At 71.2% G+C, this 55,070-nt stretch carries 60 protein-coding genes (1 of these 60 running past the window's edge); 33 read left to right on the forward strand and 27 right to left on the reverse strand.

Annotated elements, in window-relative coordinates; translation table 11 throughout:
- Positions 1–407 precede the first annotated feature (407 nt).
- The 7 genes from ACTOWY_RS00005 to ACTOWY_RS00035 all read right to left on the reverse strand — a co-directional run bounded on the left by ACTOWY_RS00005 (position 408) and on the right by ACTOWY_RS00035 (position 5,350).
- On the reverse strand, positions 408–797 hold the full coding sequence (locus ACTOWY_RS00005) for a hypothetical protein (RefSeq protein ID WP_441307510.1): 390 nt from the start codon (positions 795–797) through the stop codon (positions 408–410).
- The gene (locus tag ACTOWY_RS00010; protein ID WP_441307511.1) at positions 794–1,609 is read right to left on the reverse strand and encodes a DUF692 domain-containing protein; all 816 of its coding nucleotides are present in this window, start codon (positions 1,607–1,609) and stop codon (positions 794–796) included. The genes ACTOWY_RS00005 and ACTOWY_RS00010 overlap by 4 nt, the downstream gene beginning before the upstream one ends.
- Entirely contained in the window at positions 1,606–2,475 is an 870-nt protein-coding gene (locus tag ACTOWY_RS00015) for a TIGR04222 domain-containing membrane protein (protein WP_441307512.1), read from the reverse strand. Before ACTOWY_RS00015 ends, ACTOWY_RS00010 begins: the two co-directional genes overlap by 4 nt.
- Before the next feature lie 37 nt (positions 2,476–2,512).
- Positions 2,513–3,418 (reverse strand): TIGR04222 domain-containing membrane protein, encoded by a 906-nt coding sequence (locus ACTOWY_RS00020; protein ID WP_441307513.1) that lies wholly within the window; start codon positions 3,416–3,418, stop codon positions 2,513–2,515.
- Positions 3,419–3,461: 43 nt separating this feature from the next.
- Positions 3,462–4,400: a TIGR04222 domain-containing membrane protein gene (locus ACTOWY_RS00025; RefSeq protein ID WP_441307514.1), complete on the reverse strand. Its 939-nt coding sequence runs from the start codon at positions 4,398–4,400 to the stop codon at positions 3,462–3,464.
- 168 nt (positions 4,401–4,568) lie between these two features.
- Positions 4,569–4,994: a peptide-methionine (R)-S-oxide reductase MsrB gene (gene msrB / locus ACTOWY_RS00030; RefSeq protein WP_441307515.1), complete on the reverse strand. Its 426-nt coding sequence runs from the start codon at positions 4,992–4,994 to the stop codon at positions 4,569–4,571.
- Positions 4,995–5,041: 47 nt separating this feature from the next.
- Positions 5,042–5,350 carry a hypothetical protein gene (locus ACTOWY_RS00035; RefSeq protein WP_247758562.1) on the reverse strand — a complete coding sequence of 103 codons (309 nt, stop codon included), beginning with the start codon at positions 5,348–5,350 and terminating at the stop codon, positions 5,042–5,044.
- Between the two features lie 25 nt (positions 5,351–5,375).
- Between ACTOWY_RS00035 and ACTOWY_RS00040 the strand changes: the two genes are divergently transcribed.
- The 3 genes from ACTOWY_RS00040 (at position 5,376) to ACTOWY_RS00050 (ending at position 8,171) form a co-directional block, all read left to right on the forward strand.
- Positions 5,376–6,020, forward strand: coding sequence for an NUDIX hydrolase (locus ACTOWY_RS00040; protein ID WP_441307516.1), 645 nt, complete (start codon positions 5,376–5,378; stop codon positions 6,018–6,020).
- A complete protein-coding gene (gene ligD, locus ACTOWY_RS00045) occupies positions 6,007–7,044 on the forward strand; it encodes a non-homologous end-joining DNA ligase (RefSeq protein WP_441307517.1) in 1,038 nt (345 codons plus the stop codon). Before ACTOWY_RS00040 ends, ligD begins: the two co-directional genes overlap by 14 nt.
- Positions 7,045–7,208: 164 nt before the next feature.
- Entirely contained in the window at positions 7,209–8,171 is a 963-nt protein-coding gene (locus tag ACTOWY_RS00050; RefSeq protein ID WP_441307518.1) for a hypothetical protein, read from the forward strand.
- 198 nt (positions 8,172–8,369) lie between these two features.
- Here the strand turns inward: ACTOWY_RS00050 and ACTOWY_RS00055 are convergent, their stop codons facing one another.
- Positions 8,370–9,959, reverse strand: a complete 1,590-nt coding sequence (locus ACTOWY_RS00055) for an LCP family protein (RefSeq protein WP_441307519.1) — start codon at positions 9,957–9,959, stop codon at positions 8,370–8,372.
- 274 nt (positions 9,960–10,233) lie between these two features.
- On the opposite strand from ACTOWY_RS00055, the gene ACTOWY_RS00060 reads away from it, so the two are divergent.
- The 14 genes from ACTOWY_RS00060 (at position 10,234) to ACTOWY_RS00125 (ending at position 20,229) form a co-directional block, all read left to right on the forward strand.
- Positions 10,234–11,625 (forward strand): NAD(P)/FAD-dependent oxidoreductase, encoded by a 1,392-nt coding sequence (locus ACTOWY_RS00060; RefSeq protein ID WP_441307520.1) that lies wholly within the window; start codon positions 10,234–10,236, stop codon positions 11,623–11,625.
- A 20-nt stretch (positions 11,626–11,645) separates the two neighbouring features.
- The gene (locus ACTOWY_RS00065; protein WP_441307521.1) at positions 11,646–12,605 is read left to right on the forward strand and encodes a nucleoside hydrolase; all 960 of its coding nucleotides are present in this window, start codon (positions 11,646–11,648) and stop codon (positions 12,603–12,605) included.
- A gap of 53 nt (positions 12,606–12,658) precedes the next feature.
- A complete protein-coding gene (locus tag ACTOWY_RS00070; protein ID WP_441307522.1) occupies positions 12,659–13,342 on the forward strand; it encodes a TetR/AcrR family transcriptional regulator in 684 nt (227 codons plus the stop codon).
- An 83-nt stretch (positions 13,343–13,425) separates the two neighbouring features.
- A complete protein-coding gene (locus tag ACTOWY_RS00075; protein ID WP_441307523.1) occupies positions 13,426–14,184 on the forward strand; it encodes a thioesterase II family protein in 759 nt (252 codons plus the stop codon).
- Positions 14,185–14,346: 162 nt separating this feature from the next.
- Positions 14,347–14,556: a hypothetical protein gene (locus ACTOWY_RS00080; protein ID WP_441307524.1), complete on the forward strand. Its 210-nt coding sequence runs from the start codon at positions 14,347–14,349 to the stop codon at positions 14,554–14,556.
- A gap of 54 nt (positions 14,557–14,610) precedes the next feature.
- Entirely contained in the window at positions 14,611–14,967 is a 357-nt protein-coding gene (locus tag ACTOWY_RS00085) for a WXG100 family type VII secretion target (RefSeq protein ID WP_441307525.1), read from the forward strand.
- Positions 14,967–16,289, forward strand: coding sequence for a hypothetical protein (locus ACTOWY_RS00090; protein ID WP_441307526.1), 1,323 nt, complete (start codon positions 14,967–14,969; stop codon positions 16,287–16,289). The genes ACTOWY_RS00085 and ACTOWY_RS00090 overlap by 1 nt, the downstream gene beginning before the upstream one ends.
- Complete coding sequence (locus ACTOWY_RS00095) at positions 16,286–16,927, forward strand: hypothetical protein (protein WP_441307527.1); 642 nt, start codon at positions 16,286–16,288, stop codon at positions 16,925–16,927. The genes ACTOWY_RS00090 and ACTOWY_RS00095 overlap by 4 nt, the downstream gene beginning before the upstream one ends.
- Before the next feature lie 10 nt (positions 16,928–16,937).
- The gene (locus tag ACTOWY_RS00100; RefSeq protein WP_441307528.1) at positions 16,938–17,453 is read left to right on the forward strand and encodes a hypothetical protein; all 516 of its coding nucleotides are present in this window, start codon (positions 16,938–16,940) and stop codon (positions 17,451–17,453) included.
- A gap of 26 nt (positions 17,454–17,479) precedes the next feature.
- The gene (locus ACTOWY_RS00105) at positions 17,480–17,965 is read left to right on the forward strand and encodes a hypothetical protein (protein WP_441307529.1); all 486 of its coding nucleotides are present in this window, start codon (positions 17,480–17,482) and stop codon (positions 17,963–17,965) included.
- On the forward strand, positions 17,962–18,234 hold the full coding sequence (locus ACTOWY_RS00110; protein ID WP_441307530.1) for a hypothetical protein: 273 nt from the start codon (positions 17,962–17,964) through the stop codon (positions 18,232–18,234). The genes ACTOWY_RS00105 and ACTOWY_RS00110 overlap by 4 nt, the downstream gene beginning before the upstream one ends.
- Positions 18,235–18,243: 9 nt before the next feature.
- Entirely contained in the window at positions 18,244–18,540 is a 297-nt protein-coding gene (locus ACTOWY_RS00115; RefSeq protein ID WP_441307531.1) for a hypothetical protein, read from the forward strand.
- Between the two features lie 167 nt (positions 18,541–18,707).
- A complete protein-coding gene (locus tag ACTOWY_RS00120) occupies positions 18,708–19,214 on the forward strand; it encodes a hypothetical protein (RefSeq protein ID WP_441307532.1) in 507 nt (168 codons plus the stop codon).
- A gap of 49 nt (positions 19,215–19,263) precedes the next feature.
- The gene (locus ACTOWY_RS00125) at positions 19,264–20,229 is read left to right on the forward strand and encodes an MBL fold metallo-hydrolase (RefSeq protein WP_441307533.1); all 966 of its coding nucleotides are present in this window, start codon (positions 19,264–19,266) and stop codon (positions 20,227–20,229) included.
- A 36-nt stretch (positions 20,230–20,265) separates the two neighbouring features.
- Here the strand turns inward: ACTOWY_RS00125 and ald are convergent, their stop codons facing one another.
- Both ald and ACTOWY_RS00135 read right to left on the reverse strand, forming a co-directional pair.
- Complete coding sequence (ald, locus tag ACTOWY_RS00130) at positions 20,266–21,384, reverse strand: alanine dehydrogenase (RefSeq protein ID WP_441307534.1); 1,119 nt, start codon at positions 21,382–21,384, stop codon at positions 20,266–20,268.
- Between the two features lie 91 nt (positions 21,385–21,475).
- Positions 21,476–22,075, reverse strand: a complete 600-nt coding sequence (locus ACTOWY_RS00135) for an FMN-binding negative transcriptional regulator (RefSeq protein WP_441307535.1) — start codon at positions 22,073–22,075, stop codon at positions 21,476–21,478.
- A 115-nt stretch (positions 22,076–22,190) separates the two neighbouring features.
- On the opposite strand from ACTOWY_RS00135, the gene ACTOWY_RS00140 reads away from it, so the two are divergent.
- A complete protein-coding gene (locus tag ACTOWY_RS00140; protein ID WP_441307536.1) occupies positions 22,191–23,657 on the forward strand; it encodes an alpha/beta hydrolase in 1,467 nt (488 codons plus the stop codon).
- An 87-nt stretch (positions 23,658–23,744) separates the two neighbouring features.
- Positions 23,745–24,191, forward strand: coding sequence for a GNAT family N-acetyltransferase (locus ACTOWY_RS00145; protein ID WP_441307537.1), 447 nt, complete (start codon positions 23,745–23,747; stop codon positions 24,189–24,191).
- 62 nt (positions 24,192–24,253) lie between these two features.
- Here ACTOWY_RS00145 and ACTOWY_RS00150 read toward each other — a convergent pair whose 3' ends face one another.
- Both ACTOWY_RS00150 and ACTOWY_RS00155 read right to left on the reverse strand, forming a co-directional pair.
- Complete coding sequence (locus tag ACTOWY_RS00150; RefSeq protein WP_441307538.1) at positions 24,254–24,721, reverse strand: AAA family ATPase; 468 nt, start codon at positions 24,719–24,721, stop codon at positions 24,254–24,256.
- A gap of 9 nt (positions 24,722–24,730) precedes the next feature.
- A complete protein-coding gene (locus ACTOWY_RS00155) occupies positions 24,731–27,076 on the reverse strand; it encodes a glycosyl hydrolase family 95 catalytic domain-containing protein (protein ID WP_441307539.1) in 2,346 nt (781 codons plus the stop codon).
- A gap of 168 nt (positions 27,077–27,244) precedes the next feature.
- Between ACTOWY_RS00155 and mutA the strand changes: the two genes are divergently transcribed.
- Genes mutA through meaB form a run of 3 tightly spaced genes read left to right on the forward strand, consistent with a single transcriptional unit; the run spans position 27,245 to position 32,306 of the window.
- On the forward strand, positions 27,245–29,098 hold the full coding sequence (gene mutA, locus ACTOWY_RS00160) for a methylmalonyl-CoA mutase small subunit (protein WP_441307540.1): 1,854 nt from the start codon (positions 27,245–27,247) through the stop codon (positions 29,096–29,098).
- On the forward strand, positions 29,098–31,311 hold the full coding sequence (scpA, locus tag ACTOWY_RS00165) for a methylmalonyl-CoA mutase (RefSeq protein WP_441307541.1): 2,214 nt from the start codon (positions 29,098–29,100) through the stop codon (positions 31,309–31,311). Before mutA ends, scpA begins: the two co-directional genes overlap by 1 nt.
- Positions 31,311–32,306, forward strand: a complete 996-nt coding sequence (gene meaB, locus ACTOWY_RS00170; RefSeq protein WP_441307542.1) for a methylmalonyl Co-A mutase-associated GTPase MeaB — start codon at positions 31,311–31,313, stop codon at positions 32,304–32,306. The genes scpA and meaB overlap by 1 nt, the downstream gene beginning before the upstream one ends.
- Positions 32,307–32,545: 239 nt before the next feature.
- Here the strand turns inward: meaB and ACTOWY_RS00175 are convergent, their stop codons facing one another.
- The 12 genes from ACTOWY_RS00175 to ACTOWY_RS00230 all read right to left on the reverse strand — a co-directional run bounded on the left by ACTOWY_RS00175 (position 32,546) and on the right by ACTOWY_RS00230 (position 40,095).
- On the reverse strand, positions 32,546–34,108 hold the full coding sequence (locus ACTOWY_RS00175; protein WP_441307543.1) for an alpha/beta hydrolase: 1,563 nt from the start codon (positions 34,106–34,108) through the stop codon (positions 32,546–32,548).
- Positions 34,109–34,271: 163 nt separating this feature from the next.
- Positions 34,272–35,360, reverse strand: coding sequence for an ATP-dependent DNA ligase (locus ACTOWY_RS00180; RefSeq protein WP_441307544.1), 1,089 nt, complete (start codon positions 35,358–35,360; stop codon positions 34,272–34,274).
- 40 nt (positions 35,361–35,400) lie between these two features.
- Positions 35,401–35,997 carry an alkaline shock response membrane anchor protein AmaP gene (locus ACTOWY_RS00185; RefSeq protein ID WP_441307545.1) on the reverse strand — a complete coding sequence of 199 codons (597 nt, stop codon included), beginning with the start codon at positions 35,995–35,997 and terminating at the stop codon, positions 35,401–35,403.
- Positions 35,994–36,527 (reverse strand): DUF6286 domain-containing protein, encoded by a 534-nt coding sequence (locus ACTOWY_RS00190; RefSeq protein ID WP_441307546.1) that lies wholly within the window; start codon positions 36,525–36,527, stop codon positions 35,994–35,996. The genes ACTOWY_RS00185 and ACTOWY_RS00190 overlap by 4 nt, the downstream gene beginning before the upstream one ends.
- 4 nt (positions 36,528–36,531) lie before the next feature.
- Complete coding sequence (locus tag ACTOWY_RS00195; RefSeq protein WP_441307547.1) at positions 36,532–36,885, reverse strand: Asp23/Gls24 family envelope stress response protein; 354 nt, start codon at positions 36,883–36,885, stop codon at positions 36,532–36,534.
- Positions 36,882–37,061 carry a hypothetical protein gene (locus tag ACTOWY_RS00200; protein ID WP_185010704.1) on the reverse strand — a complete coding sequence of 60 codons (180 nt, stop codon included), beginning with the start codon at positions 37,059–37,061 and terminating at the stop codon, positions 36,882–36,884. The genes ACTOWY_RS00195 and ACTOWY_RS00200 overlap by 4 nt, the downstream gene beginning before the upstream one ends.
- Before the next feature lie 18 nt (positions 37,062–37,079).
- On the reverse strand, positions 37,080–37,358 hold the full coding sequence (locus ACTOWY_RS00205; protein ID WP_441307548.1) for a hypothetical protein: 279 nt from the start codon (positions 37,356–37,358) through the stop codon (positions 37,080–37,082).
- 6 nt (positions 37,359–37,364) lie between these two features.
- Positions 37,365–37,652 (reverse strand): hypothetical protein, encoded by a 288-nt coding sequence (locus tag ACTOWY_RS00210; RefSeq protein WP_441307549.1) that lies wholly within the window; start codon positions 37,650–37,652, stop codon positions 37,365–37,367.
- Positions 37,652–38,116 (reverse strand): Asp23/Gls24 family envelope stress response protein, encoded by a 465-nt coding sequence (locus ACTOWY_RS00215; protein WP_247758532.1) that lies wholly within the window; start codon positions 38,114–38,116, stop codon positions 37,652–37,654. Before ACTOWY_RS00215 ends, ACTOWY_RS00210 begins: the two co-directional genes overlap by 1 nt.
- A gap of 94 nt (positions 38,117–38,210) precedes the next feature.
- Positions 38,211–38,798 (reverse strand): hypothetical protein, encoded by a 588-nt coding sequence (locus ACTOWY_RS00220; RefSeq protein ID WP_441307550.1) that lies wholly within the window; start codon positions 38,796–38,798, stop codon positions 38,211–38,213.
- Positions 38,795–39,337, reverse strand: coding sequence for an RNA polymerase sigma factor (locus tag ACTOWY_RS00225; protein WP_441307551.1), 543 nt, complete (start codon positions 39,335–39,337; stop codon positions 38,795–38,797). Before ACTOWY_RS00225 ends, ACTOWY_RS00220 begins: the two co-directional genes overlap by 4 nt.
- Positions 39,334–40,095: a pyrimidine reductase family protein gene (locus ACTOWY_RS00230; protein ID WP_441307552.1), complete on the reverse strand. Its 762-nt coding sequence runs from the start codon at positions 40,093–40,095 to the stop codon at positions 39,334–39,336. The genes ACTOWY_RS00225 and ACTOWY_RS00230 overlap by 4 nt, the downstream gene beginning before the upstream one ends.
- 259 nt (positions 40,096–40,354) lie before the next feature.
- On the opposite strand from ACTOWY_RS00230, the gene ACTOWY_RS00235 reads away from it, so the two are divergent.
- The 7 genes from ACTOWY_RS00235 (at position 40,355) to ACTOWY_RS00265 (ending at position 46,123) form a co-directional block, all read left to right on the forward strand.
- On the forward strand, positions 40,355–40,723 hold the full coding sequence (locus ACTOWY_RS00235; RefSeq protein WP_185002905.1) for a hypothetical protein: 369 nt from the start codon (positions 40,355–40,357) through the stop codon (positions 40,721–40,723).
- Complete coding sequence (locus ACTOWY_RS00240; RefSeq protein WP_441307553.1) at positions 40,713–41,435, forward strand: TauD/TfdA family dioxygenase; 723 nt, start codon at positions 40,713–40,715, stop codon at positions 41,433–41,435. Before ACTOWY_RS00235 ends, ACTOWY_RS00240 begins: the two co-directional genes overlap by 11 nt.
- Entirely contained in the window at positions 41,432–42,088 is a 657-nt protein-coding gene (locus ACTOWY_RS00245; protein ID WP_441307554.1) for a YdcF family protein, read from the forward strand. The genes ACTOWY_RS00240 and ACTOWY_RS00245 overlap by 4 nt, the downstream gene beginning before the upstream one ends.
- A 5-nt stretch (positions 42,089–42,093) precedes the next feature.
- On the forward strand, positions 42,094–43,008 hold the full coding sequence (locus ACTOWY_RS00250; protein ID WP_441307555.1) for a hypothetical protein: 915 nt from the start codon (positions 42,094–42,096) through the stop codon (positions 43,006–43,008).
- Positions 43,009–43,112: 104 nt separating this feature from the next.
- Positions 43,113–43,397: a hypothetical protein gene (locus ACTOWY_RS00255; protein ID WP_441307556.1), complete on the forward strand. Its 285-nt coding sequence runs from the start codon at positions 43,113–43,115 to the stop codon at positions 43,395–43,397.
- A 29-nt stretch (positions 43,398–43,426) separates the two neighbouring features.
- Positions 43,427–44,458, forward strand: coding sequence for a cell division protein ZapE (gene zapE / locus ACTOWY_RS00260; protein WP_441307557.1), 1,032 nt, complete (start codon positions 43,427–43,429; stop codon positions 44,456–44,458).
- A gap of 42 nt (positions 44,459–44,500) precedes the next feature.
- A complete protein-coding gene (locus tag ACTOWY_RS00265) occupies positions 44,501–46,123 on the forward strand; it encodes an ABC-F family ATP-binding cassette domain-containing protein (protein WP_441307558.1) in 1,623 nt (540 codons plus the stop codon).
- Between the two features lie 82 nt (positions 46,124–46,205).
- Here the strand turns inward: ACTOWY_RS00265 and ACTOWY_RS00270 are convergent, their stop codons facing one another.
- The gene (locus ACTOWY_RS00270) at positions 46,206–47,579 is read right to left on the reverse strand and encodes a DUF2252 domain-containing protein (RefSeq protein WP_441307559.1); all 1,374 of its coding nucleotides are present in this window, start codon (positions 47,577–47,579) and stop codon (positions 46,206–46,208) included.
- 29 nt (positions 47,580–47,608) lie between these two features.
- Here ACTOWY_RS00270 and ACTOWY_RS00275 point away from each other — a divergent pair, with 29 nt between their 5' ends.
- Positions 47,609–48,808: a transcriptional regulator gene (locus ACTOWY_RS00275; RefSeq protein WP_441307560.1), complete on the forward strand. Its 1,200-nt coding sequence runs from the start codon at positions 47,609–47,611 to the stop codon at positions 48,806–48,808.
- A gap of 26 nt (positions 48,809–48,834) precedes the next feature.
- Here the strand turns inward: ACTOWY_RS00275 and ACTOWY_RS00280 are convergent, their stop codons facing one another.
- Complete coding sequence (locus tag ACTOWY_RS00280) at positions 48,835–49,218, reverse strand: peptidase inhibitor family I36 protein (RefSeq protein WP_441307561.1); 384 nt, start codon at positions 49,216–49,218, stop codon at positions 48,835–48,837.
- A 208-nt stretch (positions 49,219–49,426) separates the two neighbouring features.
- On the opposite strand from ACTOWY_RS00280, the gene exaC reads away from it, so the two are divergent.
- The 3 genes from exaC (at position 49,427) to ACTOWY_RS00295 (ending at position 54,640) form a co-directional block, all read left to right on the forward strand.
- Entirely contained in the window at positions 49,427–50,944 is a 1,518-nt protein-coding gene (exaC, locus tag ACTOWY_RS00285) for an acetaldehyde dehydrogenase ExaC (protein ID WP_441307562.1), read from the forward strand.
- Positions 50,944–51,336, forward strand: coding sequence for a DUF779 domain-containing protein (locus ACTOWY_RS00290; protein WP_247758521.1), 393 nt, complete (start codon positions 50,944–50,946; stop codon positions 51,334–51,336). The genes exaC and ACTOWY_RS00290 overlap by 1 nt, the downstream gene beginning before the upstream one ends.
- Positions 51,337–51,484: 148 nt before the next feature.
- Positions 51,485–54,640: a bifunctional cytochrome P450/NADPH--P450 reductase gene (locus ACTOWY_RS00295; RefSeq protein WP_441307563.1), complete on the forward strand. Its 3,156-nt coding sequence runs from the start codon at positions 51,485–51,487 to the stop codon at positions 54,638–54,640.
- Here ACTOWY_RS00295 and ACTOWY_RS00300 read toward each other — a convergent pair.
- Positions 54,628–55,070, reverse strand: partial view of a TetR/AcrR family transcriptional regulator gene (locus tag ACTOWY_RS00300; protein WP_441307564.1) — the 3' portion only. Its footprint extends 175 nt past the window's final position; only the last 443 of its 618 coding nucleotides appear in the window; its start codon lies off the right edge, out of view; the stop codon is at positions 54,628–54,630. The two genes, ACTOWY_RS00295 and ACTOWY_RS00300, sit on opposite strands and share 13 nt — an antisense overlap.

A 55,070-nucleotide genomic window follows, 5' to 3' on the forward strand; every position in this document is an offset into this window, starting at 1 on the left:
CGGGTTAAAACACCAGCGGACGGGCAGGAATCAAAGGATAGGGGGAAGAGCTGAAGAGCGAAGAGCAGTGCTCGTGTGCGGTTCCCCATCCTCGTCAGCCCTCCGATACCAAACCACATCCCGGGCAAGCGGCCGGTTGCGTTGGGTTGGCTTGGCGGCGGTTTGTGTTGCGGGCCGCTTGCCCGGGATGCGGTGTGTCCTCTCCAGGCTGACGAGGATGGGGAACCGCTCGGGGGAAGTGTGAAAAGCCAGCCCGGCTGCCTGTTCGGGCTTCGCCCGGGCGCGGGGGCTTGGAACCGCCCGGCCGCCATGCTTCGGGCTTCGCCCGCCTGCTCCCGACGGTCGCCGCCTGGCGCGCCCACAACGGCCAACACGCCGTCCACAACGGCCAACACGCCGGTGGGGTTTCAGGCTTTGTCGGCGTGTTGGCCGTTCTTGTACGTCGTGTTGGCTGTTGTGGGGCGGCGGGGCCACCAGCGGCGGCGGGGTTTGGGGAGGTGGCCGGATTGGGTTAGCCAGGTGGCGAAGGTGTTGGCGTCTGCTCGGGCGCCGGTGCCTTCGTGGCGGGGGTGGGTGGTGGCGTACTCGTCGAACAGGGGGCGGAAGCGGGGGCCCAGGCGTTCGGGGAGGTCTGGGCGGAGGGCGGCGGTCACCCGGCGGCGTTTCGCGCGTAGGGCGAGGGTTTGGGCTTGTAGGCGGGCTGGGTCGAAGCCTGCGGGGGCCGGGCCGTTGGCCAGGAGGGCTTGCAGGAGTTCGGCTTGGGCTTTGGCCAGGCGGGTGCGGTCGGGGGTGGTCATCTGGGGGCCTCGACCACGGCGCGGATGGCGGCGAGTTCCGCGGCCAGTTCGGCGTCCGGCGGGTAGGCGTCGTCGCGTTCGAGCAGGACGCCGGGTGGGGTTACCCGGGCGCACAGGTCGGCCAGTAGGTCCAGGACTTCCTGGGGGACGGCGTGGGCGTGGGTGTCGTGGTAGAGGCCGTGTTCGGTGGTGCCGCCGGCGACGTGCACGTAGGCCAGGCGTTCCAGCGGGAGGGTGCTGAGGAATTCCTCGGGGCTGGTGCCCAGGTTGAGGTTGTTGGCATGGAGGTTGGCCACGTCGATGAGGAGGTGGCAGCCGGTCCGGCCGGCCAGTTCGGTGAGGAACTGGGCTTCGGTGAACTCGTTGCCGGGCCACTCGATCAGGGCCGCGACGTTCTCCAGGGCCAGGGGGACCGGGAGGTCCTGCTGGGCGGCTTTGACGTTGGCGCACAGGACGTTGAGGGCGTCCCGGGTGCGGGGGACGGGCATCAGGTGGCCGGCTTCCAGGCCGCCCGCGCGGACGAAGGCCACGTGGTCGCTGACCAGCGGGGCGCCCAGGCGTTCGGCTACCTCGGCCAGGTGGCGGACCCGGTCCGGGACAACCGGGTCCGCGCCGCCCAGGGACAGCGTGACCGCGTGCGGGAGGACCGGGATTCCCCTGGCGCGCAGGATTTCCAGGGACTCCGGGAGGGTGGCGCCGGGCAGGTTCTCGGCCACCACCTCCACGAAGTCCACCTGGGGCAGGCGTTCCACGGTCAGGTCGATCTCCGGGCGCCAGCCGATGCCGACGCCCAGCCGCGGGATGCCACTCATCCGCCGCAACCTCCGCCGCCGCCCCCACCGCCGCCACTGCAACCGCCGCCGCCACCGGAGCAGCCGCTGCCACCACCGCCCGCACCGCCGCCGTCGGTGGCCAGGCCCGAGGCTACGGCCGAGTCCGGGTGGCCGCTCATTCCGCTCAGTGCCACCAGGAGCACCACATCGCCTGCCACGAAGCCGCCTGCCGTGACACCGGCCAGCCTGCGGCGGTGGGCGTCGGCGCGGGCGCTGTTCAGCGCGCGCTGCCCCAGCGTGGTGGCCCTCGGGCCAGGGACGAGCGTGATGATCAGGGCCAGGGCGGTGGTCACGGCCAGCAGGAGGATCAGGATCGCGATCGGTTTGCCGTTGCTGGCCCCGTCGGACAGACGCAGCGCGCCGATCAGCGCGATCGGCAGGAACACCGTGGCCGCGGCCATCCGGCACGCGCGGGAGCGTTCCGGGCTCACCAGCAGGTGTGCCCAGAGCAACCGCTGCCGCAACTCACGCAGCTCCGGGGACCGGTCGAGCTGCTGGGTGGCGTCCTCGACGCCGACCCTGGTCTTGCGGTCCCGCACCGCGGTCAGCACCCGATCGTCCATTGTGGACTCTGCGGGTTTGCCGGTGGCCGCGGGCGGGTTGCCGCGGCTGACCCGCAGCGCGTCGCCGGCGACCAGCCGGGCCAGCGCCGTCTCCACCAGCCTGCGGGTGCCGCCCGCGAGGTAGGCCGCCTCGTCCGCGCTCAGCGCTGGCGCGGTCGGGTGACCGGGCGGGAGCTTGCGGGCGGCCAGGCGGCGGCGGATCGCCACCGCGACGGTGATGATCAGCGCCAGTACGTAGAGACCGATGAACTCCGGGCCGGTGAGGCCCCAGGTGTCGTGCATGTCGCCACCCCCAGGGTGCCGTGGTGAGCTAACAGGATCAGCCCCCGCAGCCGCCTCCGCCGCCGCCCCCGCCGCTGTCGCTGGAGGAGGAGGAACAGGAGGAGCTGCTGGAACTGGAAGAGCTGCTGCCGGAACAGGAACTGCCGCCGCTGGAGCCGCCGCCGGAAGACGGCAGCGCCAGCACCCGGCTGACGGTCTCGTCCGGGAACGCGGCGAGCCCGCCGAGCGCGACCAGCATGGCCGCGCCGCCGATCAGTGCCAGTTGGTCGTGATCGTCCGCCGCGGGTTTGCGGAAGACGTTGGTGCGGAAGTGGTTCAGCGTCTGCTCGCCCGCGAGGGTGAGCCGGTTCATCTTGGTGATCAGCAGCACCAGGGCCACCGGCGCGGTCAGCCCCAGCAACCCGGCCAGGTAGCCGATGGGCCTGCCGTTGCCGACCCCGTCGACCACCCGGGCCACCCCGATCAGCACCAGCAACCCGAAGGCCGCCCCGCCGCGCAGGCGGGCCAGCGCCTGCCGCCGCCGGGGCACCACCAGGCCCAGCGTTTCCAGCCGGTTGCGGACCTGACCGACCAGCGGGTGGCCCGTGTACTTCGCGCGCAGGCTGCCCAGGGTGGCCGCCGGTGAGGTGCGGGCGTTCAGCCCGGCCAGGATCACCCGGTCCAGCGGGTGCTGGGCGGCCAGGCCGGTGACGCTGAGCCAGCTGCCCCTGGAGGCGCGCAGGCTGCCCGCCGCCAGCATCCTGGCCACCGCGGTGAAGACCACCTGGTCCCCACCGCCTGCCAGATAGGCCACATCGTCGGCGCTGAGCCGCCCCGCTCCCGGGGCCGCCTCGGCCCGCCGGACGGACCGGCGGGCCCAGACGGCCACCACGATCGAGACGAGCAGCCCCGCCCCGTACAGGAGCAGGAACTGCGGGCCGGTCAGGCCCCAGGTCTCGGTCATACCCCCACCTCGCGTCGCTCTTGGTTGGGGCGACGGTAGCGCGTCAGCCGCCGCCACCGCCGCCGCAACCACCCCCGCCCCCACCACAGCCCCCGCCCCCGCCGCCCCCGCCGCCGTCACCCGCACCGCTATTGCCGCCGTAGAAGCCGATATAGCCCCCGGCGAGGTAACCGGTGTCGTTGGTGCCGCGCAAGCGGCGGCCGCCCCTGGTCCTCGGTTCCGGCTGCCGGGCCGGTCCCTGGGCGGAATGTCCCAGCAGCGCCGAACGCACGCCGGCCTCCGGGTAGGCCGCGATGCCGTCCCTGGCAACGTGTTCGGCCGCACTGTCCGAAGTGGACTTCAGTGCTCGCTCGACCGCGGCGTCCCCGGCCTGGGTGCGCCAGGCCACCGGCAGCCAGGCGGCGAAGGCGGCCAGCACACCGGTCAGCACCAGCAACAGCATCAGGTAGCCGACCGGGAAGTCCCGGCTGGCGCCGTCGATAGCCCGCACCACGCCGAGCGCGCCGAGCGCGATCAGTGGCAGCGCCGAGCGGAAACCCATGCCGGGCAACCGATCCGGCGGCACCAGCAGCCCGCGGTCGACCAGCCGGGCGCCCACATCGGTGACCGCCTGGCTCTCCGCGACCCGGTGCACCAGCAACCGTAGGGTCCCGCGACCGGTGTCCCCGGTGTACTCCCGCACCTGCCGTGCCACCGGGTCCTTGAGCAGCAGCGGACCGGTGCCGCTGACAAAACCGCCCCTGGCGGCCCGCAGCGCCTCCCGTTCCAGCAGTCCCGCGACCACGGTCTCCACCGCCCGGGACGAGCCCCCGACCAGGTACGCGAGTTCGACCGTGGTCAACTCGCCGACCTGGGTGGTGGCGTGGGCGTCCGGTCGCCTCCCCGCGATCCGGATCCACCCCGCCAGCACCAGCGCCACCGCCAGTCCGACGGCGTACAACTGCAAGAACTCCGGGCCGGTCAGTCCCCATGGATTGTCCATCGTGACCCCCTCTCACCAGCAAGGAAGCCTCATGGTGCGGTCTGGGTCACACTGGGACAAGAGTATTTGATACAGGATTGGGCAGAACTTAGGGAAGGCTTGAGCTTGGCCGGATTTCGCTCAACCACAACGAAATCCGGCCGTTACACAACTACGCCGAGCGGCCGATCAGCTTTCCTCGGACTCCGGTGCGGCGACCAGGCGCAGACTGACGCTGTTGATGCAGTAGCGCTGGTCGGTCGGCGTCGGGAAGCCCTCGCCCTCGAAGACGTGCCCCAGGTGGCTGTGGCAGGTCGCGCACAGCACCTCGGTGCGCACCGCGCCCATGCCGCGGTCCTCGCGCAGCACGACGGCCTCCCCGGCCAGCGGGGTGAAGAAGGACGGCCAGCCGCAGTGCGACTCGAACTTGGTGTCGCTGCGGAACAGTTCGGCCCCGCACGCCCGGCATTCGTAGACGCCCGCGGTCTTGGTGTCGGTGTACTCGCCGGTCCACGCCCGCTCGGTGCCCGCCTGGCGCAGCACCCGGTACTCCTCGGGAGTGAGCTGCTCCCGCCACTCCTGCTCGGTCTTGACGACCTTCGGACCCTGATCCATGCCACCACGCTAATACGCCGCGCCCGGGGGTGCCCGTGGCGGATCTTTCAGAACAGGAACAGCAGGATGGTGTTCAGCGCGCCGGTGAAGGTCAGGATCAGGCCGAGCACGATCAGCCCGGCCAGCACCACCGCGGTGAGCCTGCGGCCGCCGCCGACCCGGTTGGCCGAATCGGCGAACTCGCTGACCCCGGCCAGGTAGCCCTCCACGGTGTAGGGCTTGGGCGCGTGCTCGATCCGGTCGAGGTGCTGGGCGAAGGCCCGTGCCTCGGGATCGTGGGGGTCCAGCCCCACCAGGTCCTCACCGAACCGCCCTGGCGGGCCCTGCGGCTCGTCGTCCGGTGCTGCTGCGCGCATACCCGCAACGGTAGCGTGCGGAGCTGTGAACAGGGCAGACACCGACACCACGCCGCATTATGATCCCGCACTCGGCCTGGCCGGGCTGCCGAGCGCGCCCCGCTGGGAATCCGCAGGTCAGCGCAGCCTGTACCGCAGTGACTGGGTCAGCCTGGACCTGATCGCGGTGCGCCCGCCCACCGCGCCGTCCTATGAGCACCACGTGGTCCGCACCGCCGACGCGGTGGCCGTGGTGCTGGAGCACCCCGAGCGTGGGGTGCTGATGCTGCACCGGCACCGGTTCATCACCGAGACCACCGGCCTGGAACTCCCGGCAGGTGGCATCGACCCCGGCGAGGACCCGGTGGCCGCCGCGGTCCGGGAGACCGCCGAGGAGACCGGCTGGGCCGCGGTGCGCCCCCGGCTGTTCCTGACCAGGTGCGTCTCCAACGGCAACAGCGACCAGCTGTTCCACTTCGTGCACGCCGGGGTAGGACAGTGGCTGGGCGGGCCGGAGAGCCCCGATGAGGGCCCAGCGGTGTGGGTCCGTCATGAACACCTGCGGGACGTGCTGGGCCGCGATCTGGTGAGCTGTGCGCCCTCCAGCCTGGGGCTGTTGCACGCGATGACCTTCGGTCTGCTGCGCGCGGGGGCCGGGGCCGGTAGCGTCCCAGCCCGTGAGCAGGGGTGAAGCACTTGAGCTGACCGTGGACGGCCCGGTGGGACCGCGTGCCGTGCGGGTGTCCAGCCCGGACAAGGTGTACTTCCCGGAGCGCGGCATCACCAAGCGCCAGGTGGTCGAGTACTACCTGGCCGTGGCCGGACCGCTGATGCGCGTGCTGGGGGAGCGCCCGACCACGCTGAAGCGGTTCCCCGACGGCGTGGCCGGCGAGCCCTTCTACGCCAAGCGGGTGCCCAAGGGCGCGCCGGAGTGGGTGCAGCCGGTGCGGATCACCTTCCCGTCCGGCCGCACCGCCGAGCAGGTCTGCCCGACCGAGCCCGCGGTGCTGGTCTGGGCGGCCAACCTGGGCACCCTGGACTTCCACCCGTGGCCGGTCCGGCGGCCCGACGTGGACCACCCGGACGAACTGCGGATCGACCTGGACCCGCAGCCGGGCACCGACTTCCAGGACGCGGTCCGGGTGGCGGGCGTGCTGCGCGAGGTGCTCGATGAAGCGGGCATGACCGGTTTCGCCAAGACCTCCGGCGGCCGCGGCATCCACGTGCTGGTCCGCATCCGCCCCGAATGGGACTTCATCGACGTCCGGCACGCGGTGATCGCGCTGGGCCGCGAGGTCGAGCGCCGCCAGCCGGAGCAGGCCACCGTGGCCTGGTGGAAGGAACAACGCGGCGAACGGGTGTTCCTGGACTACAACCAGGCCGCGCGGGACCGCACGGTCGCCTCCACCTGGTCGGTGCGCGGCACCCCGCGGGCGACCGTGTCCTTCCCGCTGGACTGGGCTGATCTGTCCACTGTGGACCCGGACGATTTCGACGTGCTGACCGTGCCGGGGCTGCTGGCCGAACGCGGGCACGCGCACGCGAGTATGGACGAGAAGGCCTTCGGGATCGAGACCGCGTTGGAGTGGTACGCCCGGGATGAGCGGGATCATGGGCTGGGTGAGATGCCGTATCCGCCGGATTACCCGAAGATGCCGGGGGAACCGCCGAGGGTGCAGCCGTCGAAGGCCCGTAAGGTCACGGACGAGGGCTAGGCCAACTGGCCGGATTCCCTAGAGCGGTAAGGCATTTCCAGCCGGATCGGGCAGACCATGGGGCTGTGCTTCACGCCTCATGGGGCTGATTTGTCTTGGTGTGGCGGGATTCCTGGAAGCGTCGGCGGCAGTCGCACGACGGTCTTCTGGGAAGGGATGAACCGATGCTGCGCATTACCGCAGATATTTTCTCCGGCCGGTCGAACCCGGTGTGGGAGGTGCGGGACGGGGCCGAGGCGCGGGCCGCGTTACGCGCGCTGACCGCGGACCGGGGGCTGCTCACCGAGTCCGCGCCGGCGGCGAGCGGGCTGGGTTTCCGGGGCTTTCAGGTGGAGACGCTGGGGGACGACCACGCGTCGGACCTGGGGCTCGCCAGTGTGTACCTGCCGGTGGGGGCGACGGCAGGTGGCGCGGGAGCGGCCGAGCTGGGGGAGCGGCTGATCAGCCTGATCGGGCGCAGTGAGAGCGCGGGGTACGCGGCCGAGGACGCGTTGCCGCTGGATGAGTCACTGGCCACGTTCCTGGGTGCGCAGCTGGAGGCGGTCAGCTCGGCCACCGGCACCGCTTCCCGTTCGACCAGGGACACCCGCGGCGGCGAGGCCACCGCCGCGCCGGGGCAGGAGCGGGCGCCCGAGGATTCCGAGTCGGCGGCCGCGGTCACCTGTTACATCGAGCGGACCGCGTTCAACCCCGGGTTCTGGAACAACGACGCCACCACCCTGGCCAACAACAACTGTTACAACTACGCCAGCAACTGGCGGACCAACACCTTCGCCCAGCCGGGCCGCGGCGCGGGCGCGATGTACTCCGCGGTCACCTGTGCCGAGGTGACCAGGGGTGCGCTGGCCGACGGCATGCACCGCCGGTTCGACTGCTTCCCGGACACCGAGAAGCCGCGCCCGCTGGTGGCACTGGTGGTCGCGCCCGGCCCCGGCTTCATCGACTACCACTGGTACCGCTTGCAGTCCGAACCGTTCTGGGGGCACAAGCCGGGTCGCACGGCGGCCCGTAACACCGACAACAGCGGTGTGGTGATCGGCAACCCGGAGACCGCCAATCGCGGTCCCTACACCCAGTTCTGCGGCTACTTCTACGGCTGCAACACCCAGCGCAACCGGATTCGCTGACCTCGTAGGGTTTTCCCCTCCGGCCGGCGGGCCACCCGTCCACAACGGCCAACGAGCCGTACGACTACGGCCAACACCCGGTACAACAACGGCCAACACTCCGTACAAGAACGGCCAACACGCGCGAGGGGGGAAAACCTTTCGCGCGTGTTGGCCGTTGTCGTACGGGGTTTTGGCCATTGTGGGGCGGGGGGTGGGTTAGTTCTTCTCCGTTTGACCTGGGTCGGTGGAGCAGATCTGGTCCAGGGAGTCCGGCGGCGCGATGTTCGGCGAGCTGCCCGCCGGCGGCTGGGTGCCGCTGGTGCGCACCGGCGGTTTGCCAGTGGGCGTGCCCGGTTTGCCGGGGGTGCTTGACGGCGGGGTCGCGGTGCTGGTGGTGGTCGGGCTGGCCGAGGTCGAGGTGGTCATCGCCTGGGCGTTGCGCACGACCTCGCGCATGTAGTTGAAGTCCGGCATGGCGGTGGAGAACTTGCCGCCGTTGCGGGTGGACAGGTTGGGGTCGAAGGAGATGCTCTGGATCGGCAGCGCGCGGGCCTTGTTGGCCAGGCCCAGCAGCGCGGGCAGCACGTCCTGCGGGATGTTGGTGGCCACGTTGTCCTGGGTGGCCGCGGCCACGCCCTGGAAGTTGGTCAGCATGTCCATCGGGCTCTTCTGCTCGATGACGTACTTGATCAGGCAGCGCTGGCGGCTCATCCGCATGTAGTCGCTGCCGTCGCTGCGTGCCCGGCCGTACCAGAGCGCCTGTTCGCCGTTGAGGTGCTGCTGCCCAGCCGGGATCCAGCCCTTGGGCCGGATCTGCTCGCCGTGCGGGCCGAGGCCGTTGATCGGGATGGGGCGCGGGCCGACGTTGACGTCCACGCCGCCGAGGGCGTCGATGATCGAGGCGAAGCCTGCCATGTTGACCTGGATGTAGTAGTCCAGCTCCACGCCCAGCATCTGGCCGATCGAGGAGTTGAGCAGGTTCAGCCCGGCCACCGTGCTCGGGCCGCTGGGCGCCAGCTGCGGGTGCTCGTTGCCGTACTTGTACAGCGCGTTGAGCAGGTATTCGCCCGAGTTCGGGTCCCGGCCGTCGTGGAAGCCGTTGGGGAACTGCCTGGCCATCGGCGAACCGGGCGGGAACTGGGCGCGCTGCAGGTTGCGCGGGAGTCCGAACAGGACGGTCTGGCCGCTGCGGGTGTCCAGGCTGGCCACCATCATGGTGTCGGTCCGGGTGCCGGTGCGATCCGGGCCGGCGTCGCTGCCCACCAGCAGGATGTTGAGCCGCGGCTTCTTGATCGCCTCCACGTCGCCGCCCTGGCTGGGCTGGGTGCCGCCCTGGCCGCCCGCGGTGCTCCCGTTGGTGGGGAACAGGTTCTGCAGCAGCGAGCGGTAGGTGTTGACGGTGTAGGCGGCGTAGCCGAACGGCGCGGCGATCACCGCGCACAGGGTGACCACGACCAGGGTGGCCGCGATCCGGCCGCCCGCCCGCATGCCGCCGCGCGGGCGCGCCAGCGCGAAGGTGCGCAGCACCACGGTGATCCACAGCACCGCGAGCACGGCGCAGGCGATGATCGCGCCGAGCAGCACCCGTGGTGACACCGCGTACTTGAGCAGCTCCTCCTGGGTGAGGGTCAGCCCGATGTAGAGCCCGCCGCCGAGCAGCAGCAGGAAGATCGCCAGCAGGAACCAGCCTGCCCGCTTACGCAGGGCGAGGTGCCCGGAGCCGGGCACGATGGTGGATCCCAGGGTGAGCAGCAATGCCTTACCCAGAGTGCGGGATTGCTCACTCTCTCGCGATCGTCGGCCCATGTGTCCAGCTCCTCGGTTCTGTCCTGCGCTGTTCATACGCCGCAGTCCCGAGCCGGGTTGCACCGCTGACCAGTGGTTCCACTGGGCCGCCGCGGGTGGCGCCGGCCCTCGGCCGTTAAACGTACCGATAGTCGAATTGGTTGCCGCACGTGACCGGAATCGCGTTGATCCCCTCTCCCGGGGGAGCGCGCTGGTTCCTGTGGGGGAGTTGTCACTGACCGCTTCGCAGCAGGCTCGACAGGGTCAGTGCAGAGCGTCACGAACGGGGATAGCGATGAGCGGACCGCAACGGATCGTCGTGGTCGGGGGCGGCTATGTCGGCATGTACACCGCGCTGCGACTCCAGAAGAAGCTGAGCGCGGGCGAGGCGACGATCACCGTCGTCGACCCGCAGCCGAACATGACCTACCAACCGTTCCTCCCCGAGGCCGCGGCGGGCTCGATCGAGCCGCGCCATGTGGTAGTACCGCTGCGCAAGGTCCTGCGCAAGTGCACCGTGCTCACCGGACGGGTGTCCACGGTGGACGCCGGACGCAAGATCGTCACCGTGCTGCCGGTGGAGGGACTGCCGACCGAGCTGCCCTACGACCACCTCGTGCTCGCGCCCGGCGCGGTCGCCAGGACCCTCCCGGTGCCCGGCCTTGCCGAGTGCGGGATCGGCTTCGGATCCGTCGGCGGGGCCATCCACCTGCGCAACCACGTGCTCTCCAGGCTGGATGTGGCCTCCACCACCGACGATCCGGCACTGCGGCGGCGGGCCCTCACCTTCGTCGTGGTGGGTGGCGGATATGCCGGGATCGAGGTGTTCGGCGAACTGGAGGACATGGCCCGCGCGGCCCTGCGACAGCACCCCCGACTGTCCGAAAAGGACATGCGCTGGGTGCTGGTGGAAGCAGCCGATCGGGTGTTGCCGGAAGTGAGCCCGAGCATGGCCGACTACACCGTCGGCCGGTTGCGCAAACGCGGCATGGAGGTGCTCCTGGGCACCCGGGTGTCCGCAATGGACGGTGGCCATGTCGTGCTCACTCCATCCATGCTCGACCCCGCGAGCGGGTCTTCGGAAGAGGACGAATTCGACGCCGACACCATCGTGTGGACCGCCGGGGTGAAGGCCAACCCGCTCGCCGCCCGATCGGGTCTGCCGGTGGACGCGCGCGGCCGGGTGCAGTGCGATCCGGAACTCCGGGTGATCGGCGCCGACGGGGTGTGGTCGGCCGGTGACTGCGCGGCCGTGCCGGACCTGTCGGCCAGCGGGCTGAGTGTGTGCGCGCCCAGCGCCCAGCACGCGGTCCGGCAGGCCAAGGTGCTCGCGGACAACCTGCGGGCCGCGGTGCGCGGGCGGCCGGTGCGCGGGTACCGGCACAAGCACGTCGGCTCGGTGGCCAGCCTCGGGCTGCACAAGGGGGTCGCCGAGGTCTACGGCATCCGGCTGCGCGGGTTCCTGGCCTGGCTGCTGCACCGGCTGTACCACCTGAGCCGGGTGCCCACGCTCAACCGGAAGGTGCGGGTGGTCGGCGACTGGGTGCTCACCTTCTTCTGCGGCCGCGAGGTGGTGTCACTCGGCCAGGTGGAGCATCCGCGCCGGGACTGGGCCGCCATCGTGGCCGAGGTGGAGTCGAATCCCCAGATCACAGTCCCGAAACCGTTCTCCGGAACGGACCGGTGAGTCTGATTGACTGTTCAACCGTGCGAATTGTGCTGGACACCGATCCGGGGATCGACGACGCGCTCGCGATCCTGTATTTGGCCGCGCAGGCAGACGTGGAGATCGTCGCTGTGGGTAGCGTCCACGGGAACGTGCCCGCGCAGGTCGCCGCGGACAACAGCAGGCGGATCCTGGACGTGCTCGGGCTGGACGACGTGCCGGTGGCCGTCGGCGCCGCCCGGCCGCTCGCCCAACCCCTGCTGACCTCGGAGTTCGTCCACGGCCCGCACGGACTCGGCCGCTGGGAGGGACCGGAGCCGTCCCGGCCGGCGGTGCGCGAGTCCGCGGCCGAACAGATCGTCCAGCTCGCCCGGCAGCACCCGGGCGAGCTGGACCTCCTCGCGCTCGGCCCGCTCACCAACGTGGCGCTGGCCCTGCTGCTGGAACCCGAACTGCCCAGCCTGCTGCGCTCGGTGATGGTGATGGGCGGCGCGGTGGACGCCCCCGGCAACGCCACCCCGTTCGCCGAGGCCAACATCTGGCACGACCCGGAGGCCGCCGACCTGGTCTTCGCCGCAGGCTTCGCGCTGACCCTGGTGGCCCTGGACGTCACCCACTCCGCCCGCGCCGACGCCGACTGGCTGGACACCCTGGCCGCCAGCACCGGCCCGCGCGGCAAGTTCGCGCACGACGTGCTCGGCTTCTACGTCGACTTCTACAGCCGGATGCTCGGCGAACGCTGCTGCACCCTCTACGACCCCCTCGCGGCGGCCATCCTGCTGCACCCTGACCTGGCCACCTACCGCGAACTGCCGGTCAGCGTGGAGCTGCGCGGGGAGAAGACCCGCGGGCAGACCGTGGCCGACCTGCGCGGCTACGGCAAGGAGATCTCGGCCGAACTCGGCGGGATCACCGACCGGCCCGCCATCAAGGTGGCCCGCACGGTGGACGGTCCGGCCTTCTTCAAACAGCTCACCGAGGCCCTGATCGACCGGGTCTGACCCCTCGCCGAGCTGGCCCCCGGTCCGGACCGGCCTGCGGTTACGGTGAGCACGTGACGAGATCCGCGAGCGAACGCGGCCCCCGGGTCTTCCGCGGCGAGCAGCCGCTGACCGCCGAGTTGATCGTGGACGCCGCCGAACGGCTCACCGCCGAAGTGGGCCTGGCCGGCTGGACCGTGCGCAAGCTCGCCACCGAACTGGACTGCTGGCCCACGGTGATCTACCACCACGTCGGCGACCGGGCCGCCGTGCACCACGCGGTCGCCGACCGGGTGGTGTCCCGGATGCCCTGTCCGGCCGAGGACCTGGACTGGCGGGACTGGTTCACCGAACTGCTGCTCGGCGCCCGCCCGGTGCTGGGCGGCTACCCGGGCGTGGCCCGCTGGCTGGTGCTGCGCGGCCCGATCGTGCCCTCGGCCCTGCGCATCCTGGACCGCGGCGTGCGGGTGCTGCGGCGCGCCGGCTTCGGCGCGGAGTCGCCAATGGTCTACAGCACCCTGCTCAACGCGGCCATCCTGTTGATCATGTCCTACGACGAGCGGTCGGCGGCGGACGCGAGCACCAAGACCACCATCACCGAGGCACTGGGCGCCTACCGGGACGACCCGCGCGACGGCCTGGCCGCGCTGGCCGGGTACCTGCTCACCCCCGGCATGTCCGAGCAGTTCTACGCCTTCACGGTCGATCGGGCCATCGCCGGGGCCCAGGCGCGGCTCACCGAGCTGGGCGGCGGGTGAGACGCTGCTAACGCGGTGACCACCCCGCTTAGGCGGCTACCGTCTTCCTCGACGTTGTCCGTTGAGTTCGAGGAGGCCACCCCGTGACCGGGCCCTGGGTTCGCTGCTACCAGTCCCGTCCGCAGGCACGGCTCCGGCTGTTCTGCTTCCCGCACGCGGGCGGCACCGCCAGCGCGTACCGGCTGTGGCCGCCGCTGTTGCCCGCCGGGGTGGAGATGCTGGCGGTGCAGTATCCGGGGCGGGAGGAGCGGTTCAGCGAGCCCGCGTTGACGACGATGGACGAGCTGGTCACGCAGCTGGTGGCGGGGTTGCGGGCCGAGCTGGACCGGCCGTTTGTCTTCTTCGGGCACAGCATGGGCGCCTCGGTCGCGTACGAGACCGCGCTGGCGTTGCGGCGGGCCGGGTTGCCGATGCCGCAGCGGTTGGTGGTCTCGGGGAAGGAGGCGCCGGCGCACGCGGTGCCGGGGGAGGTGCATCTGCGCGATGACGAGGGGTTGGTGCGTGAGCTGACCGCGTTGGGCGGGACCGGGTCCGCGGTGCTGGAGCACCCCGAGTTGCGGGAGTTGTTGCTGCCGATCGTGCGGGCGGACTATCGGTTGATCGAGACCTATCAGCCTGCGGCCGCGGCCGCGCTGGAGTGTCCGGTGACCGCGTTCGCCGGGGACAGTGATCCGGAGCTGACCGTGGATCAGGCCCGGGATTGGGACAAGACCACGAGTGCTGGTTTTGATCTACAGGTCTTTCCCGGTGATCACTTCTATCTGATGGACGGGCGGGCTCAGGTCGTCGCCGCGCTCAACCGGCGGTTGCCGCTCGCACCGTCCCGGCCGACCGCTTCCTGAGTCCCGTCCACAATGGCCAACGTGGCGTACCACAACGGCAAACACTCCGGGGGCTGGTGCGGCTGGCGGCTGCTCCCAACGCGTTAACGTGACGGCCAACGTTGGTACCCACCGGCATACTGTTGGGAAGACACTTGTCGCCGCAACGGTGGAAAGGACCCGGTGCACACGTTCCTGGCGCGTTTCGTCGGCGGTCCGCTGGACGGCCGATGGCAGACGTTCACCTCCGCCAGTCCAGCCGCACTGGCGACGGTGACCCACGTCCACCTGCACCAGGGCCCCAAGATCGTGCACCACTACGACCTCCGGCACAGCGAGGAACACGGCTGGGAGTACCACCTGCGCCAGGACGCCGACGCCGAGGAGTGCTAGCCGGTCGTCACTGGTAGTGTCCGCCCGAAGCCGTCTGGTAGGGGAGGACCATCGGTGGGGGACAAGGTTGGGGTGAACTTTGCCCAGCTGGAGGCGTTGATCAAAAACCTGGATCGTTCCGCTGAGGAAATGACCAGGGCGACCAGCGCGCTCCGCGGGGCAAGTGCTCAGGAGCTTGGCAGCAGGGCCATCGACAAGGCGGGCAAGGCCTTCCAGGACCGCTGGGACCACGGCATCTGCAAGATCGCCGAGGCCACGGAGAAGATGACCAAGGCACTCGCCGAGACCAAGAAGGACTACGAGCACACCGAACGCGCCGTGCACCAGCTGTTCCTCAGCGGTGGCGGCGGCCAGGGCGCGCAGGCACCGCCACCAGCACGGGAGTCCGCGATCACCAGGGGGCTCGGCTGATGAGCCACCTGGAGGACTACCCGACTCTGGGCTTCGACCCGGCACCGGGACGGCTGGCAGGCGTGGAGACGCTGGCGCACAACTTCACCCGGGTGTCCATGATGCTCGCCGAAACGCATTCAGCGCTGTCCCAGATCGGGCAGGCGCAGGGCATCTGGCGCGGTGAGGCGGCGGAGAAGTTCCGCGGCGCGGTCGGCGAACTGCCCGGCTATCTGGAAAAGGGCAAGGTGTCGCTGGGCAGCGCGGCCGGGATTCTCCAGCAGTGGCAGCACGACCTGGCGTCGATGCAGGGCCGGGCCAAGGACTATGAGATCCAGGCCCGTACCGCGCTGGACCGGGTGAAACAGGCCAAGTCACACCCGGACTTCGGCCTTGCCGGGCAACACTTCCCCGATGACGCCGCACTCGCCGACGCCAACGCGCGCCTGCGCGTGGCCAGTGAACGGCTCGGCGTGGCGCGCGGCGAACTGGACGCCATCAAGGCCCAGGCTCGCCGCCTGCTGAGCCAGCACGAGGAACTCGCCGACGCCGTGGCCAAGGCCCTGGAGCGGGCCAAGAACGAGGCCCCGGAGGAACCGGGCTTCTTCGATCGCATCCTGGACGGCATCGGCAAGTTCATCGACAAGATCGGCGAACTCGCGCAGAAGGCCTGGCAGTGGGTCAAGGACCACGCCGAGGACATCAAGCTGATCGGCGACATCCTCAGCGCGGTGGGCAAGGTGCTGAGCATCGCCGCGGTGTGTGTGGGGTGGATTCCAGTGGTCGGGCAGGTGGTGACCGCGGCCGCGGTGGGGGTGAGCGCGGCGGGCCTGGCGATGCACGGCCTGGCCAAGGCCGCGGGCGCGGATGTCAGCTGGAAGACCCTGGCCATGGACGCCGTCGGGGTGATCCCGGGTGGCGGGGTGGCCAAGGGCATCACCGGGCTGCCCAAGCTGTTCAACGCAGGCAAGGCGGCTGTCCAGGGCGCCAGGGGCGCGGGTGGCGCCGGTGCTGCCGTCGCCCAGGGCGCGTCGGCGGCCAAGACCAGCCTTGAGGTCGCCTCGCGGATCCAGGCGCAGACGTGGCTCGGCACCGCGAACGCGGTCGCTCGCGCGGTCGGCGCACCGATGGCCACGGCGGGCACCCAGGCAGGCAACATCGCGGCCGCCACTGTCGGCGGCGCCATCACCGCGGCTACCACCACGGGTGCGACCCTCGCCGAGCCGTACCTGGACCGGGCCAAGGAGGTGGGCCAGCAGTACTACCAGCAGCTCACCCAGGGTCGGCCGCTGACACCGGCCAACCAGGCGTTCAACCAGGTCCTGAACGGGAGGGCGGCATGATCGGCCACCTGGACCAGCGCGGATTCGGCATCACGGTGCCGGAGGGTTTCATCGAGCTGCCGGCCGACATCGACCCGGAAGGGTTCGACCGGCTCAAAGAGGTAGTGGCGGAACGGTTCAGCCTGGCCGCCGACGCCGAGGTCACCGCGCAGGCCGCGCTGGGTTTCGCCACCATGGGGGCGATGGCGGCGCAGACCCGGGCCGGGTTCGTGGCCACCGCGGTCTACCGGTCGCCGGATGACCCGGAGCGGTTGATCATGGTCTGGCTGACCGTCACGGAGATGCCTTCGGCGCACGAGTCGCCCGAGGTCGCGCTGGCCGGCCTGGTCGAGGCGCACCAGGCACGGGGCCAGCTGGAGCCGAACAGGGTGCGGCTGACGGCGGGGCCCGCGGTGGTGACCATCGTCGAGGAACCGATGCTGCTGCACGTCGGCGAGGAGTCGGCGCCGGTGCTGCGCCGGGAGGTGACGGCCTGGGCACCGGACCCGTTCGGCACCCGGGTCGCGGTGATCTCGCTGGCCACGAACTCCTGGCAGGACTGGGAACCCGTCTGTGGCTTGGCACTGGACATATTCGACTCGCTGGACTGGGCGCCCGCGACTACGGGAGAGGAAGTGCCCGTTGCGCCACATCCCTGAGCAGCCGGCGGTGGAACGGGTGCGGGAGGCCGCCGCCCGGACCTGGGGTGAGCCGGTCCGCGTGTTCCGGCTCGACTCGCCCTACCTCCGCTACCAGGTCCGTGGCCGCCGCCGGGATGGTGTCCGGCGGCAGACCAAGGATCGCTCCGGCTGCCTCGGCTTGGTCTCGGTGGTCCTCGACATCCCGCAGGCAGCGGCTGAGGTCGTGGTGACGTTGCTGGGCAGGATGTTGATGTGGCCGTTGCGGGACACCGTGCGCGGCAAGGAGGACAGTGGTGGCGTGCGGTTCGCCGATGCGTTCCGGCACGGCGCGCAGTACCTGGTCTGGTCTCCCTCTCGAACCGCGCTGGTCACGCCGCGACCCGATGGCGGACTACACCACGCGTGGACCGCGACCGGCGCCGACCGCCCGGAACTGCGGCTGCCGCGCCGGCTGCGCTGGCCCGACGGATCCTGGTTGCGCCTGGCCGTGCTGCAGAGCGATCGAACGCGGTACCGGGAGGAACAGGCGGCCGCCGCTCGCTAGCATGGCCAGCGGATCTGGGGGTTCGCATGGTTGAGGCTGTTCGGGAACGGGTGCGCGCGCAGGCGGCCGCGCAGTGGCGGGCGCCGGTGGATGTGGTCTACATCGCCAAGGTGCGGCCGGAGTACCGGGTCAAGGGACGGCGGCCGGATGGCACGGTGACCGGGAAGCGGCTGATCCGGCGGTTCTTCTGGAACCTGCTGCGGTTCGGGGGCGTGCTGGTGCAGCTCGTGCTGGACGGGGACGGGGACATCGACCTGCGGCGGGGCACGGTGACCGCGCCGCCCGGGTCGCCCGCGATCGAGTTCGCCGACCTCGCGCGACGGGCGCGGCGGGTCTGGGTGGCCTGGGGTGGTGGGCAGGTGTTGCTCGCCCAGGCGGACGGGCGGGTGCTGTGGTCGGGGCCAGCGCAGTTCGGGGACAGGAAGTTCGCGGTGATCTGGCCGGACGGTGGGCGGGTGGTGCTGCCGCCGAATCGCGCGGAGAAAGCCCGGATCCGGCAGCCAGCGCGGTGACCGAGCCCGGAACCAGGATGGCCCGGCGGGCGGCGGAGGCCGGGGAGTGGGCGCTCCGGGAATGGGGGCAGGACGCGCGGGCGGTGCCGCTGGGGGAGCTGCGGTTCCGGTACCACGTGCGCGGGCGGCGGGTGGACGGGTCGGTGCGCAATCCCGGCCAGCCCGGATCCAGCAGCGCGGAGGAGATCGTGGCCGCGCCGCTGGGTGAGGCCGGTGGACTGGGTGAGCTTCTGGTCGCGGCGGTGGTCTCGGCGGTGCTGTGGGTGTAGCTGCTGGGGGTGCGGCTGGTCTGGCTGCTGATGCGGCTGGTCCGGCGGAAGGTGGCGCGGCGGATCGCGACCGTGCTCGGCCGGACCCGGCAGCTGGGGGTGCGGTTCGCGGACGCGGCGAACCGGCAGGACGACGTGTGGCTGGTGTGGGCCGGGCGGCGGATGGCGTTGCTGCACGTCCGGCCCAGGTGGTGCCGGCCGTTGTGGCAGGGCGAGGGGGAGTCGGCGCCGGTGATCGAGCGGCGCACGTTGCGCTGGGCCGACGGCTCCCGGGTGCGGCTGCCCGCGGGCACCCTGGACGGCTGAGCCGCCGGCGCGGGCCTGGGTGGAGGGCTGCCGCGGCAACCTTCGCGGGAGCGCCGGTGTCCTTGCCGGTGACTGGGGAGTTGACCGGCTGGGGAGGGTGGCGTTGGGGGGCTTGGTGGTGGCGGGTGTCGTGCCCGAGGGTGTCGGGGCTGAGCAGCGGGTGCTGGGTGTCTGAGCGGCAGGTGCGCGAGTGGGCCCAGGACTGGCCGGGGCCGGTGCGGGTGGTCGAGGTCAGCGACCTTGAGTTCCAGCACCGGTTGCCCGGGCGGCGGGACCGTGAGTCGCAGCCGGGGCAGAGCCAGGACGGCTGGGCCGCCGAAACGCTGCTCGATCACGAACCGCACCTGCTGATGGGGCTGGCGAGCTGGCTGATGGGCCGGGTGTTCCGGCGACCGCGGCCGGTGTACCTGACCTGGGTGCGCGGTGAGCCGGAGCAGGCCGGTGTGGAGTTCGCAGCCGCGGCGAACGGACCGGGGCGGCGGTGGCTGGTCTGGGCGGAGGACTGGCTGGCGGTGCTGTGCGTGTACCCGGACCGGGTGGAACCGCGCTGGGCCGGGCGGGTGGAGTGGCTGGACTCCGGCGAGCTTCGCTGGCCGGGTGAAGGGCGGGTGCAGTTGCCCTCGTGGGTGGCCGCCGGTCGTCCACCTCGGCCCCGTTGGCGGACACCGGGATAGGGGGCGTGTCCCCTAGGCTGCGGCTCGGATGCTGAGCAGGGAGGTCCGCATGTCCGGCAAGCCGTTCGCCTCCGCCGCCGACCTGGCGCCCAAGGAACAGACCCTGGAGGTGCTCGGGGAGGGCGTGTACGCGCTCACCGCCGCCGGGGATCCCAACGTGGGTGCGATCGAGGGCGAGGACTTCCTGGTCTGCTTCGAGGCCATGGCCACGCCCGCGGCGGCCCGGCGCTGGCTGGCCCGGCTGCGCGAGCACACCGACAAACCGGTGCGGTACCTGGTGCTCAGCCACTATCACGCGGTGCGGGTGCTCGGCGCGAGCGCCTTCGCGGCGCCGGTGGTGGTGGCGCACGAGCACACCAGGGCGCTGATCGCCGAGCGCGGGGAGGCGGACTGGGCCTCGGAGTTCGCCCGGATGCCCCGGCTGTTCCAGGAACCCGAGACCATCCCCGGGCTCACCTGGCCGACGCTGACCTTCTCCGACCGGCTCACCATCCCGCTCGGCGGCGACCGCGGCGATCTGGAACTACGCTACTGCGGCCGCGGCCACACCGAGGGCGATCTGGTGGCCTGGCTGCCGCGGCAGCGGATCCTGTTCGCCGGTGACCTGGTGGAGTCCCAGGCCGCGCTCTACACCGGGGACGCCTACCACCGGGACTGGGCATCGTCCACTTTGGACACTGTGGCCGCGTTGCGGGCCGAGGTGCTGGTGGGCGGGCGGGGCGCGGTGGCCCGCGGCCGGGTGGCGGTGGACGCCGCGATCGCGCAGACCCGGCACTTCCTGCAGGTGCTGCAGGCCCAGGTGGCCGCCGCGCATGTGCGCAACGGCAGTCTCAAGGAGGCATTCGACGCCGCGCACGCCGCACTGGCCGGGCGCTACGGCGGCTGGCCGATCTTCGAGCACTGCCTGCCGTTCAACGTGGCCAGGCTGTGGGACGAGCTGTCCGGCGTGGAACGACCGGTGATCTGGACCGCGGACCGGGACCAAGAGGTCTGGTCCCAGCTCCAGGGAAGTTAGCTAGGAGCTGGGACCAGAAAAGCCGGGCTGAGGTGGTCAGCCGGCCAGGACGTCGGCGATCGCGGTCAGCGGCAGGTCGTGCGCTTCGGCGACACCGGCGTTGGTCAGCAGGCCGTCGTGGGTGTTCAGGCCAAGGGCGAGCGAGGCGTCCTCGGACAGGGCGCGCTGCCAGCCCTTGTTGGCCAGCGCGATCGCGTACGGCAGGGTCACGTTGGTCAGGGCGAAGGTCGAGGTCCGCGGCACCGCGCCGGGCATGTTCGCCACGCAGTAGAACTGGGTGTCGTGCACCGGGAAGGTCGGCTCGGCATGCGTGGTCGGCCGGGAGTCCTCGAAGCAGCCGCCCTGGTCGATGGCGATGTCCACCAGCACCGCGCCCGGCTTCATCCGCTTGACCAGGTCGTTGCTGATCAGCTTGGGCGCCTTGGCGCCGGGCACCAGCACCGCGCCGACCACCAGGTCGGCCTCCAGCACCGCGCGCTCGACCTCGTAGGCGTTGGACACCACGGTGGTCAGGCGGCCCTGGTAGTAGGAGTCGGCCGCGCGCAGCTTGTCCACGGACAGGTCCAGCACGGTGACGTCGGCGCCCATGCCGACCGCGATCGCGATCGAGTTCATGCCGGAGACGCCCGCGCCGAGCACGGTCACCTTGGCCGGGTGCACGCCGGGCACGCCGCCCAGCAGCACGCCGCGGCCGCCGCGGGACTTCATCAGGGTCTCGCCGCCGACCTGGGTGGCCAGGCGACCGGCGACCTCGGACATCGGGGCGAGCAGCGGCAGCGCGCCGGAGGGCAGCTGCACGGTCTCGTAGGCGACACCGGTGACCTTGCGCTCCAGCAGCGCGTCGGTGCAGGCGCGGTCCGCGGCCAGGTGCAGGTAGGTGAAGAGCAGCTGGCCGGGCCGCATGCGGTGGTATTCCTCCGCGATGGGCTCCTTGACCTTGAGCACCATGTCCGCGCTGGCCCACACCTCGTCGGCGGTGGGCAGCACCTTGGCGCCCGCTCCAACGTATTCCGCGTCCGCGATGGCCGAACCGGCTCCCGCGTCATGCTCGATGAAGACCTCATGGCCATGACGGACCAACTCGAGCACACCGGCCGGAGTGATCGCGACTCGGTACTCGTGGTTCTTCACTTCGCGGGGAACGCCGATCCTCATGGCAAGACTCCTCGTGGGTGACTGCGGCTAAACCGATGGTCAGGCCCCCGCGTGGCGTGCGTCATTGGCATCCGCCGACAACATTCCATGATCACTTAGTGCTGATCGGACAACCATCACTCCTACGGAGCACTCGATCCGCCACCGCGAGGTCCCCGGGGGACTCACGCTGAGTGAATCTTGTCGCCACCCGTTCGCGCTGCTCGACCGGCTTGTTGTCGCCGAACTTGAACTTCGCCCGCACCCCGGTGACGGTCAGCTCCAGGCCCCGGATGCCGGGCAGCAGCCGCCGGTCGGGGTTCTCGGTGGCGGAGACCGGGGTGCGTGCGCCGTCCGGCTCGAAGTGCGCGAGCTGGCGGCGCAGGGTGGCCGCCTTGGCCGCGGGCTGGTCCTCGATCCGGACATCGCATTCGAGCTGCACGGTGGCGTAGTCGGAGGTGGGCACGCCCAGGGCCGGGTCGGCCTCGGGCGCGGAGTTCCAGTCGGCGCGCACGTAGGCGATCTCGCCGGTGACCACCAGCAGGCAGCGCGGGTGCTCGGTGAGCGCGTCCCAGACCGCGTTGGGCCGGGCCAGGTGCAGCCAGACGGTGGCCGGGTCGGCGTAGGTGAAGTGGGTGGGCAGGACCACCGGCAGGTCCCGGCCGCGGCCGGGCGCGATCAGCTCGCCGAAGTCGTGCCGGGACAGGGCCACTCACTCGCCCGTTCGGAGGGCCACACGGCTGGGTTGTTCGACTCCTGTGCTGATGTGGTGAGAGTCCGCCGCGTGCACTTGCCGGGCGTGCGTGCCGGACCGAAGACTGTCCGATATGGACAGACGTCTGCCGCTTTTCGTGTTGCTGGCCTTCGCCTGCGTGGCCTGCGCCACACCGGCACCGGCTCCGGCGGTCACCACCGCCAAGGGCCTCGTCTGGGGCGACTGCGCGCCGTTCGCCGGTGACCCCGGGCGCAAGGCCGCCTTCGACCGCCGCTCGCTGGACTGCGCCGCGCTGGAGGTCCCGCTGGAGCACGCCAGCCCGGCGGGCCGCAAGATCCGCATCGGCCTGCTCCGCCAGCGCGCCACCGACCCGGACCGCCGGATCGGCGCGCTGGTGTTCAACTTCGGCGGACCCGGCGCCTCCGGCATGGCCCAGCTCGCCGAACTCGGCGGCACCCTGGCGCAGCGCGGCGACGAGGTGTCCGCCCGGTTCGACCTGATCGGCTTCGACCCCAGGGGCGTGGGCGCCTCCGAACCGGTGCTGCGCTGCCTGACCGGCCCGGAACAGGACGCGCAACGCCTGGAGTACCTCGATCTGTCCACTCCGGACGGTGTGGCCCGGATGGAGGCCCGCAACAAGGACCTCGCGGACAAGTGCGCCGAACGCACCGGCCGCACCGAACTGGCCAACCTGGGCACCCGCGAGGTGGTGCGCGACCTGGACCTGCTGCGTGCCGCGCTGGGCGAGCACAAGCTGAACTACGTCGGCTTCTCCTACGGCACCCAGATCGGCACCGCCTACGCCGAGGCCTACCCCGGCAACGTGCGGGCGATGGTCCTCGATGGCGCCTCCTCCTTCGAGCTGGACGGGGTTGCCTCGGGTTCGGAACAGGGTGAGGGCTTCGCGGCCACCTTCCGTAGCTACGCCAAGGACTGCGCCGCCCGCCAGGGCTGCCCGGTCGGCACCAGCCCCGCCAAGGCCCAGGACCGCCTGGACGCCCTGACCACACCCCTGCGCACCCGCCCGCTCCCGGTCGGCGACCGCAAACTCTCCGCCGACGACGTCTCCGGCGCGGTGGACCACCTCCTCTACTCCTCGGCCAACTGGCCCCGGCTGACCGAGGCCCTGGACGCGCTCAAGGCGGGCGACGGCACCGACCTGCTGGCCGCCGCCGACGAGTTCCTCGGCCGCCGCCCGGACGGCGGTTACGACGCCAGCCAGGCCGCCCTCACCGCGGTGAACTGCGTGGACTCACCCCCGACCAAGGACCGCGGCAAGCTCAAGGGCGACCCCGCGGTGCTGGACACCTGCGCGTTCTGGGCCGTCCCGCACACCTCCACCCCGCACCGCCCGAAGGTCGACGGCCTGCCGCCGGTGGTGGTGGTGTCGAGCACGGGCGACCCCGCCACCCCGCATGCCTGGGGGATCAAGCTGGCGGAGGCACTGCGCGCGCGACTGCTCACCTTCGAGGCGGACCAGCACACGATCTACCTACAGGGCAACCGTTGCGTGGACCGGCCGGTGACGGAGTACCTGGTGACCGGGGCGTTGCCGGCGGAGGGCCTGACCTGCCGGTGAGCTGACCGCGCTGGGCGGAAATCGGGTTGCCGCCGGTCCGGGGCTGGACGAGGGTCAGGGGTCATGATCGGACTGGTGGAGTTGGCCGTGACGGACTGGCCACGGTGGCGGGAACTGCGGCTGGCCGCGCTGACCGAAGCGCCGCAGGCGTTCGGCACGAAGCTGGCGGAGTGGTCGCAGGTGCCCGCGGCACGCTGGGCAGGGCGGCTGGCCGAGGCGGACCTGAACCTGGTCGCGGAACTGGACGGCCGGGACGCCGGGATGGTCAGCGCGACCGTGGTCGAGGCCGGGACGGTCAAGCTGCGCTCGATGTGGGTCGCTCCGTTCGCCCGCGGCCGCGGGGTCGGGGACGCGCTGATCGAGGCGGTGCTCCGGTGGGCGGCGGAGCGTGGCGGGCACCGGGTCACGCTGGATGTGATGGCGGACAACGAGAGTGCGGCCGCGCTGTACCGGCGGCACGGGTTCGTCGAGACCGGGACCTTCGAGGACGAGGGTGTGCTGGAGCGGGTGATGGTCCGGGTGGGTGCGGGTTAGCGGTGGCATGTGGCCAGCCTGCGCTGTGCCAGGCGGGCAAGGTTGGCGGATTTGTCGCACGATCAGGTGAGAGATGCCAGCTGTCGCACCACTTCCGCCAGTGGCACGGTGGTGTTGATCTCCAGCGTGGCCGACTCGCGGAGCAGCGGTTCGACAAAGGCCAGGTGCTCCAGGATCGCGGCGCGTTCCGCCGGGGTTTTGCCGTAGGGATTGGTGCCGCGGGCCGCGATCCGGGCCAGCAGCACCTCGGCGGGGGCGGACAGCAGCACGATGTGGTCGAAGAGCGGGTAGAAGTCGGCCTGGTTGGACTTGCAGCCGGCCACGAAGAGGTTGCCCTCCCCGTGGCCGGTCAGCAGTTCGGTGATGGCCTGCTCTCGCCACACCCAGTCCGGTTCGCCGTCCGCATCCGGCACCCAGTGGCTCCACTGCTCGGTGTCGGTGTCGACGGTGCGTTGTCCCTGCGCGGCCAGCAGTTCGAGCGCGCTGGACTTGCCGGTGCCGGACATGCCGGTGATCAGGACCTTCGCCATATTCCCAGGTTAGGGCAGCCCCCACTGCGGGGCGGCGGCGTTGGCTGGCACATCGCGCGGACGCAGGTCCGGCTGGTGCCCGCGCCGGGTGATGATCGCCGTCTCGCCGCGGCGCAGGGCCACCGAGATCCGGCCGGGGGCCACCTGACGCCACTGGAGCCTGCGGCCCAGCGGCGTGCGGACGTCCAGGTCGCCGGGGATGCCGTGTTCCAGGACCAGTGGTTCGCCCGCCTCGCTGTGCACGCGGACCCATTCGGTGGCACCGTCGCGGCGGGAGGCGTCCACCAGGAAGGCGCCCTGGGCGCGCAGGCTGTCGAAGGCGGCCTCGCGCCAGGCCGCCGGGACCGCGGGGAAGACCTTGAGCACGCCGGATCCGCTGTCCAGCAACAGGTGCAGCACGGATTCGGCCGCGGACAGCGGGCTTTCCAGGGCCAGGTTGTTGCCCTCCACGTACATGGTGTTGGGGGTCAGCCTGGCCACGCCGATCACGTTGCCGTCCAGGAGGTGCCGGAGGTGGCCGATGGCCTGGTCCGGCTCGCCCATCAGCGCGGACATCATCGCCGCCGCCGGGTAGCTGTACCCGGCCCAGGCCGAGCGGTCGTGCGTCCAGTGCTCGAAGGTGCGGCGGATCAGGTCGCGGTCGCCGGTCTCCCAGCTGATCTCGCGCAGTGGGTGGAACCACAGCAGGTGCGAGAAGTGCCGGTGCGAGCCGCTGAGCGTGACGCCCTCGCCGACCAGCACACCCTGCTCACCGCGGTGGTACGGAACCAGTTTCGCCAGCACCTCCCGCCAGCGCGGCGCCAGTGGGTCCTCGATCCGCAGTTCGGTGGTGGTCTCCAGCAGGGTGCGGGCGGCCCAGCGGATCAGGGACAGGTCGTAGGTGGCGTCCACCGCGTCGGCGAACTCGGGTGAGCGGGTCAGCGGCAGGTGCAGCAGGCCGTCCGCGCCGGGCTTGAGGAAGTGCAGGTAGAAGTTGAGTGCCTTGCGCAGCAACGGGTACAGCACCTCGCGCTGGATCCGGCGGTCCATGCTGTGCCGGTAGCTGAGCCAGACGTTGTGCAGGCCCCAGATCAGGTTGCCGGTCTGGTCGGTCTTGGTGGAGGTGCCGGGGCGGCCGACGGTGGCGTTGCCGGGGATCTGCGCGCCCAGCTTCGGACCGCCGGAGCGCAGGGTGCGGTCGCCGGGGTGGGCCAGCGCGTAGGTCTCGCCGTCGCGCAGCTCAGGCGGCACGGAGAACTCGAGGTTCTGGTGGTGCTTGCGGAAGGTGGCGGTCACCGCGTCCAGTTCGGGGTGGTTGGCGATGCCCGCGAACGGATAGGTGATCTGCACGTTCAGGTTCCACCAGACCGCGGTCCAGCTGCCGCCGCCCTCGGGGAACCACGGGCCCCACTCACTGGTGACCGGGGCGTTCTCCCTGGTGGCGCAGGCCATCTTGTACAGCTGGATCCAGTAGAACCGCTGCACCCACTTGTCCGGCACCGAGACCAGGCTGCGGGTGTGGAACCGGTGCCACCACGCGCGGTGCGCGAAGACCAGCGGGTCGAGGCCGAGCAGCAGGGCGTGCCGGACCGCGGTGACCGCGTCCCCGGTGGAGGTCTTGCGCGGGAAGCCGTAGGCCACGGTGGCGGCCAGCAGCCGGGTGGTGCCGATCCGCTTCTCCTGCCAGGCGGTGGTGTAGCCGCCGCCCGCGTGCAGTGGTTGCTCCACAAAGGACACCCCGGTGGAGCTGCCGGTGCGCGGGTCCGGGTTGGCGGTGTAGTCGGGTGGGATGCGGATCTGGCGGGTGGTCTTGGAGGGCATGGCGGTGAAGCCCCACGCGGCCGCCTCCTCACCCGCGTTCGGGGTCAGCGAGACCAGCAGCACGCCCCGGTCGTTGTGCACCAGCGCGCGGAAGCGCAGGCTGCCCGCGGTGGTGGTGACCGTGCCGGACAACTCGGCGTCCCACAGGTCCAGCTGCCAGTCCACCGCGGTGATCTCGCCGGCCAGGGTCAGCGTCAGGTAGCCGATCGGCAGCCGGGACAGGCCGACCGCGGCCTCCCACTGGGGACGCTGGTCCTGCACCTCGCTGTGGCTGAGCATGAACCGCAACTGGTTCGCGGTCGCGCCGCGGTAGACCTGCACGCCGAGGAAGCCGTTGGCCAGGAACGGGGCGTCCTGCCAGCTGCCGGGGAGTTTCCGCCAGAGCATGCGGGCGTCCCTGGCGATGTCGCGGTGCACGTTCTTGGGCCTGAACGCTTCGGCGGAGGGTTCGGCCCATGCGGTGGTCGCGGCGCTGGTCCAGCCTGCGCCGAGAGTCACGAGTCCGGCGGCGGCCGAACCACGGTGTAGGAAACGTCGCCTGGAAAGGGGTGACATGGGGGCGAATCATACGATGTTTACCCGAACTTGGGCAGGATTCGTTTGGGGTATTCCCAGTTCACGGACCTGAACCGCACCCCAGTCATCCGATGACTGAAAAAGTCAGGGGTGGGTCGGCCCACGACTAGGGGTTTCAGGCGGCGCATCCTGACTACGATCCGCTGCATGACGTTGCCTGGCGAGCAGCTCTCCCTGGCCGCGGAGTTCCCGCAGCCTGGGCTGGAGCAGTGGCGTGAGCTGGTCGCGGGCGTGCTCCGCAAATCCGGCGTGACAGAGCTGCCGGAGTTCCCGGAATCCAGGCTCTCTCGCACCACCTATGACGGCATCAAGGTCAACCCGCTCTACACCCGGGATGACGCCGCCCCCGAGACCGGCCTGCCCGGTCTGGCGCCCTACACCAGGGGCAGCAGGCCGGAGGGCGCGGTCGCCGGCGGCTGGGACATCCGGCAGCGGCACAGCCACCCCGATCCGGCCACCGCCCGCGAGGCCGTGCTGGCCGATCTGGAGAGCGGGGTCAGCTCACTCTGGCTGACCCTGGGCGGGGACGCGCTGCCGATCGCCGCGCTGCCCCAGGTGTTGGACGGGGTGTACCTGGATCTGGCGCCGATCGTGCTGGACGCGGGGGCGGAGACCGAGGCCGCGGCCGAGGCGCTGTTCGCGCTGGCGACGCGGCGCGGGATGGCCGACAGCGAACTCACCGGCAACCTGGGCGCCGACCCGCTCGGCCTGCGGGCCCGCACCGGCGCGGACACCGACGTGGCCGCCGCCGCGGCGCTGGCCGCCAGGGTCGCCGCGAAATACCCGGGGCTGCGCGCGCTGACCGTGGACGGCACCGTCTTCCACGACGCGGGCGGTTCGGACGCGGAGGAGCTGGGCGCCTCGCTGGCCGTGGCCACCGCCTACCTGCGTGCGCTCACCGAGGCCGGGCTGGACATCGACGCCGCCTTCGGCCAGCTGGAGTTCCGCTACGCCGCCACCGCGGACCAGTTCCTGACCATCGCCAAGTTCCGCGCCGCCCGCAGGCTGTGGGCCAGGGTAGGCGAGGTCTGCCAGGCGGGCGCACCGGCGCAGCGGCAGCACGCGGTGACCTCCACCGCGATGATGACCGCCCGCGACCCGTGGGTGAACATGCTGCGCACCACGCTGGCCTGCTTCGGCGCAGGCGTCGGCGGCGCGGATTCCGTTACCGTGCAACCCTTTGACGCCTGCCTCGGACTGCCGGACGACTTCGCCCGCCGGATCGCCCGCAACACCCAGACGCTGCTGGTGGAGGAGTCGCACGTGGCCAGGGTGATCGACCCGGCCGGTGGCTCCTGGTACGTGGAGCGGCTCACCGAGGACCTGGCCACCGCGGCCTGGGCCTTCTTCACCGAGATCGAGCGCGCGGGCGGGTTCGAGGCCGCGCTGGCCGACGGGCTGATCGAGTCCCGGCTGAGCGCCACCCAGGCCAAGCGCGCCAAGCGGATCGCGCACCGCAAGGACGCGATCACCGGCGTCAGCGAGTTCCCGAACCTGACCGAGAAGCTACCCGTGCGGCAGCCGAACCCGGCCCCGCGCACCGGCGGTCTGCCGAGGGTGCGCTACGCCCAGGACTTCGAGGACCTGCGCACCGCGGCGGACAACGCGCCGCAACGGCCGACGGTTTTCCTGGCCACCATCGGTGCGGTGGCGGCCTACACCGCGCGGTCCACCTTCGCCGGAAACCTGTTCCAGGCAGGCGGTATCGCCACCCCGGACAGCGGACCGGGCACCGACGCCGCGCAGATCGCGGCCGCCTTCAAGGACAGCGGCGCGAGCGTGGTGTGCCTATGCGGCAACGACAAGGCCTACGCCGAGCACGCCGCCCCGATCGCCGAGGCGCTGAAAGCCGCTGGCGCGCAACGGATCTGGCTCGCGGGCAAGCCCGGTGAGCGGGTCGAGAGCGACAAGGCCGCGGGAATCGACGACTACATCTTCGCCGGGTGTGACGCGCTGGGCGTCCTCCGCGGCACGCTCTCCGAACTGGGGGTGGCTTTCTGATGCCGCGCAACCTGATCCCGGACTTCGGCCAGGTCGAGCTGGGCAGTCCGGCCGCCGCCACCGATCCGGCGGGCTGGCGTTCCGCGCTCACCGAGTCCACCGGCAAGGACGCCGGGAACCTGGTGTGGGAGACGCCCGAGGGCATCACGGTCAACCCGCTCTACACCGCCGCGGACACCGCCGACCTGGACTTCCTGGGCACCTACCCCGGCATGGCGCCGTACCTGCGCGGGCCGTACCCGACCATGTACGTCAACCAGCCCTGGACCATCCGCCAGTACGCGGGTTTCTCCACCGCCGCGGAGTCCAACGCCTTCTACCGCCGCAACCTGGCCGCAGGGCAGAAGGGCCTGTCGGTGGCCTTCGACCTGCCCACCCACCGCGGTTACGACAGCGATCACCCCCGGGTGCCCGGCGATGTCGGCATGGCGGGCGTGGCGATCGACTCGATCTATGACATGCGGCAGCTCTTCGACGGCATCCCGCTGGACAAGATGAGCGTGTCGATGACCATGAACGGCGCGGTGCTGCCCGTGCTGGCGCTCTACATCGTGGCCGCCGAGGAGCAGGGGGTGGCGCCGGAGCAGCTGGCCGGGACCATCCAGAACGACATCCTCAAGGAGTTCATGGTCCGCAACACCTACATCTACCCGCCGCAGCCCTCGATGCAGATCATCTCCGACATCTTCTCCTTCACCTCGCAGAAGATGCCCCGGTACAACTCGATCTCCATCTCCGGCTACCACATCCAGGAGGCCGGGGCCACCGCCGACCTGGAGCTGGCCTACACCCTGGCCGACGGGGTGGAGTACCTGCGCGCGGGCCGGGACGCCGGGCTGGACATCGACGCGTTCGCGCCGCGGCTGAGCTTCTTCTGGGCCATCGGCATGAACTTCTTCATGGAGGTCGCCAAGCTGCGCGCCGCCCGCCTGCTGTGGGCGCGGCTGGTCAAGCAGTTCGACCCGAAGAACGCCAAATCCCTTTCCCTGCGCACGCATTCGCAGACCTCGGGCTGGTCGCTGACCGCGCAGGACGTGTTCAACAACGTGGTGCGCACCTGCGTGGAGGCGATGGCGGCCACCCAGGGTCACACGCAGTCCTTGCACACCAACGCTTTGGACGAGGCGCTGGCGCTGCCCACCGACTTCTCCGCGCGCATCGCCCGCAACACCCAGCTGCTGCTGCAACAGGAATCCGGCACCACGCGGGTGATCGACCCGTGGGGCGGCAGCAACTACGTGGAGCGCCTCACCTACGACCTGGCCCGCCGCGCGTGGAGCCACATCGAGGAGGTCGAGGCCGCCGGTGGGATGGCCAAGGCCATCGACGAGGGCATTCCGAAGCTGCGGGTGGAGGAGGCCGCGGCCCGCACCCAGGCGCGGATCGACTCCGGGCGGCAGCCGGTGATCGGGGTCAACAAGTACCGGGTGACCGCGGATGAGGCGATCGAGGTGCTCAAGGTGGACAACGCGGGCGTGTACGCCCAGCAGGTGGAGAAGCTGCGCCGGCTGCGCGCGGAACGCGACAGCGTCGAAACCCAGTCCACTTTGGACGCTTTGACCAAGGCGGCGGGCGACGCCCGTGAGGGCAGGCGCGGACCGGGCCTGGAACAGAACCTGTTGGCACTGGCCATCAACGCGGCCAGGGCCAAGGCCACCGTCGGCGAGATCTCCGACGCGCTGGAGAAGGTCTACGGTAGGCATTCCGGGCAGATCAGGGTGATCTCCGGGGTGTACCGGGAGGAGGCCGGGGCGGTGAGCAACATCGACCGCACCCGCAAGGCCGCCGAGGCGTTCGAGGAGGCCGAGGGCCGCAGGCCGCGGATCCTGGTCGCCAAGATGGGCCAGGACGGGCACGACCGCGGCCAGAAGGTCATCGCGACCGCCTTCGCCGACCTGGGCTTCGACGTGGACGTGGGCCCGCTGTTCCAGACCCCCGCCGAGGTCGCGCTGCAGGCCATCGAGGCCGACGTGCACATCGTGGGCGTGTCCAGCCTGGCCGCCGGGCACCTGACCCTGGTGCCCGCCCTGCGCCAGGAACTGGAGACGCTGGGCCGCGAGGACATCCTGATCGTGGTCGGCGGCGTGATCCCGCCCCAGGACTTCGACGAGCTGCGGGCCGCCGGGGCCGCCGCGATCTTCCCGCCGGGCACGGTGATCGCCGACGCCGCCATGGACCTGCTGCAGGTCCTGTCCGACCGCCAGCAGAGCTGATGCGCGGTCCCATCGACATCGGCGCGTACGCCGAAGGAGTGCTCGCGAGCGACCGGGCCTGGGTCGCCCGCGCGGTGACCCTGGTCGAGTCCAGGCGTGCCGACCACCGGGTGGCCGCGCAGACCCTGCTCACCGAACTGCAACCGCACGCGGGCAAGGCCAGGCGGGCAGGCATCACCGGCGTCCCCGGCGCGGGCAAGTCCACCTTCATCGACGCCCTGGGCAGCAGCCTCACCGCCCAGGGCCACCGCGTCGCGGTACTGGCGGTCGACCCGTCCTCGACGAAGAGCGGCGGCAGCATCCTGGGCGACAAGACCAGGATGACCCGCCTCTCCGCCGACCCGAACGCCTTCGTCCGCCCCAGCCCCACCGCCGGAACCCTTGGCGGAGTGGCGAAAGCGACCCGCGAGACCATCGTGGTGATGGAGGCCGCCGGTTACGACGTGGTGCTGGTGGAAACCGTGGGCGTGGGCCAGTCCGAGGTCACCGTCGCCGACATGGTCGACACCTTCCTGCTGCTGACCCTGGCCCGCACCGGCGACCAGTTGCAGGGCATCAAAAAGGGCGTCCTGGAACTCGCCGACGTCATCGCGGTGAACAAGGCCGACGGCGACCACGCCAAGGAAGCCACCCGCGCCGCCCGGGAACTCGCGGGTGCGCTCCGGCTGTTGCGCGCCCCGGATTCCACTTGGGACACACCGGTTCTCACCTGCAGCGCCCGCGACAACCAAGGCGTGGACGAGGTGTGGGCCCAGGTGATCCGGCACCGGGATCAGCTTTCGGCCAGCGGCGACCTGGATGCCAAGCGGCGCAACCAGTTGCTGGGGTGGACCTGGGCGATGGTGCATGACCGGTTGCTGCATGATCTGCATGGGCATCCGGGGGTGCGGGAGCTGGCGCCGAAGCTGACGAGCCAGGTGGCCGAGGGCACGATGACTCCGGCCCAGGCGGCACAACGGATTCTGGAGACTTTTCAGGCCGGGGAGCAGGGATAGCGGTGAGTTTCGCCGCTGCCGACGTCACCGGTTTGTGCTCATCCATCACGCTGCTGGCGGTACGAACTGAACACGAAAGTTGCTTACCGTAGTTGAGCAGGCACAGCATGCGATCATCGGAGGCTGCTATGGCAGGTTGTGGTTGTTGCGCCAAGTGCACCGGCTGCGGGGACAACTGCTGCCCCAACTGCTGACCAAACCGACTGCTGATCAACCGAGCCGAACGGTGTGCCACCCGATCACGGGGGGCACACCGTTCCGTTCGTCGGGGCCTTGCCCTCAACCAGGAACAGCCTGCTCGCCTCGTTCACACACGCCGATTTCGCGAACGCGCCGTGGCCCGCGCCCTGCCAGTTGACCTGCACGGCCGAGGCCAGCGCCTCCGCCGTCTTCGTCGTCCCGGGCAACGGGGTGATCGCGTCCTTTTCCGTGCCCAGCACCAGCATCGGCGGAGCCTCGGGCGCCCTCGGCACCGGCAGCGGCTGGGCGGGAACGGGCCAGGGCATGCACCAGGCCAGCTCGTGCGCGCTCATCGCGCCGAAGATCGGGTACTTGGCCGACCACTCCTGGGCCAGGGTGGCCGCGCGGGCCGGGTCGACCCGGGTGGTGGTGTCGTTGCAGGTGGTCACCAGGCCGCCGTCGAGTCTGATCATGTCGCGGTCGGGGCCGTTCCACAGTGGGATGACGAAGGTTTCCAGGCCGCTGACGTCGCCGTCCCTGGCCTTGAGGATGGCGTCGGCCAGCTCGGGCCAGCGGGGGCGGTCGGCCAGGCCGGCGGCGATGGCCCGCAACGCCGTTCCCGCCTGGAAGGTGAGGCGGGGGCCGCGCACCGGCTGGGTGCGCAGCTTGTCCAGCAGGGCGGTGACCACCTGGTCGGGAGCGGCGCCCAGGGCGCAACCGCGGGTGGCGCAGTCGGCGGTGAAGGCGGCGAAGGTGTCCTTCAGGCCCGAGGCGCGGGCCTCGGCCTGGCCGACCGCGTCCACGCTGGGATCGGGGGAGCCGTCCAGCACGAACCGGCCCACCTCGTTGCTGAACCGCTCGGCGAAGGCGGTCAGCACCCGGGAGGCGTCGCCGCGGGCCACCGCGTTCAGCCGGGGCACGCCGAGCGCCTCACGTAGCGAGTTCATGTCGTTGGCGGTTCGCCAAGTGTCGTAGGCGCCGAGCTGTTCGTCCAGGTCCAGCATGCATTCCTGGGCGGCGTCCCTGGTGGTGTCCAGCAGCTGGCCCAGGGTGGCGGCGTCGGTGATCGAGGGGTCGAAGCCGACCATCGCGGTGCGCGAGGGCTGGTTGACGCAGCGCACGCCGTCGGAGTCGCCGGTGCCGCGCCGGTCAACCCCGATCAGGTGGTAGACGTCCAGGATCTCCTTGGGCAGCTGCGCGGCCAGCCGCACCGCGTACAGCGAACCGGGCTCGCCGAGGGCGTCGTTGAGCACGACCAGGGGCTGCTTGCCGTCGCCGATCTTGGTCAGCTGGACCCGGTTGCTGCCCCGGCCGGGCCGGGTGGGGGAGTCCAGGGTGGTGCTCAGCTTCGCGCAGCCCACCCGGAGGCCGTTGACGCCACCGAGTTTGCGGTTGACCGTGTCCGTGCAGTCCGTCCAGGACAGTGCGCTGTCCTGCGGGTCGGTCAGCGGCGGGATCGGCTTCCGCGGCGCGGAGGTGGTCGGCTGTCCTGGCCCACCGGCGGCCGCGCCGTCGTGCGCGACCGCTGGCCGGTCCGAGGGGCCGACCGCGCAGGAGGCCAGGGTCAGTGCGGAGACCACGGCCATCGCGCCGACGCTGATGGAGGCTCGACGGCGCGGCACTGATGATCTCCCCAAAGTCCGGTGGCAGGCTCGTCGCAGCTTCGCACGCCAGGGGTGAGGCCGGAGTGAACGCGCATAACGGCCAACGTGGGGTACGACAACGGCCAAGACGGCGTCAACAACGGCCAACACGGCGTCGACAACGGCCAACACGCGGGGTGGGTCAGGCGGGTTTGACTTGGCCGGAGAGGACTGAGTCGAGGTCGTAGCGGGCGGGCTGGTCGAGTTGGTCGTAGCGGCAGGAGGCGGCTTCGCGGTCGGGGCGCCAGCGGAGGAATTGGCCGTTGTGGCGCAGGCGAGCGGGGGCGCCGCCCTCGGTTTGGGTGTAGGCGATCTCGACGACTCGTTCCGGTCGCAGCGGGACCCAGGTGGCCTCGTTGCTGCGCCAGCGGTTGATCGCGCCGGGCAGGCGCTGGCCCTCGGACTCGCCGGTCAGCCAAGGGTGCGAGTCCTCGGCGCCTTCGCGGAGTTCGGCGAGTTCCTCGACCAGGGCCTTGCGGCGCGCGGCGGGGAAGGCGCCGATCACGCCGACGTGGTGCAGCACGCCCTGGTCGTCATACAGCCCGAGCAGCAGGGAACCGACCGCGGTGCCCGGCTCGGTCTTGACGTGCCAGCGCAGCCCGGCCAGCACACAGTCCGCGGTCCGGGCGTGCTTGATCTTCCACAGGGTGCGCTTGCCCGGCGCGTACGGCGCGGCCGCGGGCTTGGCGATCAGCCCGTCCAGTCCGGCGCCCTCGAACAGGGTGAACCACTCGCGGGCGGTGGCCACCTCGGCGGTCACCGGGGTCAGGTGCACCCGATCGCCCTTGACCTGCGTGAACAGCGCTTCCAGCCGGGCCCGCCGGTCGGTGAAGGGCAGCTCCAGCAGTACCTCGTCGCCGTGGGCGAGCAGGTCGAAGGCGATGAACCGGGCCGGGGTCTGGCCTGCCAGCAGGGTGACCCGGCTGGCCGCCGGGTGGATGCGTTCGGTCAGCGCGTCGAAGTCCAGCTCACCGCCCACCTCGACCACCAGCTCACCGTCGAGGACCACCCGGTCCGGCAGTTCGGCGCGCAGGAAGTCCACCGCCTCCGGGAAGTAGCGGGCCAGGTCCTTGCCGGAGCGGGACTGCAGGAACACCGAGTCGCCGTCGCGGAAGACCACGCAGCGGAACCCATCCCACTTCGGCTCGAACAGCAGGCCGTCGCGGTCGGGGACCTCGTCCACCGGGCTGGCCAGCATGGGCTGGACGGGCGGGGTCAGCGGCAGCGTCATGCGGGCCATCATGACTGCTCGGGCCGGGGATCGCAGCGGTTCACCGGACCCGGCGGCGCCGCGCGCTGTCCAGTTCCAGGCGGACCGCGGTGGGCAGCGCGGTCACGCCGAGTGATTCCCGGGCGCGGCTGAGCACGGTCTCGTCCAGCTGCTGCCAGACCGCGCGCACATCGGTACCCTCGGCCAGCCACAACTGCACCCGCAACGCGGGCCGTTCCACGCTGCCGACCAGCCGTGCCTGCGCCCGGCTGACCCCGGTGACCCGGGCCGCGTCGGTGCGCACGGCCTCGGCGAAGGCGGCCGCGGTGATCGTCACCCGCCCCGGTCCAGCACCGTCGATCCGCAGGTCCGGGCGGGACTCGGGCCGCAGCGAGCGCACCACCCAGCGCAGGCCCAGCACGAACACCAGCACGCCGAGCGCGATGCCCACGCCCAGCACCCATGGCCGGTTGGCCAGCAGCCAGTCCCGGATCATCGGGTCGAGCACCGGCCGGGCCGCCCGGCCGGTGCCCAGCCAGCCAAGGCCGAGCACCAGCGCGCCCGCGCCGAGCAGGATGGCCAGGATCCCGGCGCCGCCGGTCAGGACGCGTTCGGCGCGGGCGGAGCGGGCCACCGCGGCCGCGGATCGGGTGCTCATCGGCGCTCCTTCGGCGAGGCCACGACCACGGACACCTTCGGTGTGCGCGGCAGCGGCAGATCGGTGACCACGGTCCGGGTCACCTCCAGGACCTTGGGCCGCAGCTCGTCCTTGGCCAGCAACCGGCTGGACGCGCGCACCCGGACCTTCGCCCTGGACGCGGTCACGGTGGCCGCGTGCACCCCGTCCTCGGCCCGCACCCGGGTGCCGACCAGGCGGGCCAGGGACCGCGGCGAGGTGGTCACGGTGACCTCCGGCGCCGGATCGGCCAGCCGCACATCGCGCCGCCGCGCGCCGCTGGCCGCCCACAACAGGATCAGCCCGAGCAGCACCAGGGCGCCCGCGACCAGCCGGGTCGGTGTCGCGGTCCAGTCCACCGAACCGAGCCGGTCCGCCCAGTCCCGCCACGGCACCAGTGCGTACTGCCCTGGTTTCCAGGCGGCCCAGGCGAATTCGACCGCGAGCAGGCCGCCCGCGCCGGCCAGGGCCAGTCCGAGCAGGGTCGACAGCAGTCGCACGATCAGCCGCATGGTCTCACTCCACCCTCGCCCGGGTCTCCGGCAGCAGCGCGGAGACGGTCACATCGACCACGCGCACCCGGTACCCGGTGATCCGCTCGACCTGCTCGCCGACCGCGACCCGCACCGCGTCCACAGTGGACCGAACGGGGGCGGGGTAGCACAGCGCGAGGTCCAGTCGCACATCTATCTCGTTGCCGGACAGGGTGATCCGCGCGCTCGACCCGTGCTCGCCGAGCCCGAGCCCGGCCAGTTTCCTGGGCACGCGCAGGGTTCCCGGCACGCCGTCGGCGCTGTGCTCGACCACCTTGCGCAGCACGCCGGGGTCGATGCGCAGCCCGCCACGGTCGCCGGGATCGTCCTGGCTCACCGGTCCTTCCCGCGGCCGATCAGCTCGCCGAGGTCCAGCTCGCCGTCCAGGACACGGCCCACGACCAGGCCGATCGCGCCGACCAGCAGGGTGATCAGGAAGGCGGTGAACCCGCCGAGGGCGCCTGCCGCGCCGAGGACGAGCCCGGCCAGCAGGCCGGTCTGGGTGCCGTTCATCATCGAACCTGCTTCCTTCTAGCTCACCCGGGGCGGGCGCCTGCGTCTGGCCCGCCACCGGCCAATCCGGGTGGCGATACCGCGGATTCCCCGCGGTGTCACCACGAACTCCACCGGCCCGTCGAACCGTTCGTCCACTTCGGACACTGGTTCGCCCTGCTCCCGCTGCCGTCGCCGGTATTCCTCGACCCCGGCCGCGAACACGACCGGATCGCCGCCGACATCAGGGTGGTGCCGCCGGACGAACTCGCGGAAGGCCGCCCGATCAGCCGGGGGCTCGCCGCCGGTGTGCACCATCGGCTCCTACTCGCCGGGCTCCAGCACGTCGACCACGGTGATGTCCACCGGCACCGCGCCGGTCACCTGGCGCACCCGGTTCCGCAGTTCGCTGACCACCTCGGGCAGCGGTTCGCCGATCCGCAGCACCACACCGACCTCCACCGGTTCGCCGGCGCCGGTGCTGCGCACCCCGATCACCTTGCGGCCGGGCAGGTAGGACAGCACCGCGCCGTACGCGCCGCCGTGCAGGGACACCACGCTCGGGTGGGTCAGCACGACCTCGGCGATCCGGTCCGCCAGTTCGGCGGCCATCACTCGACCCGCGAGCCGTCCGGCCCGGCCTCGTCGTCCTCGCTGGGCAGCCGGATGTCGTTGACCGCGATGTTGACCTCGATCACCTCAAGTCCGGTCATCCGCTCCACCGCGGTGATCACGTTGCGGCGCACCGCCTTGGCCAGGTCCACGATGGACGCGCCGTACTCGACCACGATGTCAAGGTCGATCGCGGCCTGCTTCTCGCCGACCTCCACCTGCACACCCGAGGTGGCCGAGGTGCCACCGCCGGGGATGCGCTCGCGCAGCGCGCCGAACGCGCGGGAGACCCCGCCGCCCATCGCGTGCACCCCGGAGATCTCCCTGGCGGAGATGCCGGCGATCTTCTGCACCACCGAGGCGGAGATGGTGGTCTTGCCCTGCGACGTGTCATCGGCCAACCGGGCCGGTGTGGCCCCGCCGCGGGCGGCGGGCACGGACTCGGCGGTGGTGGACTGCGCCATGAGGGGACTCCTTCGCATCGGCTACGACGTCAGGTGTTCGTCCTTCACCTGACATCGGTTCGGATGCCCGTTGGCTCCACCGCATCGCGGTTTGTCACTCGAACTGGGGAAGTCCGATACCCGGTCGGGGTGGCAGCACGTCCACCACCTCGACGATCACCTCCGGCGCGGCCGCGTCCAGCGATCCGGCCAGCCGGGAGCGCAGGGTCTGCCGTAGCCGCAGCGCGGTGAGGTCGGCGGCCACGCCGTAGCGCACCGAGATGGCCACCGTGATCGCCGCGCCGTCGCCGGTGAGCCCGCGCAGGTGCACCTCTGGCAGCTCGTGCACCGCGTCCACCGCGAACTGGCGGGCCAGGGTCAGCACCGCGCGCGCGGACACGGTGAGCCGCCCGTCGCCCTGGTCGAGTTCGGCGTCGGCGGCGGAGAAGGTGCCGCGCAGTCCGCGTACCCCGGCCAGCATGCGCGCGGCCAGCCCGTCCGGCACCGGCACCGGCGCGCGGGCGGCGGCCCGGACCGCGCCCCAGCGGCCGTCCAGCGCGCCGAGTTCGGCCTGGCAGTGCGGGCAGTCCCTGGCGTGCGCGGCCAGTTCGGCGTCGGCTGGTTCCAGTTCGCCGTCGACGACCAGCGCGAGGAGGTCGCCGCGCAGACGGCCGCACGGCAGGACCGCGTCAGCTCCGGTCATCGCAGTTCCTCCAACTTGGCGAGCAAGGCCACCCTGGCCCGGTAGAGGCGCGAGCGCAATGTCGGCACCGGCACGTCCAGGACCTCGGCGACCTCCTCGTAGCTGAGTTCCTCCAGCTCACGCAGCACCAGCGGCACCCGCTGACTGGGTTCCAGGGTGGCGATGGCGCGCAGCACCAGATCGGTCTGCTCGTTGCGCAACGCGGCCCGCTCCGGATCGGCGGCCACATCGGTCATCACCGGTTCGGCGGTGTCCTCCAGCGGCACGGTCGGCCGGCGTTTGCGCAGGTGGGCCAGTGCGGTGTTGGTGACGACGCGGAACAGCCAGGTGGTCGGCGCGGCCTCGCCGCGGAACTTGGCCAGCCCCCGCCAGGCCGAGACCCAGGCGTCCTGCACCACGTCCTCGGCCTCGGCCGGATCGCCGACGATGCGCAGCGCGATCCGGTACATCCGGGTGGTGTGCCGCCGGACCAGGTCGTCGAAGGCGGCGTCGTCCCCGCGCGCCGCCGCGGCGAGCAGCTCGGTGTCGGCCCTGGTCACGGTAGGTCCCGCAGGTAGCGCAGGAACAACGCGTGCTCCTCGTGCAGCACCGAGACCAGCCGCAGCGGCAGCGGGCGGTCCGGGTGCGCCCCGTGCGCGATCCGGGCCGCGTCCCCGGCGGCCAGCAGCGGCGAGACGGTCAGGCACAGCTCGTCCACCAGGTCGGCGGCGATCATCGAGCCGAACAGCGTCGGCCCGCCCTCGCAGTCCACCCGCCGCAACCCACGCTCGTCCAGCTCGGCCAGCACCCGCGTCAGGTCCACGGTGTCCTCGCCGGTGAGCACCACCTCGGCCCCCGCCCCGGCCAGCGCCTGGCGCCGGTCCGCAGGCGCGCTCGCGCAGGTGAAGACCAGCGGCGGCACCCGGGTGTCGGTGAGCAACGGCGACTCCGGCTCCAGCGCGCAACTGGCGGTGACCAGCGCGATCGGCGGCGTCGCGGACAACCCGTGCCGGGCCCGCCTGGCCCGCCGCTCCGCCCCGGGCTTGGCCCCCGCGTAGCCCTCGATCAGCGCGGTGCGCAGCCCGACCAGGATGACATCGGCCAGATCCCTGGACAGCAGGAAGATCTCCTTGTCCAGCTCGGTGCCCAGCCCGCGGGAGCGCCCGTCCACGGTCACCGCACCGTCCACACTGGACACGAAGTTGACCCGGACCCAGGGCCGCGCCAGGTCCTCGGGGTAGGCGTAACGCGCTTCCAGCCCGCTCGCGTCGGCGGGGGTCGCGACGGCGGGGGAGTCCGAGGGCCAGAGCCAGTCCACGGCTCTATCTGAGCACGCGGCGCGGCCGGCGCGCTCGGTGGGAGGTGGGAACGCTTCGTGACCGCGGGCGACGGCGTTCGGATCAATGGGCTGAGCCTTTTCGCCGAATCGGGCGGAAAATTGCCGATGTCACCCGGACCGGAAGTGTTTGTAGTGGCAAAATTCCGGACTCGTTGTTTCTGGTGGATTTGACCGTATTTATTGCCATGGGCAAGTGTGGGTAACATTGGGTGTGGCAACGGGGGAATCGGAAAACCAGGTGGACCAGTACATCGCCGAACTGATCCGGCACAATTTCGGTGGTGACCCGATCCATCCCGGTTCCAGCGCGCCCATCGTGCTGCCGAACCGGGAGGAGCTGACGGTCCGGCTGGTCACCCAGCACTCACTGGACCGGCTGCGGGACGCGGAGTCCGATCGGGCGCTGTTCGACTCGATGATGTGGTGCCTGCTCGGCGGAATCGTCGGGTTCTTCACCAATGTCATCACCGGTGGACAGCCGGTGTCACTGTCCGGCGTCATTTTTGTGGTGATGCTCGGATTGGTGACCGCCGGAGTGGTGGTGATGCGGATCCGGCTCGGCAAAAGACTGAAGAACGCACGCAAGGGGGTAGGCGGTGATCAGTGACTCGGCACTGCGCTCGACCGGATACGCGCTGCTGACGGCCGAACCCGGTGAGATCTCCGAAGAGGCAGCCCGGAATCGGGTCGAGCGCGCACTGGGTGAACTGGCCGAACCGATAGTGGTCTTCGCCGGGATCGGCCGGTGGCGGGAGATCGGCGTGCGGACCGATCGAGCGCCGGAACGCTCCGAGGGCGTCGGCGCCTCCCCACTGCACCTGGACTTCGTCAACGCGGCCAACCCACCCGACCTGGTCGGCCTCTGCTGTCACCGGCCGGACCCGCATGGCGGCGGGGCGACCATGCTCGCCCCGGTCGCGGCCGCCGAGAACCTCTCCGCCAGGGACCGGCGGCTGTTGCGGCGCCGGGAGTTCCGGGACGGGCGGGTGGAGAACCTGGTCAACATCGGGGTGGACGTGAATCCCTTCGCGGTGCTCGACCACGACCCGCACTGGCCGTTCCGCTACACCCACCACCTCCGGCACCCGGAGTCTGAGGTGCAGGCCGCGCTGGACCACCTGGCCACCGAACTGGCCGTGCACCGGATCCTGCTGCCACTGCGCGCCGGGCAGGCCGTGCTGATCGACCAGCACCGCTGGGTGCACGGCAAGACACCGCTGGGTCCGGGCCAGCGGGAGCTACCGCCAGAGCGTCGCAGGCTGCTGGCGCAGATCTTCGGCCGCGGCCACGACAACCCCTACCGAGAAAGAGCGATATGAGCGATCTCAGCCCGCAGGACCGTCGGGACATCGAGTTGCTGTGGGATTTCCACCTGCTCGACTCCGGCTCGGTCACCGCCGACCTGCTGCTGGTCCTGGGCAGTCACGACCTCCGGGTCGCCGAGCACGCCGCCGGGCTGTATCTGGACCGCGCCGCGCCGCTGGCGGTGGTCACCGGTGGGGCGGGCAAGGTCACCGGCGGGCAGTGGCGGGAGACCGAGGCGGTGCGGTACGCGCGGACGATGCGGGCGCGGGGGGTGCCCGCCGACCGGATCCTGCTCGAGGAGAACTCGACGAACACCGGCGACAACTTCGACTACTCGCGGAAACTGGTGGCCGGGCACGGCCTCAGCCCGGCCAGCGGCATCATCGTGTGCAAGCCGTACATGGCTCGCAGGGCGCTGGCCACCGCGGCGGTGCGCTGGCCCGAACTGCACTGGTCGGCACGGCCGCCGAGGGGCGCGGTCTGGGCGTATCCGACCGCGGAGACCCCGTTGGACCGCATGATCAACCTCATGGTCGGGGACCTGCAACGGCTCCGGGTGTACGCGGCGCGGGGCTTCCAGGCGCCGGTGGAGATCCCCGAGCCGGTGTGGCAGGCCTACGAACGGCTGGCGGCAGGCGGGTTCGACCAGTTCGTCATCCGCGGCTAGCCGCGATGGACGATCTGTCGCCGGTGCCGTTGCTGGTGAGCCGTCAGGTCACCGAGCGGATCGCCGGGTGCGCCGAGGTGGCCGAGTTGTTCTTCGCCACCGAGAACCGGCGGGTACGCGAGTTCTACCGCCGCACCGGAGATCCGGCACTGTGCCTGCGGTTCGGCGAGAGCGTCACCGGCTATGCGGCCGGGCTGCCCGTCCGCGGTTGCGCCGGGGTAGGGGTGCTGCACCTGTTCCTCGCCGAGATGGCGCTGGCGATCGGCTCCGGCGCGGTGGATGTGCGCCGGGCCGAAGGACATCTGAGCCGGGCACGCCGACAGTTCGAGGCGTGCGCCCTGCCCTCGGTGGTGGCGGGCGGGCTGATCAACTGGCACTGGCTGATGTCGGTGTGCGCCAAGGCCCGTGGCGATCTGAGCGGCTACGCCGAGTTGCTCGGACAGGCCAGGCGGGACCCCTCGATCGCCCGGCTGGCCGAGCCGGTCGACTACATCCCGGTGATCCGGCAGCAGGTGATGCTGTCGCAGGACCACCGCCTGCACCTGCAACTGCTCGCCGGTGCGGCGGACTACCGCACGGAGCGGCCGCTGGACTACTTCCGCACGGTGAAGCGGGTGCTGGAATTCCTCACCAACACCGGGCACGTCCTGGCCGCGGGGGAGTTGGCGGGCGAGTTCGTGCGCGCCTTCGCCGCGGTGCGTCCGGCCAGCACGCTGATCTCCCGGATCTCCTTCCTGAAGAATCTCGCCCAGTTGCGGTGCCTGCACGGGGACGTGCCCGCGGCCCGGCGGCTGATCCGGCTGGCCACCCGGGCGGCCGAGGACGCGGGGCTGGCCGGGCAGCGCAGGCAGCTGGGCGCGCTGGCGGTGGCGGTGGAGCAGTCGGACGTGCGTGGCGCGCTGCTCACCTTCCGGGTCTGAGCCAGGTCACGATGTGACAAGGACCACCGGTGGCCGGTCCGGGGGCCGTGTTTTGCTCGTATCCAGGGTGAGAGGTTTCGACACTGACGTCGGGGGCGGTGCCCGTGGATGAGACCAGGCGGACCAAACGATCGGACTCGTTGTTGCCCGCGGCCGCGGTGCTGCTGGCCTGCTGCGTGGCCGGGGCGCTGGGACTGAGTCCCGCGTTCGGGCTGCTCGCGGCGGTGGCGGTGGCGCTGGGTGGGCTGGTGGTCGGCGGGATCGCGCTGGCCCTGCTGGACCGGATGGCGGTGCGGCGGCCGGTGCCGACCGGGGTGGCCGCGGCTCTGCTGGGGCTGCTGGTGGCGGCGCTGGCGGGGCAGTTGTTGCTGTGGGCGGCCTTGCACTGAGTCTTGGGGACGCCGGTTACGCTGCCGGAATGTCGAGCGCGCGCCTGGTCGATCGTCGTCCGGAGATCGACCCGGCCGACCTGGTCGCGGCCATGGTGCCGCCGCCCCGGTTCGACGCGGTGCGGTTCGAGACCTACCTGCCCAACCCGGAGGAGCCCAGCCAGGCCGCCGCGGTCGAGGCGGGGCAGGCCTTCTGCGGCCGGGTGCTTGTCGGCCCGCCGCGCAAGTCCTGGATCGGCGGGCTCTTCGGCGGCAAACCGGCCGCGGTGGCCAAGCCGGGGCTGTACCTGGACGGCGGGTTCGGGGTGGGCAAGACGCACCTGCTCGCCTCGGTGTGGCACGCGGTGCCGGGGCCCAAGGCCTACGGCACCTTCGTCGAACTCACCCATCTGGTGGGCGCGCTCGGGTTCGCCGAGGCGGTGCGCAGCCTGTCCGGGCACCGGTTGCTGGCCATCGACGAGTTCGAGCTGGACGATCCCGGCGACACCACCATGGTCACCCGGCTGCTGCAGGAGCTGACCACCGCCGGGGTGTTCGTCACGGCCACCTCCAACACGTTGCCGGACAAGCTCGGCGAGGGCCGCTTCGCCGCCGAGGAGTTCCTGCGCGAGATCCAGGCCATGTCGGCCAAGTTCACCGTGGTGCGGGTGGACGGGCCGGACTACCGGCACCGCGGTCTGCCGCCCGCGCCGGACCCGGTCGCCCCCGGCGAACTCGACGCACTGGCCGCGGCCCGGCCGGGGTCCACTGTGGACGATTTTGATGATCTTTGCGCGCACCTGGCCACGCTGCACCCGTCCCGGTATGGGCGGCTGCTGGACGGGGTCAGCGCGGTGCACCTGCGCGGGCTGCACGCGGTGCCGGACCAGGACGTGGCACTGCGGGTGGTGGTGCTGGCCGACCGGATGTATGACCGGGCGATCCCGGTGGTGGTCTCCGGGCAGCCGCTCTCCGAGCTGTTCACCGAAGAGATGCTGCGCGGCGGCTACCGCAAGAAGTACCTGCGCGCGGTGTCCCGGCTGGTCGCACTTTCGCGCGATTCCGCGGCCGCGGACCGGTAAAGGGTTCGCCAGCGGGCCTCGCGCTCGGGCACCATCGGCGGCGTGGGTTATCTGGAGGCCGGCGGCCTGTCCTGTGTGCTCCCGGACGGGCGTGAGTTGTTCGCCGAGGTGTCGGTGAAGGTCAGCGCCGGGCAGGTGGTCGCGCTGGTGGGCGCCAACGGCGCGGGCAAGACCACCCTGTTGCGCATCCTCAGCGGTGAGCTGAAGCCGGTGGACGGCAGTGTGTCGCACCAGGGCGGGCTGGCGGTGATGCCGCAGTTCGTCGGCTCGGTGCGCGATGACCGCACGGTCCGGGACCTGCTGCTGGCGGTGGCGCCGGAGCCGATCCGGGCGGCCGCGGCCGAACTCGACGACGTCGAGCTGAAGCTGATGGACACCGACGACGAACCCACCCAGATGCGCTACGCCGCCGCGCTGGTCGCCTGGGGCGAGGCCGGTGGCTACGAGGCCGAGGTGCTGTGGGACACCGTCACGGTGGCCGCGCTGGGCGTGCCGTTCGACCGGGCGCGCTTCCGTGGGGTGAAGACGCTCTCCGGCGGTGAGCAGAAACGTCTGGTGCTGGAGGTGCTGCTGCGCGGCCGGGAACAGGTGCTGCTGCTGGACGAGCCGGACAACTACCTGGACGTGCCAGGCAAGCGCTGGCTGGAACAGCGACTGTCCACTTCGGACAAGGCGATCCTGTTGGTGAGCCACGATCGCGAGCTGCTCGCCGAGGCGGCCACGCACGTGGTCACCGTGGAGGGGCATTCGGCCTGGACGCACAGCGGCAGCTTCCGCACCTGGCACGCCGCCCGCGAGCACCGCTGGGACCGGATCGCCGAACTGCACCGCCGCTGGGAGGAAAAGCACCAGCAGCTCAAGGACCTGGTCCGGATGTTGCAGCAGAAGGCCGAGTACAACGACGGCATGTCCTCGCAGTACCAGGCGGCGCAGACCCGCCTGCGCAAGTTCGAGGAGGCCGGCCCGCCGCCGGAGCTGCCACGCAACGAGAAGCTCGCCCCTCGGTTGCGCGGCGGCCGCACCGGCTTGCGCGCGATCACCTGCGCCGGCCTGGAACTGACCGGGCTGATGCAGCCCTTCGACACCGAGATCTTCTTCGGCGACCGGGTGGCGGCGCTGGGCTCCAACGGCTCCGGCAAGAGCCATTTCCTGCGGCTGCTCAACGAAGATCCCTCGGTTGTCCACAGTGGAGTGTGCAAACTCGGCGCCAGGGTGCGGCCGGGGCTGTTCGCGCAGACCCACGACCATCCGGAGTGGCTTGGCCGCACCCTGGTCGAGCTGTTGTGGACCGGCGAGGACCAGCGGGCCGGGCTGGACCGCGGCAAGGCCATGTCGGCGTTGCGCCGCTACGGCCTGCACACCAGCGGCGACCAGCGCTTCGAGACCCTCTCCGGCGGCCAGCAGGCCCGCTTCCAGATCCTGCTGCTGGAGCTGTCCGGGGCCACCCTGCTGCTGCTGGACGAGCCCACCGACAACCTCGACCTGACCTCGGCCGAGGCGCTGCAGGAAGCCCTGGAACAGTTCTACGGCACCGTGGTCACGGTCACCCACGACCGCTGGTTCGCGGCCAGCTTCGACCGGTTCCTGATCTTCCGCGCCGATGGCACGGTGGCCGAGTCGGACACGCCGGTATGGGACGAGACCAGAGTGCGCCGACCCCGCTAACGGCCAACACCCCGTCCACAACGGCGGCGTGTTGGCCGTTGTCGTACGGTGTGTTGGCCGAAGTGGGACCGGGTGTTGGCCGTTAGTCGCGGTCCTCGATCTCGGCGGCGAGGTCGCCGCGCTGGACCGCGGCGGTGAGGGCGGCGTGGTCGGCCTCGGTGGCGTCGGCGTAGCGGACCGCGTACCGGGTCACCGCCTCGTCCAGTTCCTCGTCCTCGCCGCAGTAGCCCGCGATCAGCCGGGGGTCGGCGGAGCGGCAGTGCGCGCGGGCCAGCAGTGCGCCGGCCAGCCTGCCGTAGTCGTCCAGGTGGTCCTTGCGCAGCGCGGTCGGGTCGATGTCGCCCTTCATGTTGCGGAACTGGCGCACGATGTAGTGCCGCCCGTCCACCGTGGTCCAGCCGAGCAGGATGTCCGTCTCGGCCTGCACCAGCCGCGCGCCTTCGACCACCCGCTTGCCGTCGTGCTCGTGCGCGGGCAGGTCAAGGTACTTGCTCAGGCAGGACGGGTTGGCCTGTTTGACCTGGAGCACCAGCGCGTCATCCTCGTTGCCGTGCAACAGGACCAGGTAGTTGCGCAGGCCCACGCTGCCGGTGCCGACCACCCGGAAGGCCACGTCGGCCACGCTGTAGCGGCGGATCAGGTTGCGCCGGGACTCGCGCAGCGTGCTCACGTAGCTGTCCAGGCTGGCCGCGACGGCCTCGGCGGTGGGTGCGCTGACCTGCCGGAGCACCGGCAGTTCCTCCACGAACCGCCAGTGGTCCCGTTCGACCTGCCTGGTCCACTTGGCCGCGACCTTGCGGCTGGTGTTCTTGCGGGCCTTCTTGGACGCCTTCTCGAAGTCGTCCAGCAGCTCGTCCGCCTTGACCTTGCTGATGGTGGAGGCGTCGGCCAGGGCGTTCCAGGACTCCAGGAACGGCAGTTCGGCCAGCCGGTTCATGGTCTTGCGGTAGGCGCGCACCGCGTCCTCGGCGGCCTTGGCGCAGCCGTCCTCGGACACCCCGCCCTCACGCCCGGCCAGCACCAGGCTGACCGCCAGTCGCTTGAGGTCCCATTCCCACGGTCCGGGCGCGGTCTCGTCGAAATCGTTGATGTCCATGACGATCCGGCCCTCGTTGGTGCCGAACAGCCCGAAGTTGGCCGCGTGCGCGTCACCGCAGATCTGCGCGGTGATCCCACTGGCCGGGGTGGCGGCCAGGTCGGCGGCCATCAGCTCGGCCGCGCCCCGGAAGAAGGCGAACGGCGAGGCCAGCATCCGGCCCACCCGCAGCGGCACCAGTTCTCGCAATCGGGGCGCGTTGCTGGCGTGCACGAACTCCACCGCCCCCGGCCGGTCCGCGCCCAGCGCGGCGTGGTCGTGCAGTTTCGGTCGTACCTCCTCTCGCAGCGCACGTCCGCGCGCGTAGACCTCACTCGGCTTGACCCAGGCGTGCGACACCGCGTTCTCTCCCCTATCCACCCCGCCATCATCCCCCTAACGTGTGAAAGATGCCGCCACGGACCGCCCTGCGTCTGCGCCGGGCCCAGCTGGAGCGGGAATGGGCCCGCTGCGTGGCCAACCGTGCTCCCGGCGCGAACGCCGCGGTGCCGCCCGAGGTCACCCAGTCCTGGGCCAGGGCGCTGCCCGCGGTGAGCCCGGCCCGCGACAGCGCGCCCAGCGCGGACGCCCGCTGGCAGGACTCGCCGCTGCGGGAACCGGTGCTGGCCTGCGCGGCCGAGCTGCGCGGCATCGCCGAGGACGCCGGGTACGTGGCCGCGGTGGCCGACGCGCAGGGCACCATCCTGTGGACCTTCGGCGGCCGGGTGATGCGCGGCCGGGCCGAACGGGTCAACTTCGCCGTCGGCGGGCGCTGGTCGGAGGCCGCGATGGGCACCAACGCGCTCTCCCTCGCCCTGGACCACAACCGCCCGGCCAGCTGCTTCTCGGCCGAACACCTGGTCCAGGCCCTGCACGGCTGGGTCTGCTACTCCGCGCCGGTGCACGCCCCCAACGGCCAGGTGCTCGGCGTGCTCGACCTCTCCACCACCTGGGACCGCTCGCACCCGCTGGCCATGCCCACGGTCCGCGGCCTGGTCACCGCCCTGGAGGCGCGGCTGGCCGAGTCGCCCCTGGACCTGGCCCCCGCGGGCTGGTCACTGCACTGCCTTGGCCGCGGCGAACTGCTCGACGGCGGTGCGCCGGTCCCGTTGCGCCCGCGTCAGCTGGAGATCCTCACCCTGCTGACCCTGCACCCCGACGGCCTCACCCCGGAGCTGCTCCAGGACGCCCTCTACGCCGATCGCCCGGTACACCGCGGCACGCTCAAGGCCGAGGTCAGCCACCTGCGCCGGGCGCTGCGTGGCGGCGTCACCACCCGCAGCTACCACCTGGGCACGCCGGTCCGCTCCGACGCCCGCGCCGTGCTGGACGCGCTGTCCGCGCGCGATCTGACCACCGCGCTGCGGCACTACCGCGGTCCGCTGCTGCCGGAGTCGGAGGCGCCGGGCATCCGGGAGTGGCGCGAGGTCATCGAGGTGGCGTTGCGGGAGGCGGTTCTCCAGTCACCGCAACCTGATCACCTGCTGAGCTACCTGTCCCGGCACCCGTATGACCTCCAGGCCCACCAGCACGCGCTGGCCCGGCTGGACCCGGCTGATGCCCGGCGAGGGGTGGTGCTGGCCCGGCTGCGCAAGTTGCTGCCGGGCTGACCCCCACCACCCCTGGCCGGATCAGCTCAGACGCAGACGCCGATGGCGGTCATCGAGTCATTCGGCGAGAGCTGCTGCGCGTCCAGGAAGTAGGACGGGTGGTCGTGCCTGCCCCAGACCGCACCGGTGCGCGGGTCCGCGTGCTCGTACCAGCAGAGGTCGCGGCCGGTCTTGTTCGACAGCGAGGAGGCCACGTCGTTCGGCCACGCGCCGCTGAAGAAGTAGTTGATCGAGCCCGGGTTGCCGACGTAGAACGGCTTGCCCTGGAACCGGCCGGCGTCCCACACACAGATGTTGCCGTTCGGGCAGTCGGCGAGTGCGGCCTCGGCCGGGGTGGCCCCGGCCAGGCCGAGGGTGGCGGCGGTGGCGAACGCGGCGAGCGCGGCCCCGGCGAGTCGTGCCTTGGACATGTATGCCCCTCTCTCAACTGTTACATCATGTCGCAATTATTGCGCGGAGTGATTCTGCGGTACCGCCGCCGCGTTTGACAGTGCCTTTGCCGGGCTGTGACCTGGTTCTCAGCGCGGGGACTGGGCCAACTGGGCCAGACGCCAACCTCACGCCAACCCGCACCCGCCACCGTGGGCCGGACCGCACCGGCGCGTGAAGGGAAGTCCCATGGCGTACGCACAGCCGGGAACCGAGGGCAGCATCGTCCGGTTCGCCGCCCGCTACGACAACTTCATCGGCGGCAAGTGGGTGCCCCCGGTGGACGGCCGCTACTTCGACAACCCCAGTCCGGTCACCGGGCAGACCTTCTGCGAGGTGGCGCGTTCCGGCGCGGCCGACATCGAACTGGCCCTGGACGCCGCGCACACCGCCGCCGATGCCTGGGGCGCGACCTCGGTGACCGAGCGGTCGTTGCTGCTCAACCGGATCGCGGACCGGATCGAGGAAAACCTGGAACGGCTCGCGGTCGCCGAGACCTGGGAGAACGGCAAACCCATCCGCGAGTGCCTGGCCTCGGACATTCCGCTTGCGGTGGACCACTTCCGCTACTTCGCCGGGGTGATCCGGGCCCAGGAAGGCAGCATCGGGGTGCTGGACGCGGACACCGTGGCCTACCACTTCCAGGAGCCCCTCGGTGTGATCGGGCAGATCATCCCGTGGAACTTCCCGATCCTGATGGCCACCTGGAAACTCGCGCCCGCGCTGGCCGCCGGGAACTGCGTGGTGATCAAGCCGGCCGAGCAGACCCCGGCGAGCCTGCTGCTGCTGATGGAGCTGATCGCGGACCTGCTGCCGCCCGGCGTGGTCAACGTGGTCAACGGTTTCGGCATCGAGGCCGGGAAACCCCTCGCGACCAGTCCGCGGGTGGCGAAGGTGGCCTTCACCGGGGAGACCACCACCGGGCGGCTGATCATGCAGTACGCCAGCGAGAACATCATCCCGGTCACCCTGGAGCTGGGTGGCAAGAGCCCCAACATCTTCCGCGCTGACGTGGCCGACGCCGACGACGACTTCCTGGACAAGGCGGTCGAGGGCTTCGTGATGTTCGCGCTCAACCAGGGCGAGGTGTGCACCTGCCCGTCCCGGGCACTGATCCACTCCTCCATCTACGAGGAGTTCATGGCCCGCTGCATCGCCCGCACCGAGGCCATCGCCTGCGGCGACCCGCTCGACCCGGACACCATGATCGGCGCGCAGGCGAGCAATGACCAGTACGAGAAAATCCTGTCCTACATCGAGATCGGCAAGCAGGAGGGCGCGCAACTGCTCACCGGCGGCGGCACCCGCGTCGTCGAGGGCTACCCGGACGGCTACTACGTCGAGCCCACGATCTTCCGTGGCACCAACGACATGCGGGTCTTCCAGGAGGAGATCTTCGGCCCGGTCGTGTCGGTGACCACCTTCGACTCCGACGAGGAGGCGCTGAAACTGGCCAACGACACGCTGTACGGGCTCGGCGCCGGCGTGTGGACCCGGGATGGCACGCAGGCCTACCGGTTCGGCCGGGAGATCAAGGCCGGGCGGGTCTGGACCAACTGCTACCACGCCTACCCGGCGCACGCGGCCTTCGGCGGCTACAAGAAGTCCGGCATCGGGCGGGAAAACCACCTGCGCATGCTGGAGCACTACCAGCAGACCAAGAACCTGCTCGTCAGCTACTCGCCGAAGAAGCTCGGATTCTTCTGATGGCGCAACGGGTCGAGCTGACCGCGGCCGCCGCGGCGCTGCTCGGGACGCTGCGTGCGCGGCACGGTCCGCTGATGTTCCACCAGTCCGGCGGCTGCTGCGACGGCAGCGCGCCGATGTGCTACCCCCGGGACGAATTCCGGGTCGGCGCGGCCGATCTGCTGCTCGGGCTGGTGGACGGGGACACGCCGTTCTGGATCAGCCGGGACCAGTACGCCTACTGGTCGCACACCCACCTGACCGTGGACGTGGTGCCCGGCCGCGGCAGCGGCTTCTCCCTGGAGGCGCCGGAGGGCGTGCGGTTCCTGTTGCGCTCGCGGCTGCTCACCGAGGAGGAGGTGGTGGAACTGGCCCGCAACCCGCCGCGTTCCGGCGCCGACCTCACCCCCTGAACCCCGGCCTGGCCCGGCCCACGGCGCGGATCGGGCCAGGCCGGGCCCGTGCGAACGAACACAGTCAACTGACATTGTCGACTGACAAAGTCGATCGGTACAGTAGGAGGTATCCGCAGGCCGTCACCCCCCCCGGAGAGGCAGGACGATGACCAGCACCAGCCGCCAGGACGTGCTCGAACCGATCCCGGAGCGCCCGGCCTTGCCGCTGATCGGGCATGCCCTGCGGATCCCCAGCGGCGCCGACGGCCTGCTGTATGCGATCCGCGAGGCCAAGAAGATGGGACCGATCTTCCGGGTGCGGGTGTTCGGCCAGGAGTTCACCTTCGTCTCCGGCCTGGACCTGGTCACCGAACTCGCCGACGAGTCCCGGTTCCGCAAGAACGTGCACGCGGATCTGGTGCAGGTGCGGGAGATCGCGGGGGATGGGCTGTTCACCGCGTTCCACGAGGAGCCGAACTGGCGCAAGGCGCACGAGGTGCTGATGCCAGCCTTCTCCCTCGGCGCGATGCGCGGCTACCACCCGGCCATGCTCACCGTGGCCAGGGAGCTGATCACCCAGTGGGACAAGGCTTCCGGTGACCTGCCGGTGGACGTGGCCGAGGACATGACCCGGCTGACCTTCGACACCATCGGGCTGTGCGGTTTCGGCTACGACTTCGGGTCCTTCCGCCGCGCGGACACCCATCCGTTCGTGGCGGCCATGGCCCGCGCGCTGGAACGAGTTCAGCAGCGCAGCGAGTCGATCCCGGGCACCGCATTCCTCCAGTGGCGCAAGGAAGAGCGGTTCCGCGCGGACAACACGCTGATGCGGGAACTCGTCGGCGAGGTCATCCGGGAGCGCCGCGCCTCCGGGGACACCGGCACCGGCGACCTGCTCGGGCGGATGCTGCACACGCCCGATCCGGCGACCGGGGCGGTGCTCGACGACGACAACATCCTGCACCAGGCGCTGACCTTCCTCATCGCCGGGCACGAGACCACCAGCGGCGCGTTGTCCTTCGCCCTGCACTACCTGACCAAGCATCCGGAGGTGCTGGCCAAGGCACAGTCCGAAGTGGACACTCTGTGGGGCGATACGGACCGCCCGGAACCGGCCTACGGCGACATCGGCAAACTGACCTACCTGCGCCAGGTGCTCAACGAGAGCCTGCGACTGTGGCCGACCGCCCCCGCCTTCGCGGTGGAACCCTTGGCGGACACGGTGATCGGCGGTCGCTACCGGGTGCGCGCGGGGGAGACGCTGATGGTGCTGACGCCCGCGCTGCACCGGGATCCGGCCTGGGGGGACAACGTCGAGCTGTTCGACCCGGAGCGGTTCGCGCCCGAGCGGGAACCACACCGCCCGGTGCACTTGTTCAAGCCGTTCGGCACCGGCGAGCGGGCCTGCATCGGCAGGCAGTTCGCGCTGCACGAGGCCACCCTGGTGCTGGGCCTGATCGTGCACCGCTACCGGCTGATCGACCACGCCGACTACCAGCTCAAGATCAAGTCCACCCTCACCATCAAACCGGACGGCTTCACCCTGAAACTGGCCCGCCGAGACCGGACCGAACGCCGACTGCCGGTCACCGCCGAGGTCGGCACCCCCACGACGCGGCTGACCCGCCGGGCGGCCGGGACCGCGCTGACCGTGCTGCACGGCTCCAACCTGGGCACCTGCGCCGGGATCGCCCGTGATCTGGCCGCCGAGGGCGACGGGCACGGCTTTGTGCCCTCGGTCGCCGCCCTGGACGAGGCCGTGGGCAGGCTCCGGCCCGGCGTGGACCCGGTGATCATCGTGGCCGCCTCCTACAACGGCCGTCCCACCGACGACGCGGCGAAGTTCCTGTCCTGGCTGGAAAACCGGAAGCCGGGGGAGCTGGACGGCCTGCGGTACGCGGTGCTCGGCGTCGGCGACCGCAACTGGGCCGCCACCTACCAGCGGATTCCCACCCTGATCGACGAACGACTGGCGGCCGCGGGCGCCGTCCCGGTGCTGCCGCGCGGGATCGCGGACGCCGCGGGCGACTTCGCGGGCACGGTAGACCGCTGGACTGCCGAACTGTGGGCGGCCCTGCTCGGTGAGCACGGCGTCGAGACAACCGCGGAAGATGGTGCGGGCCAAGGGATGTACCGGCTGGAGGACGCGCCCGAATCGGTCACCGGCGCGCTCACCGCCCGGCACGGCGTGCTGCCCATGGCGGTCCTGGAAACGCGGGACCTGGTCGACCTGGCGCACCCGCTCGGCCGCGCCAAGCGCTACCTCCGGCTGCGACTGCCCGACGGCGTCAGCTACCGCACCGGTGATCACCTCGCGGTGCTCCCGCGTAACCCGGCCACGCTGGTGCAGCGGGTCGCCGACCGCTTTGACCTGGACCTGGATCGCACGGTGCGGTTGCGGGCTCGCGGGTGGCAGGCCCTGCCGGTCGACCGGCCGCTGACCCTGCGGCTGCTGCTGACCGAGTTCGTGGAACTCCAGGCCGCCGCGACCCCGGCACAGGTCGCCGTGCTGGCCGCGCACACCGGCTGCCCGCCCGAGCGTGCCGCACTGGTGGCCTTCGACGACTACCCGGCCGGGCACAGCGTGCTGGACCTCCTGGTACGCAACGAATCCTGCGCACTGTCGTTCGAACAGTTCCTGGAACTGTTGCCAGTGCTGCGGCCCCGGCACTACTCGATCTCCTCCTCGGCCAAGGCATTGCCCGGCGAAGTGGAGCTGATGGTGTCCCGGCTCGCCGGTCCGCATCGTGGTGGTGCGGGCGAGTTCCGCGGGATCGCCTCCGACTACCTGCACACCGTGGCGGCGGGCGACAGCTTGCACTGCCGGGTACTGCCCTGCGCCGAGGCTTTCCGGTTGCCACCAGCAGATTCCGGGCCGGTGATCGTGGTCAGCGCGGGCACCGGACTGGCCCCGTTCCGCGGCGCCGTGCTGGACCGCGTGCACACCGGGTCGACCGGAAAGCTGTTGTGCTACTTCGGTTGTGACCACCCAGCTGTGGACTACCTGCACCGGGTGGAACTCGAAGCCGCGGAACGGGCAGGCGTGGTCAGCCTGCGGCCCACCTTCATGCACGCGCCCGAACACGAGAACCGGTTCGTCCAGGACCGGATCGAGCGGGAGAGCGCGGAGGTCTGGGCGGTGCTCCAGGCAGGCGGGCGGGTCTACGTCTGCGGCGACGGCCAGCGCCTGGCGCCCGCGGTGCGCGCGGCGTTCCAGGCCGTGCACCGCGAACACACCGGCGCGGACGAGCAGCAGGCGGCGGACTGGCTGGCCGGGCTGATCGAGGCTGGCCGGTACGTCGAGGACGTCTACGCGGGCTGAGCCGGATCCAGGCGCCCGTCGGCCAGGGCGACCAGGGCGGCGACCAGGTTCCGCAGCCCGGCCTGCTCACTCGCTTCGTCCGGCAGCGCGAGGTGCTGGGCCACCAGGCCCTCGAACCCGGCCAGGTAGAACCGGGCCAGCAGGGCGGGTGGCTGGGCGAGCGTGCGCCCGGTGCGCTGCGCGGCCTCGCCGATGAGATCCGCGGTCACCTCGACGATCTCGCCGTAGTGACTGCGCGGGGCGTCACTGAGCGCGGGGGTCCGGACCGCGTACAGCAGCAGTTCGGTGAGCAGCTGGTAGTGGCTGGGCTGCTCGCGCACGGTCCGCCACTGGGCGGCGGCCAGCGCGCCGAGGGTCTGCTCGAACGAACCGTCTTCCGGCACGGCCTGCTGGACCCGGTCGATCAGGTCCAGGGTGACCTGTTCCAGCA

The sequence above is a fragment of the Crossiella sp. CA198 genome, from assembly GCF_052078295.1.
Classification (GTDB): Bacteria; Actinomycetota; Actinomycetes; order Mycobacteriales; family Pseudonocardiaceae; genus Crossiella.

Bases quoted from the DNA above. Each gene is read 5' to 3' on its own strand.
- exaC (WP_441307562.1), top strand. From the start codon at position 49,427: ATGGCGTACGCACAGCCGGGAACCGAGGGCAGCATCGTCCGGTTCGCC.
- ACTOWY_RS00105 (WP_441307529.1), top strand. From the start codon at position 17,480: ATGGTTGAGGCTGTTCGGGAACGGGTGCGCGCGCAGGCGGCCGCGCAG.
- ACTOWY_RS00185 (WP_441307545.1), bottom strand. From the start codon at position 35,997: ATGAGCACCCGATCCGCGGCCGCGGTGGCCCGCTCCGCCCGCGCCGAA.
- ACTOWY_RS00150 (WP_441307538.1), bottom strand. From the start codon at position 24,721: ATGGCGAAGGTCCTGATCACCGGCATGTCCGGCACCGGCAAGTCCAGC.
- ACTOWY_RS00180 (WP_441307544.1), bottom strand. From the start codon at position 35,360: ATGACGCTGCCGCTGACCCCGCCCGTCCAGCCCATGCTGGCCAGCCCG.
- ACTOWY_RS00155 (WP_441307539.1), bottom strand. From the start codon at position 27,076: ATGTCACCCCTTTCCAGGCGACGTTTCCTACACCGTGGTTCGGCCGCC.
- ACTOWY_RS00035 (WP_247758562.1), bottom strand. From the start codon at position 5,350: ATGCGCGCAGCAGCACCGGACGACGAGCCGCAGGGCCCGCCAGGGCGG.
- ACTOWY_RS00210 (WP_441307549.1), bottom strand. From the start codon at position 37,652: ATGGCCGCCGAACTGGCGGACCGGATCGCCGAGGTCGTGCTGACCCAC.
- ACTOWY_RS00125 (WP_441307533.1), top strand. From the start codon at position 19,264: ATGTCCGGCAAGCCGTTCGCCTCCGCCGCCGACCTGGCGCCCAAGGAA.
- ACTOWY_RS00090 (WP_441307526.1), top strand. From the start codon at position 14,967: ATGAGCCACCTGGAGGACTACCCGACTCTGGGCTTCGACCCGGCACCG.
- ACTOWY_RS00005 (WP_441307510.1), bottom strand. From the start codon at position 797: ATGACCACCCCCGACCGCACCCGCCTGGCCAAAGCCCAAGCCGAACTC.
- ACTOWY_RS00010 (WP_441307511.1), bottom strand. From the start codon at position 1,609: ATGAGTGGCATCCCGCGGCTGGGCGTCGGCATCGGCTGGCGCCCGGAG.
- ACTOWY_RS00220 (WP_441307550.1), bottom strand. From the start codon at position 38,798: ATGACCGGAGCTGACGCGGTCCTGCCGTGCGGCCGTCTGCGCGGCGAC.
- ACTOWY_RS00290 (WP_247758521.1), top strand. From the start codon at position 50,944: ATGGCGCAACGGGTCGAGCTGACCGCGGCCGCCGCGGCGCTGCTCGGG.
- ACTOWY_RS00060 (WP_441307520.1), top strand. From the start codon at position 10,234: ATGAGCGGACCGCAACGGATCGTCGTGGTCGGGGGCGGCTATGTCGGC.
- ACTOWY_RS00095 (WP_441307527.1), top strand. From the start codon at position 16,286: ATGATCGGCCACCTGGACCAGCGCGGATTCGGCATCACGGTGCCGGAG.
- ACTOWY_RS00250 (WP_441307555.1), top strand. From the start codon at position 42,094: ATGGACGATCTGTCGCCGGTGCCGTTGCTGGTGAGCCGTCAGGTCACC.
- ald (WP_441307534.1), bottom strand. From the start codon at position 21,384: ATGAGGATCGGCGTTCCCCGCGAAGTGAAGAACCACGAGTACCGAGTC.
- ACTOWY_RS00280 (WP_441307561.1), bottom strand. From the start codon at position 49,218: ATGTCCAAGGCACGACTCGCCGGGGCCGCGCTCGCCGCGTTCGCCACC.
- ACTOWY_RS00275 (WP_441307560.1), top strand. From the start codon at position 47,609: ATGCCGCCACGGACCGCCCTGCGTCTGCGCCGGGCCCAGCTGGAGCGG.
- ACTOWY_RS00015 (WP_441307512.1), bottom strand. From the start codon at position 2,475: ATGCACGACACCTGGGGCCTCACCGGCCCGGAGTTCATCGGTCTCTAC.
- msrB (WP_441307515.1), bottom strand. From the start codon at position 4,994: ATGGATCAGGGTCCGAAGGTCGTCAAGACCGAGCAGGAGTGGCGGGAG.
- ACTOWY_RS00215 (WP_247758532.1), bottom strand. From the start codon at position 38,116: ATGGCGCAGTCCACCACCGCCGAGTCCGTGCCCGCCGCCCGCGGCGGG.
- ACTOWY_RS00245 (WP_441307554.1), top strand. From the start codon at position 41,432: ATGAGCGATCTCAGCCCGCAGGACCGTCGGGACATCGAGTTGCTGTGG.
- ACTOWY_RS00140 (WP_441307536.1), top strand. From the start codon at position 22,191: ATGGACAGACGTCTGCCGCTTTTCGTGTTGCTGGCCTTCGCCTGCGTG.
- ACTOWY_RS00295 (WP_441307563.1), top strand. From the start codon at position 51,485: ATGACCAGCACCAGCCGCCAGGACGTGCTCGAACCGATCCCGGAGCGC.
- ACTOWY_RS00020 (WP_441307513.1), bottom strand. From the start codon at position 3,418: ATGACCGAGACCTGGGGCCTGACCGGCCCGCAGTTCCTGCTCCTGTAC.
- ACTOWY_RS00205 (WP_441307548.1), bottom strand. From the start codon at position 37,358: ATGGTGCACACCGGCGGCGAGCCCCCGGCTGATCGGGCGGCCTTCCGC.
- meaB (WP_441307542.1), top strand. From the start codon at position 31,311: ATGCGCGGTCCCATCGACATCGGCGCGTACGCCGAAGGAGTGCTCGCG.
- mutA (WP_441307540.1), top strand. From the start codon at position 27,245: ATGACGTTGCCTGGCGAGCAGCTCTCCCTGGCCGCGGAGTTCCCGCAG.
- ACTOWY_RS00050 (WP_441307518.1), top strand. From the start codon at position 7,209: ATGCTGCGCATTACCGCAGATATTTTCTCCGGCCGGTCGAACCCGGTG.
- ACTOWY_RS00025 (WP_441307514.1), bottom strand. From the start codon at position 4,400: ATGGACAATCCATGGGGACTGACCGGCCCGGAGTTCTTGCAGTTGTAC.
- ACTOWY_RS00200 (WP_185010704.1), bottom strand. From the start codon at position 37,061: ATGAACGGCACCCAGACCGGCCTGCTGGCCGGGCTCGTCCTCGGCGCG.
- zapE (WP_441307557.1), top strand. From the start codon at position 43,427: ATGTCGAGCGCGCGCCTGGTCGATCGTCGTCCGGAGATCGACCCGGCC.
- scpA (WP_441307541.1), top strand. From the start codon at position 29,098: ATGCCGCGCAACCTGATCCCGGACTTCGGCCAGGTCGAGCTGGGCAGT.
- ACTOWY_RS00190 (WP_441307546.1), bottom strand. From the start codon at position 36,527: ATGCGGCTGATCGTGCGACTGCTGTCGACCCTGCTCGGACTGGCCCTG.
- ACTOWY_RS00055 (WP_441307519.1), bottom strand. From the start codon at position 9,959: ATGGGCCGACGATCGCGAGAGAGTGAGCAATCCCGCACTCTGGGTAAG.